At 61.0% G+C, this 55,783-nt stretch carries 54 protein-coding genes and 2 pseudogenes (1 of these 56 cut by a window edge); 27 read left to right on the forward strand and 29 right to left on the reverse strand.

Annotated elements, in window-relative coordinates:
• Nucleotides 1-284: 284 nt before the first annotated feature.
• Genes HMPREF2565_RS06135 through HMPREF2565_RS06145 form a run of 3 tightly spaced genes read right to left on the reverse strand, consistent with a single transcriptional unit; the run spans nt 285 to nt 2,442 of the window.
• Entirely contained in the window at nt 285-1,271 is a 987-nt protein-coding gene (locus tag HMPREF2565_RS06135; RefSeq protein ID WP_046648802.1) for a hypothetical protein, read from the reverse strand.
• Entirely contained in the window at nt 1,271-2,071 is an 801-nt protein-coding gene (locus HMPREF2565_RS06140) for an ATP-binding cassette domain-containing protein (protein WP_071407027.1), read from the reverse strand. Before HMPREF2565_RS06140 ends, HMPREF2565_RS06135 begins: the two co-directional genes overlap by 1 nt.
• Nucleotides 2,068-2,442, reverse strand: coding sequence for a GntR family transcriptional regulator (locus tag HMPREF2565_RS06145; RefSeq protein WP_046648800.1), 375 nt, complete (start codon nt 2,440-2,442; stop codon nt 2,068-2,070). Before HMPREF2565_RS06145 ends, HMPREF2565_RS06140 begins: the two co-directional genes overlap by 4 nt.
• Nucleotides 2,443-2,667: 225 nt before the next feature.
• Here HMPREF2565_RS06145 and HMPREF2565_RS06150 point away from each other — a divergent pair, with 225 nt between their 5' ends.
• Nucleotides 2,668-3,906: an NYN domain-containing protein gene (locus HMPREF2565_RS06150; RefSeq protein ID WP_046648799.1), complete on the forward strand. Its 1,239-nt coding sequence runs from the start codon at nt 2,668-2,670 to the stop codon at nt 3,904-3,906.
• Nucleotides 3,907-4,021: 115 nt separating this feature from the next.
• On the opposite strand, the gene HMPREF2565_RS06155 is transcribed toward HMPREF2565_RS06150, so the two are convergent.
• Together HMPREF2565_RS06155 and trxA are read right to left on the reverse strand one after the other, a co-directional pair.
• Entirely contained in the window at nt 4,022-4,846 is an 825-nt protein-coding gene (locus tag HMPREF2565_RS06155) for a PspA/IM30 family protein (RefSeq protein ID WP_070681798.1), read from the reverse strand.
• Nucleotides 4,847-5,001: 155 nt separating this feature from the next.
• Nucleotides 5,002-5,367, reverse strand: coding sequence for a thioredoxin (trxA, locus tag HMPREF2565_RS06160; protein WP_046648797.1), 366 nt, complete (start codon nt 5,365-5,367; stop codon nt 5,002-5,004).
• Between the two features lie 149 nt (nt 5,368-5,516).
• Here trxA and HMPREF2565_RS06165 point away from each other — a divergent pair, with 149 nt between their 5' ends.
• From HMPREF2565_RS06165 to HMPREF2565_RS06180, 4 genes are read left to right on the forward strand one after another with little or no spacing between them, the layout of a single operon-like run.
• Entirely contained in the window at nt 5,517-5,717 is a 201-nt protein-coding gene (locus HMPREF2565_RS06165) for a heavy-metal-associated domain-containing protein (RefSeq protein WP_070681795.1), read from the forward strand.
• Nucleotides 5,718-5,722: 5 nt separating this feature from the next.
• Nucleotides 5,723-7,894, forward strand: coding sequence for a heavy metal translocating P-type ATPase (locus tag HMPREF2565_RS06170; RefSeq protein WP_071407028.1), 2,172 nt, complete (start codon nt 5,723-5,725; stop codon nt 7,892-7,894).
• 11 nt (nt 7,895-7,905) lie between these two features.
• Nucleotides 7,906-9,240: an MFS transporter gene (locus HMPREF2565_RS06175; protein ID WP_071407029.1), complete on the forward strand. Its 1,335-nt coding sequence runs from the start codon at nt 7,906-7,908 to the stop codon at nt 9,238-9,240.
• Nucleotides 9,230-9,733, forward strand: a complete 504-nt coding sequence (locus tag HMPREF2565_RS06180) for a VanZ family protein (RefSeq protein ID WP_369816118.1) — start codon at nt 9,230-9,232, stop codon at nt 9,731-9,733. Before HMPREF2565_RS06175 ends, HMPREF2565_RS06180 begins: the two co-directional genes overlap by 11 nt.
• Before the next feature lies 1 nt (nt 9,734).
• On the opposite strand, the gene dnaB is transcribed toward HMPREF2565_RS06180, so the two are convergent.
• The 8 genes from dnaB to HMPREF2565_RS06220 all read right to left on the reverse strand — a co-directional run bounded on the left by dnaB (nt 9,735) and on the right by HMPREF2565_RS06220 (nt 17,669).
• Nucleotides 9,735-11,159, reverse strand: a complete 1,425-nt coding sequence (dnaB, locus tag HMPREF2565_RS06185) for a replicative DNA helicase (protein WP_046648794.1) — start codon at nt 11,157-11,159, stop codon at nt 9,735-9,737.
• Between the two features lie 668 nt (nt 11,160-11,827).
• Nucleotides 11,828-12,280 carry a 50S ribosomal protein L9 gene (gene rplI, locus HMPREF2565_RS06190; protein WP_010187895.1) on the reverse strand — a complete coding sequence of 151 codons (453 nt, stop codon included), beginning with the start codon at nt 12,278-12,280 and terminating at the stop codon, nt 11,828-11,830.
• A 46-nt stretch (nt 12,281-12,326) separates the two neighbouring features.
• Nucleotides 12,327-12,920: a single-stranded DNA-binding protein gene (locus HMPREF2565_RS06195; protein WP_046648793.1), complete on the reverse strand. Its 594-nt coding sequence runs from the start codon at nt 12,918-12,920 to the stop codon at nt 12,327-12,329.
• A 51-nt stretch (nt 12,921-12,971) separates the two neighbouring features.
• On the reverse strand, nt 12,972-13,262 hold the full coding sequence (rpsF, locus tag HMPREF2565_RS06200; protein ID WP_175973876.1) for a 30S ribosomal protein S6: 291 nt from the start codon (nt 13,260-13,262) through the stop codon (nt 12,972-12,974).
• A gap of 147 nt (nt 13,263-13,409) precedes the next feature.
• Nucleotides 13,410-13,592 carry a hypothetical protein gene (locus HMPREF2565_RS06205; RefSeq protein WP_046648791.1) on the reverse strand — a complete coding sequence of 61 codons (183 nt, stop codon included), beginning with the start codon at nt 13,590-13,592 and terminating at the stop codon, nt 13,410-13,412.
• Nucleotides 13,589-14,944 (reverse strand): glycosyltransferase family 87 protein, encoded by a 1,356-nt coding sequence (locus HMPREF2565_RS06210; RefSeq protein ID WP_070547069.1) that lies wholly within the window; start codon nt 14,942-14,944, stop codon nt 13,589-13,591. The genes HMPREF2565_RS06205 and HMPREF2565_RS06210 overlap by 4 nt, the downstream gene beginning before the upstream one ends.
• A gap of 63 nt (nt 14,945-15,007) precedes the next feature.
• Nucleotides 15,008-17,233 carry a transglycosylase domain-containing protein gene (locus HMPREF2565_RS06215; protein WP_070547014.1) on the reverse strand — a complete coding sequence of 742 codons (2,226 nt, stop codon included), beginning with the start codon at nt 17,231-17,233 and terminating at the stop codon, nt 15,008-15,010.
• A 76-nt stretch (nt 17,234-17,309) separates the two neighbouring features.
• Nucleotides 17,310-17,669, reverse strand: a complete 360-nt coding sequence (locus HMPREF2565_RS06220) for a DUF5318 family protein (protein WP_070510184.1) — start codon at nt 17,667-17,669, stop codon at nt 17,310-17,312.
• Nucleotides 17,670-17,839: 170 nt separating this feature from the next.
• On the opposite strand from HMPREF2565_RS06220, the gene HMPREF2565_RS06225 reads away from it, so the two are divergent.
• The 3 genes from HMPREF2565_RS06225 to HMPREF2565_RS06235 all read left to right on the forward strand — a co-directional run bounded on the left by HMPREF2565_RS06225 (nt 17,840) and on the right by HMPREF2565_RS06235 (nt 19,880).
• Nucleotides 17,840-18,319 (forward strand): MarR family winged helix-turn-helix transcriptional regulator, encoded by a 480-nt coding sequence (locus tag HMPREF2565_RS06225; protein WP_046648788.1) that lies wholly within the window; start codon nt 17,840-17,842, stop codon nt 18,317-18,319.
• A gap of 83 nt (nt 18,320-18,402) precedes the next feature.
• Nucleotides 18,403-19,386, forward strand: a complete 984-nt coding sequence (locus HMPREF2565_RS06230; RefSeq protein ID WP_070547018.1) for a universal stress protein — start codon at nt 18,403-18,405, stop codon at nt 19,384-19,386.
• 11 nt (nt 19,387-19,397) lie between these two features.
• Nucleotides 19,398-19,880, forward strand: a complete 483-nt coding sequence (locus tag HMPREF2565_RS06235; protein ID WP_049154484.1) for a hypothetical protein — start codon at nt 19,398-19,400, stop codon at nt 19,878-19,880.
• Between the two features lie 6 nt (nt 19,881-19,886).
• Here the strand turns inward: HMPREF2565_RS06235 and HMPREF2565_RS06240 are convergent, their stop codons facing one another.
• On the reverse strand, nt 19,887-20,816 hold the full coding sequence (locus HMPREF2565_RS06240) for an oxygen-dependent tRNA uridine(34) hydroxylase TrhO (protein ID WP_049154485.1): 930 nt from the start codon (nt 20,814-20,816) through the stop codon (nt 19,887-19,889).
• 406 nt (nt 20,817-21,222) lie between these two features.
• On the opposite strand from HMPREF2565_RS06240, the pseudogene HMPREF2565_RS14205 reads away from it, so the two are divergent.
• Together HMPREF2565_RS14205 and HMPREF2565_RS14210 are read left to right on the forward strand one after the other, a co-directional pair.
• Nucleotides 21,223-21,432, forward strand: a pseudogene (locus HMPREF2565_RS14205) (helix-turn-helix domain-containing protein); the annotation flags it as partial.
• Nucleotides 21,433-21,451: 19 nt separating this feature from the next.
• Nucleotides 21,452-21,807: pseudogene (locus HMPREF2565_RS14210) on the forward strand (helix-turn-helix domain-containing protein); the annotation flags it as partial.
• A gap of 109 nt (nt 21,808-21,916) precedes the next feature.
• Here the strand turns inward: HMPREF2565_RS14210 and HMPREF2565_RS06250 are convergent.
• The 3 genes from HMPREF2565_RS06250 to HMPREF2565_RS06260 form a co-directional block, all read right to left on the reverse strand.
• Nucleotides 21,917-22,798 (reverse strand): NAD(P)-dependent oxidoreductase, encoded by an 882-nt coding sequence (locus HMPREF2565_RS06250; protein ID WP_083317774.1) that lies wholly within the window; start codon nt 22,796-22,798, stop codon nt 21,917-21,919.
• 151 nt (nt 22,799-22,949) lie between these two features.
• The gene (locus HMPREF2565_RS06255) at nt 22,950-24,332 is read right to left on the reverse strand and encodes a four-carbon acid sugar kinase family protein (RefSeq protein WP_070510168.1); all 1,383 of its coding nucleotides are present in this window, start codon (nt 24,330-24,332) and stop codon (nt 22,950-22,952) included.
• Nucleotides 24,332-25,711: a GntP family permease gene (locus HMPREF2565_RS06260; protein ID WP_070547020.1), complete on the reverse strand. Its 1,380-nt coding sequence runs from the start codon at nt 25,709-25,711 to the stop codon at nt 24,332-24,334. Before HMPREF2565_RS06260 ends, HMPREF2565_RS06255 begins: the two co-directional genes overlap by 1 nt.
• Before the next feature lie 426 nt (nt 25,712-26,137).
• Here HMPREF2565_RS06260 and denD point away from each other — a divergent pair, with 426 nt between their 5' ends.
• Nucleotides 26,138-27,106, forward strand: coding sequence for a D-erythronate dehydrogenase (gene denD, locus HMPREF2565_RS06265; RefSeq protein ID WP_070510162.1), 969 nt, complete (start codon nt 26,138-26,140; stop codon nt 27,104-27,106).
• 338 nt (nt 27,107-27,444) lie between these two features.
• Here the strand turns inward: denD and HMPREF2565_RS06270 are convergent, their stop codons facing one another.
• Nucleotides 27,445-28,941, reverse strand: a complete 1,497-nt coding sequence (locus tag HMPREF2565_RS06270) for a DUF1846 domain-containing protein (protein WP_071407030.1) — start codon at nt 28,939-28,941, stop codon at nt 27,445-27,447.
• A gap of 77 nt (nt 28,942-29,018) precedes the next feature.
• Here HMPREF2565_RS06270 and HMPREF2565_RS06275 point away from each other — a divergent pair, with 77 nt between their 5' ends.
• Both HMPREF2565_RS06275 and HMPREF2565_RS06280 read left to right on the forward strand, forming a co-directional pair.
• Nucleotides 29,019-29,834 (forward strand): Fpg/Nei family DNA glycosylase, encoded by an 816-nt coding sequence (locus tag HMPREF2565_RS06275; protein ID WP_071407031.1) that lies wholly within the window; start codon nt 29,019-29,021, stop codon nt 29,832-29,834.
• A gap of 10 nt (nt 29,835-29,844) precedes the next feature.
• On the forward strand, nt 29,845-31,434 hold the full coding sequence (locus tag HMPREF2565_RS06280) for an NAD(P)H-hydrate epimerase (protein ID WP_071407032.1): 1,590 nt from the start codon (nt 29,845-29,847) through the stop codon (nt 31,432-31,434).
• A 161-nt stretch (nt 31,435-31,595) separates the two neighbouring features.
• On the opposite strand, the gene HMPREF2565_RS06285 is transcribed toward HMPREF2565_RS06280, so the two are convergent.
• Genes HMPREF2565_RS06285 through HMPREF2565_RS06295 form a run of 3 tightly spaced genes read right to left on the reverse strand, consistent with a single transcriptional unit; the run spans nt 31,596 to nt 34,119 of the window.
• Complete coding sequence (locus HMPREF2565_RS06285) at nt 31,596-32,420, reverse strand: YwaF family protein (protein WP_071407033.1); 825 nt, start codon at nt 32,418-32,420, stop codon at nt 31,596-31,598.
• 53 nt (nt 32,421-32,473) lie between these two features.
• The gene (locus tag HMPREF2565_RS06290; protein WP_046648781.1) at nt 32,474-33,124 is read right to left on the reverse strand and encodes an ABC transporter ATP-binding protein; all 651 of its coding nucleotides are present in this window, start codon (nt 33,122-33,124) and stop codon (nt 32,474-32,476) included.
• On the reverse strand, nt 33,124-34,119 hold the full coding sequence (locus HMPREF2565_RS06295) for an ABC transporter permease (protein WP_046648780.1): 996 nt from the start codon (nt 34,117-34,119) through the stop codon (nt 33,124-33,126). The genes HMPREF2565_RS06290 and HMPREF2565_RS06295 overlap by 1 nt, the downstream gene beginning before the upstream one ends.
• Before the next feature lie 115 nt (nt 34,120-34,234).
• On the opposite strand from HMPREF2565_RS06295, the gene HMPREF2565_RS06300 reads away from it, so the two are divergent.
• The 3 genes from HMPREF2565_RS06300 to HMPREF2565_RS06310 are packed head-to-tail and all read left to right on the forward strand — an operon-like array spanning nt 34,235 to nt 37,016.
• Nucleotides 34,235-35,440 carry a histidine kinase gene (locus HMPREF2565_RS06300; RefSeq protein ID WP_071407034.1) on the forward strand — a complete coding sequence of 402 codons (1,206 nt, stop codon included), beginning with the start codon at nt 34,235-34,237 and terminating at the stop codon, nt 35,438-35,440.
• Nucleotides 35,376-35,996, forward strand: coding sequence for a response regulator (locus tag HMPREF2565_RS06305; protein WP_071407035.1), 621 nt, complete (start codon nt 35,376-35,378; stop codon nt 35,994-35,996). Before HMPREF2565_RS06300 ends, HMPREF2565_RS06305 begins: the two co-directional genes overlap by 65 nt.
• On the forward strand, nt 35,997-37,016 hold the full coding sequence (locus tag HMPREF2565_RS06310; RefSeq protein ID WP_070510146.1) for an NAD(P)-binding domain-containing protein: 1,020 nt from the start codon (nt 35,997-35,999) through the stop codon (nt 37,014-37,016).
• A gap of 3 nt (nt 37,017-37,019) precedes the next feature.
• Here HMPREF2565_RS06310 and HMPREF2565_RS06315 read toward each other — a convergent pair whose 3' ends face one another.
• The gene (locus HMPREF2565_RS06315) at nt 37,020-37,592 is read right to left on the reverse strand and encodes a VanZ family protein (RefSeq protein WP_070510144.1); all 573 of its coding nucleotides are present in this window, start codon (nt 37,590-37,592) and stop codon (nt 37,020-37,022) included.
• A gap of 86 nt (nt 37,593-37,678) precedes the next feature.
• On the opposite strand from HMPREF2565_RS06315, the gene HMPREF2565_RS06320 reads away from it, so the two are divergent.
• A complete protein-coding gene (locus HMPREF2565_RS06320; protein ID WP_071407036.1) occupies nt 37,679-38,644 on the forward strand; it encodes an MDR family oxidoreductase in 966 nt (321 codons plus the stop codon).
• A gap of 44 nt (nt 38,645-38,688) precedes the next feature.
• Here HMPREF2565_RS06320 and metS read toward each other — a convergent pair whose 3' ends face one another.
• From metS to HMPREF2565_RS06345, 5 genes are all read right to left on the reverse strand, one after another.
• Nucleotides 38,689-38,856, reverse strand: coding sequence for a methionine/alanine import NSS transporter subunit MetS (gene metS, locus HMPREF2565_RS06325; RefSeq protein ID WP_046648774.1), 168 nt, complete (start codon nt 38,854-38,856; stop codon nt 38,689-38,691).
• A 25-nt stretch (nt 38,857-38,881) separates the two neighbouring features.
• Nucleotides 38,882-40,501 carry a sodium-dependent transporter gene (locus tag HMPREF2565_RS06330; RefSeq protein ID WP_070547038.1) on the reverse strand — a complete coding sequence of 540 codons (1,620 nt, stop codon included), beginning with the start codon at nt 40,499-40,501 and terminating at the stop codon, nt 38,882-38,884.
• Between the two features lie 247 nt (nt 40,502-40,748).
• Complete coding sequence (locus HMPREF2565_RS06335; RefSeq protein ID WP_071407037.1) at nt 40,749-42,074, reverse strand: MFS transporter; 1,326 nt, start codon at nt 42,072-42,074, stop codon at nt 40,749-40,751.
• 116 nt (nt 42,075-42,190) lie between these two features.
• A complete protein-coding gene (locus tag HMPREF2565_RS06340; protein ID WP_369799718.1) occupies nt 42,191-43,456 on the reverse strand; it encodes an AMP-binding protein in 1,266 nt (421 codons plus the stop codon).
• Nucleotides 43,457-43,823: 367 nt separating this feature from the next.
• Nucleotides 43,824-44,444, reverse strand: coding sequence for a TetR/AcrR family transcriptional regulator (locus HMPREF2565_RS06345; RefSeq protein WP_232745371.1), 621 nt, complete (start codon nt 44,442-44,444; stop codon nt 43,824-43,826).
• A 112-nt stretch (nt 44,445-44,556) separates the two neighbouring features.
• Here HMPREF2565_RS06345 and HMPREF2565_RS06350 point away from each other — a divergent pair, with 112 nt between their 5' ends.
• The 10 genes from HMPREF2565_RS06350 to HMPREF2565_RS06395 all read left to right on the forward strand — a co-directional run bounded on the left by HMPREF2565_RS06350 (nt 44,557) and on the right by HMPREF2565_RS06395 (nt 52,701).
• Nucleotides 44,557-45,015, forward strand: a complete 459-nt coding sequence (locus HMPREF2565_RS06350; RefSeq protein WP_070517297.1) for a hotdog fold thioesterase — start codon at nt 44,557-44,559, stop codon at nt 45,013-45,015.
• A gap of 111 nt (nt 45,016-45,126) precedes the next feature.
• A complete protein-coding gene (gene paaA / locus HMPREF2565_RS06355; protein ID WP_070510126.1) occupies nt 45,127-46,113 on the forward strand; it encodes a 1,2-phenylacetyl-CoA epoxidase subunit PaaA in 987 nt (328 codons plus the stop codon).
• Between the two features lie 48 nt (nt 46,114-46,161).
• Complete coding sequence (gene paaB, locus HMPREF2565_RS06360) at nt 46,162-46,449, forward strand: 1,2-phenylacetyl-CoA epoxidase subunit PaaB (RefSeq protein ID WP_046648767.1); 288 nt, start codon at nt 46,162-46,164, stop codon at nt 46,447-46,449.
• On the forward strand, nt 46,446-47,282 hold the full coding sequence (gene paaC, locus HMPREF2565_RS06365) for a 1,2-phenylacetyl-CoA epoxidase subunit PaaC (protein ID WP_070517300.1): 837 nt from the start codon (nt 46,446-46,448) through the stop codon (nt 47,280-47,282). The genes paaB and paaC overlap by 4 nt, the downstream gene beginning before the upstream one ends.
• Before the next feature lie 27 nt (nt 47,283-47,309).
• Complete coding sequence (paaD, locus tag HMPREF2565_RS06370) at nt 47,310-47,849, forward strand: 1,2-phenylacetyl-CoA epoxidase subunit PaaD (RefSeq protein ID WP_070510120.1); 540 nt, start codon at nt 47,310-47,312, stop codon at nt 47,847-47,849.
• Entirely contained in the window at nt 47,849-49,009 is a 1,161-nt protein-coding gene (gene paaE, locus HMPREF2565_RS06375; RefSeq protein ID WP_071407038.1) for a 1,2-phenylacetyl-CoA epoxidase subunit PaaE, read from the forward strand. Before paaD ends, paaE begins: the two co-directional genes overlap by 1 nt.
• Nucleotides 49,010-49,020: 11 nt before the next feature.
• Nucleotides 49,021-49,797 (forward strand): enoyl-CoA hydratase/isomerase family protein, encoded by a 777-nt coding sequence (locus HMPREF2565_RS06380; RefSeq protein ID WP_070821870.1) that lies wholly within the window; start codon nt 49,021-49,023, stop codon nt 49,795-49,797.
• A 59-nt stretch (nt 49,798-49,856) separates the two neighbouring features.
• Nucleotides 49,857-51,053: a thiolase family protein gene (locus tag HMPREF2565_RS06385; protein WP_071407039.1), complete on the forward strand. Its 1,197-nt coding sequence runs from the start codon at nt 49,857-49,859 to the stop codon at nt 51,051-51,053.
• Entirely contained in the window at nt 51,054-51,821 is a 768-nt protein-coding gene (locus HMPREF2565_RS06390; protein WP_070701850.1) for an enoyl-CoA hydratase/isomerase family protein, read from the forward strand. It abuts the gene before it with no gap.
• A gap of 28 nt (nt 51,822-51,849) precedes the next feature.
• Entirely contained in the window at nt 51,850-52,701 is an 852-nt protein-coding gene (locus HMPREF2565_RS06395; protein WP_071407040.1) for a 3-hydroxyacyl-CoA dehydrogenase family protein, read from the forward strand.
• Here HMPREF2565_RS06395 and HMPREF2565_RS06400 read toward each other — a convergent pair.
• The gene (locus HMPREF2565_RS06400; protein ID WP_070561854.1) at nt 52,689-53,426 is read right to left on the reverse strand and encodes a response regulator; all 738 of its coding nucleotides are present in this window, start codon (nt 53,424-53,426) and stop codon (nt 52,689-52,691) included. The genes HMPREF2565_RS06395 and HMPREF2565_RS06400 overlap by 13 nt on opposite strands.
• On the reverse strand, nt 53,423-55,783 hold the 3' portion of the coding sequence (locus HMPREF2565_RS06405; protein ID WP_071407041.1) for an ATP-binding protein. 237 nt of this gene lie beyond the right edge of the window; 2,361 of the gene's 2,598 nt are visible here — the last part of the coding sequence; the start codon falls outside the window, past its right edge; it ends in the stop codon at nt 53,423-53,425. Before HMPREF2565_RS06405 ends, HMPREF2565_RS06400 begins: the two co-directional genes overlap by 4 nt.

Consider the following 55,783-nt stretch of genomic DNA (forward strand, 5'->3'; position numbering starts at 1 on the left):
CATTGGCACACTATTGAGTTCTCAAACATCGTCACCACACAGCCATACGGACCGCTTTAAGCGAAACGCAGTACTGCGAGTAAAGAAAATATTTGTTGTCAGGGCCTGTTTTCCTACCGCCTCGCTTCAAGAACCTGAGTTCCTGTGGGGCGCTGTCGGTCGCGCTGACTCATATAAAGTTACACACGGCCTTGATAAAACACAAATATGCACTTCAATGAAGTTTTTTACCCCTTCTTGAAGTGCACTAAAACAACCTTTTTAACGCAGACATTGGATGGCGCTCAGTGTGCCCCAAACCAGCCCATGAGGCCCGGGCTAAACACGTTGGTCTTTTTAGCCATCCGGGGATATGCGGCAACCCACACGACGTAGATGATTGCCATCCCTGTGAGCGTCCACCACACAGAGATCTCAGAGTTAAGTAGCCACGCAAGCAACACGGCAGCAATGGCTCCGACCGTGACAGCCGTATAGGGCCATGTCTCTTTGTCGGTGATCGCAAAGCTCACGAGAACGGCAGCCATTGCAAGGGGAACGATGGTGAATCCGGCGAGGCTTCCGGTCCACATCAACGTCACCACATCAGTGACAGCTCCCAAGCCCACTGGAATCGCGGTACACAATAACGTCGCTGTGGACCAGGCCGCGCGTGGAACGCCAAAGGTCACCGCATCCTTCATCGAGCTGCGAACCGCGTCAGCCACTAGCGGCAGGACAATCAACGTGACTATGGCGCCTACGATGCCCACACCCTTATCCCACAGCTTGCTCACCACGATGTTTATCGCAGTTGCGATGGCTATACCGAATGCAGCCCACATCCACGCGCGAGCTTGAGGGCGCAACACAATCTGGGAGACCGGGGACGCTGAGAACCAGCCCGTCGAAGAATCACCATCGCTGCCTACGATGAGGGAGCCAGTGGTCAGTCGTGATGGCTCAAAGCGTTTCGTCATGCACACCACCCACATGAGCGCCGGCGCAATGAGGACCCACCACGGGAAAGCCCAGGGTGCGCTGACAAGAAGGAGCAAAAGCGCCAGGGAGGCATTGATTCGCCGGTGCCCGTTCCAGACGCGCGTACTGAGACCAAAGGTGAGGTAGCGCGAGAAGTCAGGCTGGACCAGGTAGAGCTGGAGCGCCATAAGGAGTGAATACCCGATGGCCCAGCCTTGCCCACGGTCCATTCCCAGCACCGGAAGGATGACAATCCACAAGGCGTAGAAGAAGCTGATCCAGCTCAGCGCCATATGCCTATAAAGCTTCATCACGCCTCCCCCAATGCCAGAACTGCCTGTTCGAGGGATACCTCGGTGGCGCGAAGCCCCATTTCCTGGGCCATGGCAAAGACGTTGGCGGTGTGGTTGGGGCGGGCGTCGACAAGCACACGGTCAGCGACGGCTGAGGTTTCGCGCTCAAGCACCGGGAGCTGCAGGCGCCCCAGCGCGCGATCGAGGGCTTCGGCAGAGCCAGTGAGCTGGACGACACCCTCGATGAACTCATCGATGGGGCCGGACAAGGGGTTGTCCCCCATCAGGGCTACGGTATCGAGCAAACCGGAAAGCTCGTTGAGGTGGTGGGTGGAGACGATAATGGTGCGGCCGTGCTCTTCACGCAAGACCTCGTAGAACACCTCCCGCTTGGCGGCGTCAAGGCCGAGGTAGGGTTCGTCGAGAAGCATGTACGGCACCCCCGAGGCCACGGCAACGATGAAGCTCGCTGCGGACTTTTGCCCGCGGGAGAGGCCCGAGTAATTCTTCATCGGAAGCTCGAAGCGCTCGACCAATTCCTCGGCGCGCTCCTTGTTCCAGGTGGTCCAGCGCAGGCTGGATACAGTGAAGACCTTCTTCAGGTTCCAGCCTTCGGGCAGGGGGTTATCGATACCCATGAGCACGATCTTGTTGAGGACTTTTTCATTGTCGTAGGGCTTGTCACCATCGACGGTGATGCCGGAAGCATTCAGCTGACCGGCGATTTTACGCAGCAAGGTGGTTTTGCCAATGCCGTTGGGGCCGACGAGGCCGTGCGTGAGGCCGTCGTCGAAGGTGAAGTGCGGAGTAGAAATCATGAGTAGAGTCCTCGACTTTCTGCGACAAGGTCGATGAGGTCATGGAGTTGCTGGCGGGTATAGCCCAGGCGCACGGCTTCGTCGATAAGCGGCGCGGCGTACTCGGCCGCGAATTCCTGGCGACGCCGCGCCCGGATCAGTTCGGCGGCGCCAGAGGTGACGAACATGCCGATGCCTCGGCGTTTTTCGAGGATTCCGAGATCCACGAGGAGGGTCAGCCCCTTGCGGGCGGTCGCGGGGTTGATGCTGTGGAAGGCGGCGAGCTCATTCGTGGACGGTGCCTGGGCACCCTCAGCGAGAGTGCCCTCGATGATGGCGTCCTCGATGAGCACCGCTATCTGACGAAAGAGCGGCTGCGCGGAATTGTCCATGCAGACCCCTTAGCTGGTTGGTTACTCATGTAACTAACCATATAACCAACCTTCGGCCAGGGCAAGGTCTTCCCATTCCATATCTTTGACCTGGGAATTTCCTCAAGGTTATCGACGTTTTGTGACTAATGGGGCACACTGGACTACACCGGCCGTAGGCTGGAAGACCTCACAGAAGTGACCTAAGAAAATTAGTTAGAAGAAATAGAACGGAATTTAGGAGCCATGCTTGAACGAACACTTGTCTTCGTTGACACGTCATATCTACTCGCCAGTTTCTATAACTCCTGGGAGACGGGCGCCCGTGCCCAGCTAGAGATTGATTTACCCGAAGTGGTCAGCTCCCTCGGTTCGATGATTGAAACCCAGGTGGGCAACCGCGTTCACCGCCAATACTGGTATGACGGAATCCCGGATACCGGCCCCCACCGCTACCAACGCGCACTGCGCGTCTGCGACGGCGTCCAGCTTCGCACCGGCCAGCTCATCGAGTGGGGCGAGCGCCGCACACAGAAAGCCGTGGACACCCGCCTTGTCGCCGACATGATCGTCTCCGCCATGAAGGGCCAAGTCACGGACTTTGTTTTGGTCTCCGGCGATGCCGACATGATTCCCGGCGTCCAAGAAGCCGTGAACAACGGCGTGCGCGTGCACCTCTATGGCTTTGGCTGGGATTCGATGTCCTCGGCGTTGCGCCATGCGTGCGACTCCACCACCATCCTGGATCCGCGGGAAGACTTCGCCGACGCAATGGAGCTCGAGGTCCTCGAAGGGCCGCTGCCGCCGACCATCCGCGAGCCCCAGCACTCCGAGGACGGCAGCGAGGGCGAAGCCGTTGCCACCGATGAGCACGCAGAGGAGTGCGACGAGCCCACCGAGGCGCAAGCCGCCTTCCCCTCCGCCCCCAAGCCCGGCCCGGCCACACCTTCTGCCGCCGCGACGGACGTTGCCGCGACTGCCTCTCATCCCGAATCGGCTGCGCCCGATACCTCCCGCAAGGAAGAGGAGCCTCTCCCCTCCGGCGAGCAGCCTTCCGCGCCCGGCATCGACTCGCAGGAGCCTGCGGGCGAGGAAGCGGACGCAGCCCCCGAAAGCTCGAAGCCAACGCCCAAGCCAGCTGCGCCCAAACCTTCGATGATGGCGCCGCGCCGCAAGCTGCGGTCGAAGTATGTTCCGCTCCCCGAAGAAGTGTGGAGCTCCGCCGGGTTCCAGTCCCCCTTTGACGTGGGGCAGCAATATGCCTCGTGGTGGTTCGACAACGCCGCGAGCGCCGATCAGCGCGACCAGGCCCACCTGCTCTCGGGCGGCGGCCTGCCCCCGGAGATCGATCGCCCGCTGCTGCAGTTCGCCTGCGAAACGCTGCACGAGTACACGCTGACAGAAACCCAGCGCGTCAACCTGCGCGATGGCTTTCACTCGGGCATCCGCGGCGTGCTCATCAATATCCGCCGCCAAGATAGCTAAACCGAAAATCGTCAAAAGGGACCTTGGAGAGCGTGGGGTTCTGAAACACCCCGGCCGCGCTGCGCGGCCCGCTCTAGAAGGTCACTTTTCTGTGTAGTGGCTTGCTTCGCAGTGGCTACTGCTTGCCCTCGGCGGAGTCCGATTCGGCGTTGGCATCACTAGCATCAGAATCGGCGCCGGCCTCAAGCGCTTGGTCGCTGGCGAAGGGCGAGTTTTCCAGCTCCTTGCTCTTGGCCATCTCGGCGCGAATCTCGTCCAAGCGGGACGTAGCGGCCATGTCGTGGCCTGCAGCCGTGATCTCCTGAATGCGGCTACCCCCCGCCGCCTGATGGAGCTCCTGGGCGCCGAGCGCATCCGCGTAGCGCTTCTCAATCTTGGCGCGCACCGAGTCCAAGGTCGGCGTGGAATCATCCGGCTTGAGCTCGTTCATTGAGTTCAACGCCTCGGCGTTCTTTTCCTGCATCGCTGCCTGATCTGCCTGGGACAGCAACTGGTCCACCTGCGCCAGTTGCTCCTTCAGGCGGGCCTCCGACTGCTGCTGCTGTGCCTTCGCCTGCTCGGCAGCCTGGCTAGCCGCCTCGTGCTGCGTTTTCAGGTTAGCCAGCTCGTTTTCCACGGCGACCAGCTGGCTCGCCACGACCTCTGCCGCCTGGTTGTACTCGGCGGCCTTCTGCGGATCCTCAGAGGCATCCGCCAACTCCAGCGCCCGGCGGGTCTGGTCCTGATAATCCTGCTGCGTCTTCACCAGGCGGTTGAGCTGCATTTCCAACTGGGTCTTGCGTCCAATAATCTCCGCTGCGTGTTCGGAAATCTCGCGATGCTGCTTCTTCGCGCCTTCCACGGCCTGCTGGATCTGGACCTTGGGGTCAGCATTCTCATCGATCTTCTGATCGAAAGAAGCCATCACATACTTCCAGCCTTTGCTAAATGGATTTGCCATCGCACTCACTCCTTTGTGGTTCCTGCAGCAGTAGTTAATGCAGCTCTTATTGGTGCCCTATATAAAAAGACGCTTTCCTGCGAGTGTAGCGATACTCACAGGAAAGCGCGCGCGGCAGGCCGCCGGGCCCCGCCGCAGACAAGGACTAACCAGTTCTATTCCGCCTGCTGGCTCTCCACCTGGGCGCGGACCTCGTCCATGTCGAGGGCCTTAACCTGGCCAATGAGATCCTCCAGTGCCGCCGGCGGCAGAGCGCCAGCCTCGCGGAAGACCAGGATGCCGTCGCGGAACACCATCAAGGTGGGGATGGACTGAATCTGCAGCTTCGCGGATAGCTCCTGGTTGGCCTCGGTATCCAGCTTGGCGAACGTGGCATCGGGGTGCTCTTCAGATGCCTTCTCAAAGACTGGGCCGAAGCGCTTGCACGGGCCGCACCATTCCGCCCAAGCATCGACGAGCGTAATGCCGTCGCCGGAAACGGTCTCCTGGAACGTGTCCTCAGTGATGTCAATCGTTGCCATGTCTTTTCCTATCAGTCTCGGGGATATTTCTCGGTTCTATCAACCCCCAACGGTACACAAGACTCGATTATTCCTTGCCCACATACCCCAGGGGGGTATATCCTCGACAGTGACATTAACCCCCAAGGTAAGGAGAAGGATCCACCACCATGAGCACCACAACCTACACCGTTAACGGCATGACCTGTGGCCACTGCGAGCTTTCCGTCAAGGAAGAGATCTCAGAGATCAGTGGCGTCACCGACGTTACTGCCGACCACACCACCGGCGCCGTCACCGTGACCGGGGAGGGCTTTAGCGACGACCAAGTCGCCGCCGCCGTCGCCGAAGCTGGCTACGAGTTGGCCTAAGCACCATGACTACCAGTCTCACCCTCGGCATCACCGGGATGACCTGCACGTCGTGTTCCTCCCGCGTCGAGCGCAAGCTCAACAAGCTCGACGATGTCCACGCCACGGTCAACTTCGCCACGGAGTCAGCCTCCGTGAGTTATGACCCTGCAACGACGACGCCCGCCGATCTCATCGACGTCGTCGAAGGCGCAGGCTACGGAGCATTCACCATGAACGGTGAGGGGGAGGAGCCGGCCAGCACGGCGGAGGATGCTCGCGAAAGCGAGGCCTCCGACATCCTGCAGCGCACTCTGATCTCCGCGGCGCTCTCGCTACCAGTGATGCTGCTTTCCATGGTCCCGGCCCTGCAGTTTCAGCATTGGCAGTGGGCCTGCTTGATGCTCACCACACTCGTCTACGTCATCGGCGGAGCACCCTTCCACCGGGCCACCTGGGCCAACCTCAAGCATGGCGCCGCCACGATGGATACTCTCATCACTCTGGGCACCACCGCGGCTTTCGGTTGGTCACTCTACGCGCTCTTCTTCGGTGATGCCGGGATGCCCGGCATGACCATGCACATGACGCTACGCTCCAATGACGCGCAGATGGACCATATTTATCTCGAGTCCGTCGGCATGGTTATCACGTTCCTGCTGCTTGGACGATGGTTTGAGCTCAAAGCTAAGGGGCGCTCCTCCGAAGCGCTCACCACGCTGCTGACCATGGGAGCTAAGGAAGCCACCGTGCTTCGCGACGGTACCGAAACCCGCATTCCCGCCAGCGAGCTCCACGTGGACGATGTTTTTGTTGTCCGCCCCGGCGAGAAGATCGCCACCGATGGCGTGGTCCTCAACGGCCATTCCGCCGTGGACGAATCCCTTCTCACCGGCGAGTCAATGCCGGTTGAGGTTTCTCCCGGCAGCACGGTAACGGGCGCGACCATCAACGCCTCGGGTCGGCTCGAGGTACGCGCCACCCGCGTCGGGTCCGACACCGTCTTGGCCCAGATGGGCGCGCTCGTCACTGCAGCCCAGACGTCGAAAGCCCCGGTCCAGCGCCTCGCGGACCGTATCGCCGCCGTCTTTGTCCCCATCGTCATCGGCATCGCGCTCCTCGCGCTCCTGGCACACCTGTGGGTCGGCGGCGTCGCCCCGGCCTTCGTGGCCGCCGTCTCCGTCCTCATCATCGCGTGCCCGTGTGCCATGGGCTTAGCGACGCCCACCGCAATCCTCGTGGGCACCGGGCGCGGCGCCGAACTGGGAATCCTCATCAAGGGCCCAGAGATTTTGGAATCGACCCGCCAGATCGACACCATCGTTCTGGACAAGACCGGCACCATCACCGAAGGCCAGATGTCGGTGGGAGCAGTCCAACCTACGGCAGGACGCACGCAGCAGGAAGTTCTCCGCCTCGCGGCCGCCGCGGAACAGGGTTCCGAGCACCCCATCGCACGAGCCATCCGCACAGCCTACGACGATGAGCTCCCCGCGGCCGAGGGCTTCCACGAGCTTCCCGGCCGGGGAATCGAGGCAACGATTGAGGGCTCCCGGGTGCGGGTGGGCCGGCCGCCTGCGGGCTATGACGGCACCGGGACGCAGGTGGGCGTCTACGTGGACGATGACCTGGTGGGAACCATCGAGCTACAGGATCGCATCAAGGAATCCTCCGCCGCCGCCATCGCCGCAATGCACAAGCTAGGGCTTACACCCCACCTACTCACCGGGGACAACGCCGGCGCGGCGCATACAGTGGCGCGGGCCGTTGGCATTGATGATGCCAACGTGACAGCGGAGGTCATGCCCGCAGACAAGGTAGAGACTATCGCTCGACTGCAGGAGCAGGGGCGGACCGTGGCCATGGTGGGCGATGGCGTCAACGACGCCGCGGCGCTCGCGCAGGCGGACCTCGGAATCGCGATGGGTGCGGGAGCCGACGTGGCCATCGAGGCCTCCGACATCACGGTGATGAACAACGACCTGCGCTCCGTTGCAGAGGCGGTGCGGCTCGCGCGCAGTACCCTGCGCATCATCAAGGGCAACCTTTTTTGGGCCTTCGCCTATAATATTATTCTTCTTCCCGTGGCAGCGTTCGGGCTGCTCAACCCCCTATTGGCGGGGTTGGCAATGGCTCTGAGCTCAGTCTTTGTGGTGACCAATTCTTTGCGACTTAAAAGCTTTACCCCCGCGGAGTAAGCTTAGCCTGCATGAATCGTCTTGATCATCGCTCTGTCTCACGCACGGAGAGGCTCGACCGCCTTCCCGTCACTGGAAAACACAAACGTCTCCTCTTCGGCTCCGGCATCGGCTGGGCGCTCGATGCCATGGACGTCGGTCTCATCTCCTTCATCATGGCCGCTCTGGCCGTGCACTGGGGGATCACGCCGACCCAGTCCTCGTGGCTGGCGTCCGTGGGTTTCATCGGCATGGCCTTGGGTGCCACCTTCGGCGGCCTCTTGGCCGATAAGTTCGGCCGCCGCCACATCTTTGCGCTAACCCTGCTGGTCTACGGCCTCGCGACGGGCGCCTCCGCCCTCGCAACGGGCCTCACACTCCTCATCATCCTGCGCTTCTTCATCGGACTTGGCCTCGGCGCCGAGCTGCCGGTGGCCTCCACGCTGATCTCCGAGTTCGCACCCCTCAAGGTCCGCGGGCGCATGGTGGTCTTGCTGGAGGCCTTCTGGGCCGTGGGCTGGATCCTCGCTGCGGTAATTGGAACGTTCGTCGTGGGGGCGTCGGAAAGCGGCTGGCGCTGGGCCCTAGCACTCGGCATGGTGCCCGCCCTCTATGCCCTCTATGTGCGCCTTCACTTGCCTGAATCAGTACGCTTCCTGGAGTCGAAGGGCCGCCACGAGGAAGCAGAAGAAATCGTCGCCTCCTTTGAAGCCGAGGTGGATGAGGCGGACATCGACCGCACGACCCCGGCACCGACCTACTCCGAGGAAGATGTCACCGCCACCAGCATCTGGTCGAAATCCCTGCGCGGGCGCACGCTGGCGCTGTGGACCATCTGGTTCTGCGTCAACCTGTCTTACTACGGCGCCTTCATTTGGATTCCGTCGCTGCTTGTCGCAGACGGTTTCTCCCTGGTGAAGTCCTTCAGCTTCACGCTGATTATCACCCTGGCCCAGCTGCCCGGCTACGCCGCAGCGGCCTGGCTCATCGAGGTCTGGGGACGCCGCTCGACCCTGGCGACCTTCCTCGTGGGCTCTGCCCTGTCCGCCGGATTCTTTGGCTTCGCCAACACTGAGGCCATGATCATCCTGGCCGGTTGCCTGCTCTCCTTCTTCAACCTGGGCGCGTGGGGCGCGCTGTACGCCATCGGCCCGGAGCTCTCCCCCACCGCCCTGCGCGGGCGCGGTACTGGTGCGGCCGCGGGCTTCGGCCGACTCGCCTCCATCCTGGCGCCGCTTATCGTTCCGCCGCTCATCGCGGTGGCGGGCACGGGCTGGCTCTTCGTGCTGTTCGCAGCGGCCTTCGGACTCGCCGCTGCGGCGGCACTGACCCTGCCAGAATTCAAGGGTAGGACCCTTGCTCAATAGGATCGCCCTTGGCGCGTGGGTCGCGGTCATGGCCGCGCTCACCACGCTTAAGCCCTTCTACCAGATCGGCTACCTTTGGAAGCCGGAGAACCAGCGGGTCCGTGACCTGCGTTTGGTGCCACTTGATGAGTTCTCCGGAGGCACCTGGTTTGGCCCGCTTTTTGAGTATGCGGGCAATACCGCCTTTTTCATTCCTTTCGGCATGCTCGTCTTCAGCATGTGCCGATCAATCAAGGCAACGGCCGCGTGGGGATTCGCGCTGAGTTTGGCGCTGGAAACAGTCCAGTATGCCTTCGCGCTCGGACGCACTGATATTGATGACCTCATCTTCAATACGATCGGCGCGCTCATCGGCGCGGCATTCGCCCGGCTGTGCGGCGAGCGCTTCTTCCCCGTGTGGCGGTGGCTGGCGCTCGCCGCGGCTGCGGTCTTCCTGGTCTTGGTCATCCTCGGCCCACGGTTGGGTGACCCCAACGCCGTCGTGGACCTGTAATTTAACCGTGCGCCATGTTGACGAACTTGGAGTAGTGCAGCTGGTGCGCCACCTTCACCGTGTCGATCGGGCCGCCACGGTGCTTGGCCAGGATGATATCCGCCTCACCGGCGCGGGGATCATCGCGGTCTTGCGAGTCCGGGCGGTAGAGCAGCATAACCATATCGGCGTCCTGCTCCAGCGAGCCGGACTCACGCAGATCCGCCAGCTGCGGCTTCTTATCGGTACGGGATTCCGGGCCACGGTTCAGCTGCGAAATAGCGATGAGCGGAACTTCCAGTTCCTTGGCCAGCAACTTGAGCTGGCGCGAGAACTCCGAGACCTCTTGCTGGCGGGACTCCACCTTCTTGCCCGAAGACATCAGCTGCATATAGTCCAACACAATGAGGTCGAGCCCGTGCTGCTGCTTCAGACGGCGGGCCTTCGAGCGGATCTCCATCATGGTGAGGTTCGGGGAATCATCGATGAACAGGGGAGCATCCTGGATGCGATTGAGGGTGTCATCGATCTTGGCCCAATCCTCCGTGGACACGCGGCCACCGCGCATATCCGACAGCTTCACTTCCGCCTCCGCTGACAACAGGCGCATGACGATCTCGGAGGCAGACATCTCCAGGGAGAAAACCACAGAAGTCTTGTTGTGCTGCAGAGAGGCCGAGCGCATGAAATCCATGGCCAGCGTGGACTTGCCCACACCAGGGCGGGCGGCGACGATAATCATCTGGCCGGCACGCAGGCCATTGGTCAGGTTGTCGAGGTCGATAAACCCTGTGGGCACGCCCGACTCCACTCCGTTTTGTTGCAGGGCGGCGAGCTCATCGATCGTGGGGTCGATGAGATCACTCAGCGCACGGTAATCCTCGGTGGTCTTCTTCTGCGCCACGGCGAATACTTCCTGCTGGGCGCGGTCCAGCACGGACTCTATCTCCATGTCTTCGGAGCCCTGGAAGCCGAGTTGGACGACTCTAGTACCGGCGTCCACCAGCTTGCGCAGCACCGCCTTCTCCGCGACAATCTCCGCGTAGTAGCGGGCGTTAGCCGCAGTGGGCACCGTGGCCAGCAGGGTATGCAGGTAGGGCGCACCGCCAACGCGTTCAAGGTTGTTATAGCGATCGAGACGGGCCGCAACAATCACCGCGTCAATATCCGTGCCTGCCGCGTAAAGATCGATCATGGCCTGGTAGATGAGCGTGTGCGCAGGATAGTAGAAGTCCTCCGGCTCCAGCTCCTCAATGACCTCCATGACCGTATTCGGGCTCAGGAGCATGGCGCCGAGGACGCCCTGTTCGGCCTCGCGGTCCGCGGGCGGCTGGCGAAATTCGCCGTAGCGCTTTGGCTCTTCCTGCCGGTAAGAGCGGCGAGGTTCCTCCTCTACCGGCTCCGGCGGCGGTGGAACGTGGTCGTCGTCAAAACTGGCATTAGTCATTGCTCATCAATCCCACCGTTCATTAGTCCCACCCTGGCCGTGCCTGAAGTTCTCACTCTTCTCCGCGCCGGACGGCCAGGCTTCGATGCAGTGCCAAGCGGCAACCGCGCGTAGTACACAACAGTGTAGCCGAGGGTCAAGACACTACCCCTTGGGCATAACTCTCACAGTTATCCACAGAGAGCTGTGGAATTCCCAGGTCAGCAAAGACATGGTGTACAAAGCCAGAGGTCAGAGCTGTGGATAACTTTGCAACGCTGTGACCAGCGAAGATTATTCCTGCAGGTCAAGGCGCGTTTTTTGAGGTGTGAAAATACGCACAAATTCCGTGGAGAAGTAGGGCCATTACCCCGATATCGCCGCTACCAGCGGGTTAACACATGGCGGCATGAGTGAATTCACCGTTAACTGAACGCAGGTTTATCCACAGGCTGGGAGAGTTATCCACAGGCCGCGCTTGGCGACATTTCCCTGCCTCCCGCGGTGCTAGATCTCCAAAAAGGCGACCCCGCGTAAAACGGCGCAAGGCCGTGCTTCCTCTCACCACCTCACATAGTGAAAGGAGCACGGCCTTAAAGCCTTGCTGTTGTCTTAAGGTCACATCCTGCGTACCGGCGCCGCGCCTCACACGCGGGCGAACGGAGGGTGACCGTCGTGCGCCTTAATTCTTAGGCAGCGACGACCGAGAAGTTCACCTTGCCGATAACGTCAGCGTGCAGCTTCAGCTCGACTTGGTAGTTGCCGGTCTTCTTGACCAGGCCCTTGGGCAGCACAACGATGCGCTTGTCCAGCTTCGGGCCGCCAGCGGCGGCAACGGCGTTCACGATGTCCTCAGCGGACACGGAGCCGAAGAGCTTGCCGGACTCGGAGGTCTTCACGGGGACGTTAACGTCCTTGAGCTCCTCCAGCTGGGTACGGATCTCGCGTGCGTGGTCCAGGTCGCGGATTGCGCGAGCTTCCTGGGCGCGCTTGATGCCCTCGATCTGCTTCTCAGCACCGCGGGTAGCAACGATTGCCAGGCCGCGCGGAAGCAGGTAGTTACGTCCGTAGCCGTCCTTAACCTCTACAATTTCGCCGGGGGCGCCGAGGTTCTCAACGGCAGCGGTGAGGATCAGCTTCATGATCCCTGCCTTTCAATTGAGTTAAATGAATACTTGCGTGACAGTCTTAGAACGGGGGTTCTGCATCCGCACCACCAAAGCTTCCCGCTTGGGGTGCAGAATTCCACGGATCGTTACTCGGAGCCGACTGCTGCTGAGACTGCTGCGGGGCAGAGGACTGGGACTGGTTTCCAGAGAAACCGCCCTGGTTTCCGGAGAAACCACCTTGGTTGCCGCCGCCGTAGTTAGCACCACCCTGCTGCTGGCCGCCACCATAGTTGCCGCCGCCGTTGCCGGACTTGCGGTTAACCTGTGCGGATGCATAACGCAGGGACGGGCCGACCTCATCAACCTCGATTTCAAAAACAGTGCGGTTTTCGCCCTCACGGGTCTGGTAAGACCGCTGGCGCAAACGGCCAGTAACGATAACGCGCATGCCCTTGGTCAAGGTCTCCGCAACGTTTTCTGCGGCTTGGCGCCACACATTGCAGGTGAGGAACATGGCCTCGCCGTCCTCCCACTGGGAAGTCTGCTGATTATAGCGACGCGGGGTGGAGGCAACACGGAAATTTGCCACTGCGGCACCCGCTGGGGTGAAGCGCAGTTCCGGGTCGGCCACAATGTTGCCGACAACCGTAATGTTGGTATCTCCCTGAGCCATGTCTTTACTCCTTAATATCGGTTACGTGGATTGCTCGAAACCCAGTATCCGCTATTTGCTGTCGGTGCGCAGAACCTTGGTACGCATAATGGAGTCGTTCAGGTTCAGACGGCGATCAAGCTCGAGAACCGAGTGGGATTCACACTCCAGCTCCACGACTGCGTAGATGCCCTCTTCCTTCTTGTTGATCGGGTATGCAAGACGGCGCTTGCCCCACACATCAACCTTTTCGACTTTGCCGCCATCCTTGCGGATCGTTTCGAGGAACTTGTCTAGGGACGGGGTTACGGTGCGCTCATCCTGGTTAGGATCCAGAATGATCATGACTTCGTAGTGACGCACGGACCTCATCACCTCCTATGGTCTAGTAATTGGTATCGGCCATATCACCTTTGCGGATATGGCAGGAGGGTCTGTTGCGTCAAGCAACCCTCACACAGTACCGCACTGACCGGCGGAAAAGGAAATCCCCCATCTCCTCGGCTGCCGCTAGTGGGTCGCCGCGACGAAGATCGCCGATCCCGCCGGGATCACCGTGAGAAACAGCAAAGCCAGCAAGCCCAGCACAACCGGCCAGGTGCGGTCTTGAGAGCGCTGAAACAGGTAGTAGGCGCTCAACACACAAAGGAAGCCCAGCGTGATGGAGACGATGCCCACGATGGTGATAGTCATCGTGCAAAATCCCCCGCCAACGGGTCCCTGCCGCCATGAGCGGCGCGGACCTTGTCCTCAGACTTGCCCCACATCTGGCGGATAATGAGCACGCCGATGGCAATGATGAAGCCATCGCGCGTCAGCACCGCGATATCGAGCATCTCGTGCGGCAGGCCCTTATTTTCCGAGCCGAGCATGTGCCAGGTGAGGATGGGCCAGAGGAGGGCGTCGGCAAGCGCCCAGCTAAAGATGAGCCGCCACCGCGGAAGCGCCAGGAGTGCCGGGACGACCAGCCACAGGGAGTACTGCGGGGACCACACCTTGTTGAAAATGAGGAAGGCCATGATGATGAGGTAGATCATTTCGGCTACTCGCGGCGCGCGCGGCGCCTTGAGACCCAGGATGGCAATCGCCCCGCAGCTCACCAGGAATGCCACGAGCGAGAAGGTGTTGAGGAATTCGGGCTCAAAGCTCACGCCCGTCACGCGGCTCAAGAGCGCATAGATCGTGGTCCATTCCGCACCGCGTTCTTGATTGAGCCGGAAGAATTCGCGCCAGGCCTCGGGGTAGGCGAGCGCCACGGGTAGGTTCACCACGAGCCACGTCACAGCGGTTGCCACGAACATCTTGAAGAAAGGCGCCCACCGCTTGTGGCGGATGGCCAACACCAGAAACGCGCCCAAGATAAACAGGGGCCACAGCTTGAATGCCGTGCCGAGCCCGATGAGAATGCCGGCGAGCCAGTTCTTGCGTTTTTTCACGGCGAGAAGGGCACCCACCATGAACGCTACCGACGGGATGTCCCAATTGGTGAAGGCGTGGATGACCACGAGCGGGCTGGCCGCCATGAGAATGGTATCCCATGCCCGGTTGCCCGTGAGCTGGAATACCATGACCACGGTGCCGACCCACACGAGGGACAAGATGAGCGTGGTCAGCCCAAAGTACCAACTGACCTCGGCCATACCAATCCACTCGACAGCCGGATACGTGGTGCGCGCCAGCCAGCCGACGACCCCCTGGAACAGGCCCGCCAGAACGGGGTATTCCATGTAGCGCGTGAGGTCTCCCTCCACCCAGGAGTAGGCATAGGGAAAGCCAGGTTGGTCCAAGCCGCGCCCACCATAGAGCGGCACGATGTCGTTATAACAAAAGGACGTGTACTGGCGGTTGCCATCCCAGTTCAGGCTGATGAGGCCGTCCTCGCCCCGGCGGCTGCCCGCACAGGTTGCCTTACTCAAGAATCCAAACGCCAGGAACGTCCACGCCAGCGTGATGATGACGCGCAGCGGCGTCCACCAACCAGAGTGGGACGAGCGGGCGAAACGCCCCGTCGGCCCGCCGAGGGCATTGACGGCGCCACGGGTCATCGATTCGGATGAGAGTGGGACAAGCTGCGAAGAAGTGTGATGGCTCACCGGGGGATCAATCTCCTATTGGCCAAGCAGTTGGTCGAGGCCATCTCCATTAAGGATGTCATCGAGCGAAGGTACTTCAGGGTTAGCGGGTTGCTCAGGTTGCTCAGGCTGGGCCGGCTGCTCTGGGCTACCGCCCTGACCCTCGTCGTGGTGCTCGCCGCCCTCGGCAGGTGCTTCCTCTTCACCCTCGGTGCTGTCGCTCTCCGGGCTCGCCGGCGTCTGGTTCCACGTGGTGGTCTGGCTCGGATCATAGACATATCCCGAGCCCCAGCTGCCGACGCCGTAATGAACCGGATAAGCCTGCGGGAAGGGCTGCTGCTCCACGTTGGCCAAAGAGGTGTCCAAGATGGACTTCCAGATCTTCGTCGGTGCATCCGAGCCGTACATAATTCCGCCCCACTGATTAAAGATCGCGGAGGTGTTATCGGCCGTGCCTACCCACACTGCTGTAGCCAGCTGTGGCGTGGAACCAACCATCCAGGCATCTTTGTTGGTGCCCGTATCACCCAGCTGTGTGGTACCAGTCTTGGAGGCCGACGGACGTCCACCGGCCAGTGCACCGTTCGACCATGCGGCAATCGGCTGCATCGCGGAGATCACGTTGTTGGCCACGTTGGCGGAGACGCGGCGCTCACCGCCATCGGTCGGGTTCTCGTAGAGGACTTCGCCAGCCGTGTTTTCCACCTTCTGCACGAAGTGCGGCTGGTGCCACACCCCCTGGTTGGTCAGGGTCGCCATTGCCGTCGCCATGTCGAGCGGGCGGGACTGGTACTGGCCCAGCACGACTCCCTCGTACGGCGTGCCACCGTTCTCCGTCAATGTCTTCTCGATCCCCGGCAGGCTGCGAGCAACGCCCAATGCGTGCGCCATGTCCGCAGTGTCCTGCATCTTGTTTTCCAGGTCATCCTGGAGGCGCAGGAAGGACGTGTTATAAGAATTCTTCAGCGCCTCAGCGATGGAACAGCTTCCGCAGCCGCCGCCCACGTTGTTCACGGTCTGCGAACCGGGCAGCTGGTACGGCGCGGAGGAGTAATACGTATTGAGGTCGATGCCCTGCTGAAGAGCTGCGGCCAGTGCCATGATCTTAAAGGTCGAGCCGGTCTGCAGCGGCGAATTGGCATAGTCCCAACCATTAGAGTCATCGCCGCCGAAGTAACCGCGTACAGCGCCCGTGGCTGGGTCGATCGTCACGGCGGCGGCGCGGGCGTCCTCTTGCAGCACAGCAAGCTGTGCGTGAGCGGCGTCCGTCGACGCGTTCTGCACGGTCATGTCAATGGTGGTGGTCACCTTGAGGCCGCCAGTGGCAAGCTGGTCCTCGGTAATACCCACGCGGGACAGCTCATCAATGACCTGGTTCTTGATGTGGCCATAGGCACCCGGCGCTTCGGTGTAGGCAGAATACTCAGACGGATCGCGGGTCTCCGGGAAGACGAGCTGATCGCGTTCAGACTGATCCAAGTCACCCATCTCAACGAGGCCATCCATGACGTAATTCCAGCGAGCTTGGGACCGTTCCTCATCTACCCACGGATCAAGGACGGACGGGGACTGGATAACACCCGCCAGCAGCGCGCCTTCTTCCTTAGTGAGGTCCTTGGCGTCCTTATTAAAGTACGCATTGGATGCAGCCTCGATGCCATACGCATTGCGGCCGAAGTAGACCGTGTTGAGGTAGGCGTTGAGGATGTCCTCCTTGGACCATTCGTTGGTCATCTTCACCGAGTAGATGAGCTCACGAATCTTGCGGACGTAGGAGTACTCGTCACCAACGAGAGTATTCTTCACATACTGCTGAGTAATCGTCGAGCCACCACCGGCGGAAGCATCACCGGTGAGCTTGCCCAAGACGGCACGGCCCAGACCTGTAAAGGAAAAGCCCGAGTTGGTCCAGAACTCGCGGTCCTCGGCCGCGAGGACAGAATCCTCAACGTAATCCGGGATCTCATCCAGGGTCACCTGGCGGCGGTTGCCCTCCGGTGGAACTAGTTTGGCCAGCTGGGTTTCGCCGTCGCCGGCGACAATCGTGGAAATCTGGCTCGGCTGCAGCTCCTTGGGCTCGGGGACGTCGTATTGCGTATACGCGTACCCAAAGAGCAAGGCGGGGATGCCGACAATTACGAATAAGACAGCGAGCACGATCCACGGCCAGCGGCGTGTGCGGCCGGACGAACGCCTACTCCTGTGCGAGGCGCTCTTCTTGCGATTACCTGACTTTCGCCCGGAGGTTTCCTTCTCGGTCACTAATCCGTGTCCTCATCAATCCTGTACAGAAACTGTAAATACATGCAGCTTACCGGCGTGAACTGGGAAGCCAAAACTACCTTCGAGCATAGACCGTGGCCGCTCGAAGCAGATGATTCCAGCGGCATGCCGGGCACACTTCCACGAAATGCACTGTAAACTCCAGCCCCTCGGCCGCCATTTCTGCAATTTCCGCCGCGCTACGCGCGCTTCCCGCACGGCGCTTTAAAGAGTCGCCATAAACCCAGCGGGTCAGTCGCAGCTCTTCGCCGCACACCGGGCACGGCTTCTGCATGTCAACGCCGTGGTGCTCCGCCGCCGCGCGAAGGAGAAAATCAGCATCACACAATTCTTCGCGCGTCACTTTTCCCGCGCGAAGCTCGCGCAGATGCTGTGCGCGCTCCCATTCATAGGAGACTTCGTTGCGGTAGGCCACTTCTGGCCTTGTCTTTGCAGACTCTGCCTTGGACGGAGAATTCACGCCGGACAGTGTAGTGCGGGCAGCGTCAACAATCTAGGCTCTCTTTGGGCGCTTCGTGACGCAAAACCTAATTTTTTACTCGGCTAACTACCGCCGCGAGTGGATCGTAGCTACACTTATTTTCCATGAGTGAAGAAACTATCGAATCCCCGATCCCCTACGAGGACGCCCTGGATGTTGCCCGCCAGATCCAGCCCGCGCTCAATAAGCTCATGCTCATCTTCCAACGCACAACGGAGGGCACGTCCCTAACCACCTCGCAGGTCTCGATCATGAATCAACTGCGCCTGCGTGGGCCCTCTCGCGTCAGCACCATCGCCCAAGCAGAGTTGATCCGGATGCCCACCGCGTCCAATGCACTGTACCAATTGGAGCGCCAAGGCTTCGTGGAACGGCACCGCGATGAAAAGGACCGCCGCGGCGTTCTCGTCGCCCTCACCCAGCTCGGCGAATCCGAGCTGACCATCGTCTCCCGCCAGCGTGCGGCAGCTTTGGCCGAGATCCTGCGCTGGCTTGAACCGGAGGACATCAAGGACGCCAATTCTTTGGTCAACCTGATTTCCAAACTCGCGGATGTGTACCGCCCCACCATGGACGGAAAATAGACCAAAAAGCGCCGGTAGAACAGATTTTATTTTAAAGCGTGAAGGGTCGATAATGAAGGAAACGACCCCGATCCTTTTGATGAATGGCTAAGAAATCTTCACACCCCGCGGAAGGACAGTCCTCCTCGGAAGACCGTATCCCCCCGCTTCGCGTACTCGTCTCGTGGAGTCCTAGCTCCACGGGCACCGAGGCCATCGAGTTTGCCGCATGGCTTGCGCGTTCCACGCCCGTTCAGATCCGGGTAGTATCCACGATTTCGCAACCCCTCACCGTGACGTCGCTCAGCAAGCTCAGTGGCTCCTATAAGCAGTGGTTCAAGAAGGAGCGCGCAACCTGCGAACGCGCCGTTAAGCAGGCCTTGGACGCAGCCGGGGTGGACAAGGACCAGCTCGATAAGAACGTCTCCGTTCTCATCGCGGGACCGTCCCGCCCGCAGCTGCTGGAGCAAGCGGCTACGGATTTCAACGCGCACGTCATCCTCCTGGGGGCCAACCAGTCCGCGCCGAAGGGCCGTTTCTTCTCCGGTTCTACCGCCGATGCGCTGCTGCACTACTCGCCGCTTCCCGTGGGTCTCACCCCGCGCGGTATCAAGCTGTCCAAGCACGGAGTGACGCGCATCAATTTCGCCTTCACCGAACTTGGCCGCGCTGACGATCCCGCCCTCCGGCACGCAGCTTGCATTGCGCAGCGCGGCGGCATCCCCTTGCGTATCCTGGCGTTTTCCGCCAAGGGGCTGGTCGACGTCCCCCTCGAATACTCCCCCACTTTTCCCTCCGACGCCCCCAATTGGCGCGAGCACTCGCTCTCGCTGTTGGACCGCGCCCACGATTTCATCGCAGAGGCCTTCCCGGAGATTTCCGTCACGACGGACATCGGCAGCGGTCACGGCTGGTCCGGCGCGGTGGATTCGCTCAAGTGGAAGAAGGGCGACCTGCTCTGCTTGGGCTCCTCCCCCATGGGACCGATCGAGCGCGTCTTCATCGGCAGCACCGCCACCGAACTACTCCCCCACGTGGGCGTGCCAGTCCTGGTCTGCCCGAGCACCTATGACCCCGAAGCACGTTAGACTTGCACAGCATGGCAGCAGAGCACCCCGAAAATGATCTCACGTCCGACGCGGACTATACCAACCTGCCTCGCCCAGAGCCCCGCAGCTTTGATGAGCTTGCCGACGAGCCCGATCCCCTCGCCGTCGCCGAGGCCAACCGCCGCTCCTCGCGCCAGGCGCTGTGGTTTATGGTGGCTATCCTTGTGAGCTCGGCGCTGTACGCGCTCCTCCTCGCTGGATTCTTCAGGTTTTTCGGAACCACGACCGACTGCCTCCGCGTGGAGTTCGCCGCTTGGCTGTGCACAAGGACCCAGCGCACGGTGTTCGCCACGACGACGCTGATCATCCCCTTCATCGGCATGATCGGCTGCGCCGTCATCATGGTGCGCAAACTCAAGGCCTACGTGCGCTGGCGCGGTTGGATGGCGATTTTCTGGGTCATGGCCGGCAACTTCATGATCTGGTGCATCAACGACATCCAGATCCTGCTCACCCCGGTGCTTGAAAACTAGCGAAAGCTAGGCCTGCGCCTGGGCCGCAGCCACCTCGGCGCAATCTGGACGCCCACAGTGCTGGGTTTCCACGTGCTGGATACAGTCATCGCAAATGAGCACCTGCTTGCGGCACGTGTCCTCATTAATGCAATTGTGGAAGGTATTCGTCCCCTTCCCACAGTGCACGCAGTGGCCAAGCTGAATAAAGCCTGGATCCTCTAGGCCCTGACCAAACTCGTGGTGCATGCGCTTGTCAAAGACGTACATCGAGCCTTCCCACAGGCCATCGTTGCCGTACTTTTCTCCGTAGCGGACGATGCCGCCGTCAATCTGATAGACCTCGTTAAAGCCGCGGTTCTTCATCAGCGCGGAGAGGATTTCGCAGCGAATACCACCCGTGCAATAGGAGACCACGGGCTTGTCCTTCATCCAGTCATACTTGCCAGATTCGAGTTCAGCGATGAAGTCGTGGGTCGTACGCACATCCGGCACCACGGCATTCTTGAATTTGCCGATTTCCGCCTCCATGGCGTTGCGGCCGTCGAAGAAGACGACCTCCTCGCCACGCTCCTCCACCAACTTGTTGACCTCTTCGGGCTTGAGGTGGACACCACCGCCGATGACGCCGTTCTCATCCACTTTGAGCTCGCCCGGCGCGCCGAAGGCCACAATTTCATCGCGCACCTTGACCGACAGGCGCGGGAAGTCTTCCGCTCCGCCTTCGGACCACTTGAACTCCATCTTCTTGAAGCCCGGGTACTCGCGCGTCTCGCGCACATAGCGCTTACACGCGTCCATGTCCCCGCCCACGGTGCCGTTGATTCCGTGCTCCGAAATGAGGATACGGCCCTTGAGCCCGAGCTTTTCGCACAGGGAGCGCTGCCACAGCATGATCGCGGTGGGGTCCTCGATGGGAGTAAAGCAGTAGTAGAGGAGAATCTTGCCAATAGTCACGCCCGCAAGTCTAGGCCCGCTGCGAGGTAAAACCCCAATCTTTTGGGCACAGCGCTGCAACCGCTCTTAACCCAAAGCCCCAGACCTCGATCCCGAAACCTCCTGGTGGGTGGTGGGGCGTCGCCAAGCGCTTGCCGACGCCCACCTGCGTGCTGTCAAGGGGTGAATGCGCCACTTCGACCGGGAGGTAGTTGTGACGCGTTGGACTCCGAAGGATGTTAAGGAAGCCGCTATTGAGCGCGTGGTGGCAGGTGAGGCAGTTAGTCTCGTCGCGCGTGATGTGGGTGTGGGTCCCGATACGGTTTACGGTTGGTTGAGGGTAAGAGGTGTCGAGCCTCCTGGCAGGCGTGCGAGTCGTCTGCGTGATCCGTTTGTCCGTGAGGCTGTTGGGTTGGTGCGTGCAGGTATGTCGATCAATCAAGCAGCACAGACTGTTGGAATATCGACTGGCTTGCTTCACAGCAGGTTAAAGAAAGCTGGTGTAATCGAAGTGCGGCCTAGACGCGCCCACTTGTCACCTGATGAACGTGCCCAGGCCGTGGAGCGAGTGCTTGCTGGTGAGAACTGTCAGACAGTGGCTGATGCTATCGGTGTGCATCCTTCTACCGTGTATGAGTGGATAAGGAAGCAGCGGTATGCGAAGTCACGCCGGCAGCGACATCGCCGAACGCCTGATGAGGCGGTGGTGTCTATACCAGATACAGGCAAGAAGCTGGGTAAAGATTCTGGTATGCCAGCACCGATGAAAACTCAAGCCGTCGATGGATTTCCTAGCGGCGTATTCGACAAACACGCCTTAGTAGGGCGTGGTCGCAGGCTTACTGTTGAAGACCGTGTTGCTATTGAAGCGGGATGTCGTGTCGGTGATTCGGCACGAGCCATCGCGCAGAAAATCAATAGGCACCACAGTGTCGTCGCCCGTGAAATCACCCGTAATGGTTGGAAGATCGTCGATGAGGACGGCGCAGAGCAGCTGCGGTATAACGCCCACGGCGGAATCAAGCGCTATGCGCCGCTCACCTGCAGGTTGCGGGTTTTAGGTCTGGGGAAATGCGGTGTGCGCTGGAGGCGTCGAAGTCGGTCGCCTAAGTCAATACTCATCAATGCTCGCCGCGTAGCAGTTTGAAGACGATTGAATCGTCCTTACGCCCCACTCCCTCGCGATGTCCTCTGATATAAAGTTGCTCCGCCGTAACTGCAAGTGGTACTTCTTGGTGTACTTCTCGTGCAGCTTCCCCGACTAGTCCCATATCCTTCACAAAGATATCGAGTGCACTACGCACCTCATCAAAGGCCTCATCAACCATCCTCTGCCCGCGATCACCAAACATAAAGCTAGCTGCAGCTCCTGTTCCAAGCACCTTGTGCACCCGGGAGACTTCCAGCCCCATCGAATCCGCTAGAGCTAGTGCTTCGCCAGCAGCTGCGATATGGACGCCGCACAACAGCTGATTTACGATCTTGAAACGCTGGCCGTCGCCAGGACGTTCGCCGACTACGGGGGCGTTTGACGCCATTGCATCCAGAAGTGGCTGAACGACGGCCACAGCGGAACTGTCGCCAGACACCATCATGAGTAGATCCCCTGTTTTTGCTCGTGCGACGCCGCCAGACACTGGTGCGTCAACGACATGTACGCCTGTACCCGCAAGGCCATCAACAGCTTGTTCAATGGCCTTCGGGCCGACGGTCGCCATAATGAGAATTACTGAACCTTGAGAAAGGTGAGGGGAAATTCCTTCTTCTCCGAATAGGACGGATTGCAACTGGTCTCCAGTTGCCACCATAATCGCGGTGACGTCGGCACCAGAAACAGCCTCACGAGCGTTAGAGGCAGCGCTCACTTGAGGTGCTACTGATTCGAGTGAAGAGGGCTGGACGTCAAATGCCGTGACGCTCATTCCAGCTGATGCGGTTGCGAGGGCCATTGGCCCTCCCATGGCGCCGAGCCCGATCCAGGCAACTTTTGGAGTGGTGCGCACTTAAAACTCCCTTGAGTGTAAAAATAAATTGGTAGGTACTGTGAAATTTTCCAGCTAATCTACTCTCGGTGTATGTAGTCATCGGGTAGATTCGCAGTTTTTGATATGCGGATTAAGGTTGGCCCTATTCTTTAGTGAGAAAAGGATAAGCCTAAGCATCTGTCGTGGCAGCTCGTAGCCTTTCAACGACCTCTGCCAAAGCCTCCTTACCGCCTACATTTCCCGGGAAAACTACGTACGGTACTCCGATCACGTCTTCAGGAGCTTCGGTAGCAGTAAACAAGCTAATCTGCCCCTCATAAAACTGACCTTGGACCTTGGCACGCTGAATCCCGAGGCCCGAAGCCGCTACCTCGTGGGATGTAATACCTCCCTTGGCGACGACCCAGGCTGGACGTGCTTCCCTTGCTGCTTGCACCACTGCAACGACTGCATCAGAGACTTGTCGTGCGATCGCGAGAGATTCAGCCTTTGACTCTGTCCTAATCAGTTCTCGACTCGTGTACAGGACGCAATCGGAACTCGCTAGCGCTTCTCTCACACGCATTGAAACCTCATCGATATGCTGCTCACGGGATCCTGAATCGAGCAGCTTAGGAACCTGCAGCTCAAACTCATGGAGATTGCTTCGCTGCTGAAGTACTGCAAGCTGTTGGCTCGTGAGCCCTACGTGTGAGCCAACGACGACGAGCCCATGAGCTGTGCGTGATGGATCAATTTCTAAGGAATCAGAAGTAATCAGTTGAGCGTTTCGCTGCCCAGCTAGGGAGCGAACGAAGGAAGGGCCGCAACGAGTCACAAACACTTTGCCCTGTTCTTCGAGTTCTGCCACTGCTTCTGACACGATATCCATGTCGGAATATTCGGTGGCATTAACTATTATCCAGCGTCGATTCTTCGCCTCGACGAGCTTTGCCTTGACCGTTTCTACGCCACCGTCGCGGATATCGGTGAGACTTATTGAGACACACTCCTCCGCGCGGACTATCCCACCAGACCTCTCTTCAAGAAAGTCCGCAAGGTTCGAGTGGGAATACCCAAATGTTGCGTCGTTCGCAAAGTCAGTGTCCTCCACCTGTTGCGCTTTTCCGTCCACTATGGCGAAGTGAACATCATTTTTAGTGAATCGGCCTGCTTCAATCATCGCCGGGCAGAACAAAAAGCCATCTACTTCGATGTTGTGCTCCGCAAGCGCATCAGCAATTGCATTTGGCTCTGCGATTACGTGGCCGCGAAGCGTTGAATCCGAGCGAGAAACAACATGTAGGCCGCGGCAGTCTTCCAAGCGTTCGACTACGGACCCAACCATTTTGCGGTTGATTTCTACGGCAGCGTCTTCATCGAGGGCGCGCGAATTCGTGAGGACAAAACACGCTGAACCTCGGTTCTGTAGCACCTCGGCCGGAATAGATGGATCAGTATCGAGGGCCACTTCGACGTTCGAAACGCACTGTGAGCCAGTAGGGTCGTCGTCAAGCACCAGAAGACGCCTCGATGGTGCCTCAAAAAGATTCATTTTTTCATGCCTTTCCATTACGCCATTGCTCCTAGTACTAGCCACAAGATTCCAACTACAACGAATCCAACTATTGACATGATCGTTGTCGTCACTGTGTAAGACTTCAACGCTGATGCGGTATCTACTTGGAAGTAGCGGCTCCACACCCAGAACAAAGAATCATTTACATGGCTAAATGCCATCGAGCCGATGCCGACAGTCACAGTCACCAGTGCTACTTGCAATCCATTAAGCTCCAGGGAGGCAATCATTGGTGCCACTAATGGGGCAGTTGTAAGTGCCGCAACGGTTGCGGACCCTTGGGCTGCGCGAATAAAAGCTGCAAGCAACCATGCCAGCACGAGCACTGGTAGCCCCGTGGACACCAGCAAATCAGCTACAGCATCGGCAACACCGGTTTCAGTCAAGACTTTGCCGAAGGTCCCCCCTGCGCCAGTGATCAAGATGACTGCGGCCGTAGCAGGAAGTGCCGAGGCTACAACGTCCTCTACCTGTTCCTTGCCCCAGCCACGTGCAAAACCTAAGACCCCAGTCGCGAATATGACGCCAATGAAAAGAGCGATGGGAGAGTCACCAACGAAGCCCAGGAAATCCCGTACTGCGGTACCTTCATCAAGCATGAGTGTAGATACGGTGCCACCCATAATGAGCACAAGAGGGAGGAGAATCGTGGCAAGAACGAGCCCCACTGACGGTGCCCCTCCATCATCAACTTCGACGTCTTGGTTTGCGGTAGTTCCGGCGGCTTGACTACCAACAGCTGGCACCGGAGAAAAAACCTTCTTGACTATGAAACCTGAGAACACTTGGCCTACCAGCCACATAACGACGGCAGGAATCAGACCAAGTAAAAGAACCATGCCTACATCAGCTTGCATCAGCTCTGAGGCGCCAACGATTCCAGGGTGCGGTGGGAGAACTACATGCACTGTTAGCAAAGCAGCAACTACAGGCAAGGCGTAGGCAAGCATATTTGTTTTTCCACCCATTCGACGGGCCACGGCAAGTGTGATTGGAACGAGCACGATTGTCGCTACATCAACAAAGACCGGAATACCAAAAATAAATGAGGCAGCGCCTAGTGCCCATGGTGCGCGCTTCTCGCCGAAGTTTTTCTCAAGAGAACGAGCTAGTACTTCAGCGCCACCTGAGACTTCCACTATTCGACCGAGCATTGCACCAAGCGTGACAATGAGAGCGACACCTCCGAGTGTTCCTCCCATACCATCTTTGAGTAGAGGTACAACTTCCGAAAGCGGTACGCGCGCTGCAAGTGCCAAAGCGATCGACACAAGTAGCATCGCGATAAATGGATGGGTCTTTGCTCTAATGATCAAAAAGAGAATGAGAGCTACCGCAGCAATGCCGAGCAGCACGAGCGTTGTTGGGGACATTAGAAATCCTCCTCGGTTCCAGAAACTTGGTGAAAGGCAATAAGCCCGCAAGGGTGCCGCCCATTCAGTCCTTGACAAGAATAAAAGACTCAATGTGAGGTGTCTTACGGTAGGATGTTAAAAGTATCTCACATCACTTGCATTGAGGGGAGTCTACCTATGATTGATGCGCGTGCGCTAAATATAAATTCTGCTTTGTTTTTCGAACGCTTATTGCTATAGAAAAGCCTCATCACTTCCGCAGTGCATTGGTTCACGAAAGTGGTTTATGACTTTCTTATTCCTCCCTATCGGAAGGAATTCACCCCATTTTCTATGCCATGGTCTTCAGAACCTTTTCTTGGCTGTTAGTGACTGGCGAAGCCCATCCTCAATACGAGAGGGGCGGGGCGCTGGCGGCCACTACATTCTTCATAAGGAGCAAGTATGAACATCGTTATCACTGGAGGTGCGGGTTTTCTCGGGACCCTGCTTATTCAGCATTTTCTTTCCGAGGCAGACCACGGCAAGCTTGATTTGAACGAGATTGTTTCATTTGACCTTGCTGCTGCCCGGGTGTCAGATCCGCGCGTGCGCTCCGTGGTTGGAGAGATCACCGATCGAGAGACTGTCCTACAAGCAATCACTGGAGAAACTGATGCAGTTATCCATTTAGCAGCCGTGCTTTCGGGTGGTTCGGAGGCGGATTTTGATTCGGCATTGAGTGTCAACATAGATGGCACTCGTTGTCTTCTCGAGGCCGTGCGTCATACTCGTAGCGCTAAGGGGGCTCATCCTGCACGGTTCGTCTTCACGAGCTCTCTTGCCGTGTTTGGGGGCAGTCTTCCGCAAGTAATGCCTGAATACTGGGCCACTCAGCCTGACTCTACCTATGGGGCAACCAAGTCCATTGGAGAGCTGCTTGTCAATGAGTATGGACGAAAAGGCTTCGTAGATGCTCGCATTTGCCGACTCCCTACGATCTCGGTGCGACCTGGTAAACCGAATTCTGCCGCGAGCTCATTTGCTAGCGGGATCATTCGTGAGCCTCTTAACGGTGTGCCGTCGGAGGTCCCCGTGCCGCACGATACGAGAATGTGGCTTGCATCGCCGCAAGTAGCAGTTCGTAATCTTGGAAGGGCACTCTTAGTTGAAGGCTCAAAACTCGGCTCGTGGAGAGTTATGAATCTTCCAGGAATTTGTGTCACGGTTGGCGAAATGCTGGATTCGCTTGAGCGTGTGGCTGGCTCTGAAACGAGAAAGCTTGTTAGTGACAAGCCTGATGAGAGTATTGCTGCGATAGTTACAAGCTGGCCGGGAAATTTCGATGTGTCAAGAGTGGAAGCCTTAGGTTTTGAACGTGATCGTGATTTCGATTCAATGGTGCAGCAATACCAGGATGACTTCTTGAGCTAGTTAGCCCGGGGTATTGGTGGCTTCGTTCTTCGATTGCGAACGACTGATTGAGTTTCGTCTTTTTCTGCGTGCCTCTTTCCCGGGACTTCAGTGGTTGACTAGGCGACCTGGTAGAAACCCTGGCTGGAATACGGGATGGGAGCATGATCCCTCCCCTGCACTTTGTCCACTCGCGTGGGTTGGCCCAGGCCAAAGCCCCAGACCTCGATCCCGAAACCTCCTGGTGGGTGGTGGGGCGTCGCCAAGCGCTTGCCGACGCCCACCTGCACCTTTCGGGTTCCAGGTCTGGGGGAATGCCTGCGGGAAGGCGCTTCCAGCCAAGGTCCAGCAGGTGAGGTCTAGCGCTTCTGGTACAGCGCGCTCTTACGAGCGAAGACCGGATCGGAGGTCACGAGCACCCCGAGGTTGCGGAAGATGCCTTCATCCACAGAGCCCAGGATGGTGGTGGTGTGGACGTCGCAGCCCTGCAGTTCCTTCAATGCATCGAGGGCGCGGCGCGCATTCTCATCCTTCGCCGCGGATACCGACAGCGCGATGAGCACCTCGTCGGTGTGCAGGCGCGGGTTCTGGGAGCCCAGGTGCTTCGTCTTCAGCGTTTGGATGGGCTCGATGGATTCCGGGGACAACAAATGCAGCTCATCATCGATACCGGCCAGGTGCTTGAGCGCATTGAGCAGCGCGGCTGCGGAGCAGCCCAGCAACGGGGAGGTGCGGCCGGTGATGATGGTGCCGTCGTGAAGCTGCAGCGCGGCTGCCGGACCGCCGGTCTCCTCCGCTTTCTCACGCGCCGGTAACACAACCGGGCGGTCGGTGGACTTGATGCCGGCCTTCGCCATGACTACAGCGGCGCGCTCGGATTGCGTGGTGTCGAGGCCATTGCGGGCCTCCTCCACCAGCGTCTTGAAGTAACGGCGGATGATCTCCTGCTGGGATGCCTCGCGGCAGACCTCATCGTCGGTGATGCAAAAGCCCACCATGTTCACGCCCATGTCCGTCGGGGACTGGTAGGGCACAGTGCCGGTCAGGCGCTCCAACAGCGACTTGAGCAGCGGGAAGGCCTCGACGTCGCGGTTGTAGTTGACCGTCGATTCGCCGTGCGCGGAGAGGTGGAAGTGGTCGATGACGTTGGCGTCGTTGAGATCCACCGTGGCCGCCTCATAGGCCAGGTTCACCGGGTGATTAAGCGGCAGGTTCCAGATGGGGAAGGTTTCAAACTTGGCGTAGCCTGCCTGCACGCCGCGCAGATTCTCGTGGTAGACCTGCGAGAGCGCGGTCGCCAGCTTGCCGGAGCCCGGCCCCGGCGCGGTGACCACGACGAGGTCACGGGTGGTCTCCACGTAGTCGTTCTTGCCCAGGCCGTCCTCGGAGACAATGAGGTCGATGTTGGCGGGGTAGCCCGGGATGACGCGGTGGCGCGCCACCGTCAGCCCCAGGCGCTCGAGGCGCTCGATGAAGGCCTCCGCCTGGCTGTTGCCATCCTCGAGCTGGGTCATGACGATGTTATTGACCAGGAAGCCGCGGTCCCGGAAGACGTCGACAAGCCGCAGCACGTCATCTTCGTAAAGGATTCCCAGGTCACCGCGCATCTTCTGACGCTCGATGTCCTTGGCATTGATGCAAACGAGGATTTCTACGTCATCCTTGATGCGCTCGAGCATCGCAATCTTGTTATCCGGCGTGAAACCGGGCAGCACGCGGGAGGCGTGCATATCGTCGAAAAGCTTGCCGCCCATCTCGAGGTAAAGCTTCCCGCCGATTTCTTTGCGCCGAGCGTTGATGTGCTCCGACTGCAGTTCAATGTATTTTTCACGGTCAAAACCGAGTGCGCGCCCCATAGTATTTAGGCCCTTCCGTTCAACGGGTAGTACCCGGAAAGTCTACAGCAGCACAGCCCCCGCGTAGACTTCCTGACATGCCTGAGGGACACGTTATTCACCGCCTTGCTCGGACACTCAATGCGGATTTCCGTAACAAGCCGCTGGCCGTGAGCAGCCCCCAAGGTCGGTTCGCTACGGAGGCCGCGCTTGTCGACGACTCCCGCCTCTTACTCGCCGAAGCCTTTGGCAAGCACCTCTTTCTCCACTTCGATGCGGATAACCCGCGCCACGTTATCTACATCCATCTGGGCCTCATCGGTTCCCTACGCTTTGAGCCGTCTGCCGATGTCTGGGGCCAAATCCGGCTGCGCATCGATAACGGCACCACAGCCGCGAATCTGCGCGGCCCGCAGTTCTGCACGCTCATTACGGAGGAGGAATACCAGGCCAAGGTGGCGAAAGTGGGCCAGGATCCGCTGCGCAAGGATGCCGACCCGGATGCCCTATGGGCCCGCGTGCATGCCTCGCGGCGCAGCATCGGCGCGATGCTCATGGACCAAGGCCTCTTTGCTGGCGTGGGCAATATCTACCGCGCAGAAGCCCTATTCCGCCAAGAACTCTCCCCCTTCATCCCCGGCAACCAGCTCGACCGAGCAGAGTTCGATGCCATCTGGTCTGATCTGGTCGATCTCATGGACTACGGCGTCGAACGCGGCCGCATCGACACGGTCCGCCCCGCCCATACGCCGGAGGCCATGGGCCGCGAGCCCCGCAATGATGATCACGGCGGCGAGGTCTACGTCTACCGTCGCGCCGGGCAACCCTGCTACGTGTGCGGCACCGAGATCCGGGAGCAGCTCATGCAGGGCCGCAACCTCTTCTGGTGCCCTACCTGCCAGCCCGCGCGCTAGGGTGTGGGTTATGCGCCCTGCTTATACCGTCGCCACTGTCCGTGCCGCTGAGAAGCGCCTGCTGGAACAACAGTCTCATGAGGATCAGCTCATGAAGCTGGCCGCCGCGGCGGTGGCAGAGGCCGCCTCGGTGATGCTGGAGGCACGCCCCGGCGCGGTGCTCATTCTTGCCGGTTCCGGCGGCAACGGCGGGGATGGGCTCTACGCCGGTGCGGCGCTGGCCTCACGCGGGGCTACGGTCCATGCCCTGGTCCCGGAACGCTGCCACGAGGAGGCCCTCGCTGCGTTCCGCAGTGCTGGTGGCACGGTCCTTCCTTCCGCCGGCACGCTGCCTAGCGGCAGCGCGCTGCTCATTGACGCCATCGCCGGCCTCGGCTCCGCCCGGGGCCTCTCCGGTGCAGCTCTGTCCCTCTACCGCGATACCACCGCTGCCGGGGCTGCAGTCTTAGCAGTCGACATGCCCACCGGCGTCGATGCCGATACGGGAGTGTGCGCCGCGGATGCCGTTAACGCCGATGTCACCGTCACCTTTGGCTCGCCACGCCTCGGCCACGCGCTGGCCGCCGAATGCGGGCAGGTTGTGGTCTCCGATCTCTTCTTGCCCGGCGCGCCTTCTTTCGCTGAGACCCTCGCCGAACTCGATGAACCAGCGGCATTCATCGCTCACGAGCCCTCCGTTCCGACGCCCTTTGCGTGGCAATCGGGCGAACTCGATCTGCCGGGCGGGCGCGCTTCCCGCCCCTGGCCGGTTGGCTGCACGGGCCCCATCACCGATCCCACACCAGGCGCGCGCTCCGACAAGTACTCCGGCGGCGTCGTTGCCCTTGCCGCCGGCAGCAACACGTACCCGGGTGCGGGAATCCTCTGCGCCACCGCGGCGGTGCGCGCCACGCCCTCGATGGTGCGTTTCATCGGGGATAACTCGATTACTTCTCTGCTGCCCGAGCTGGTCTGCCATCCAGATGTGTCCTCCGCCGGGCAAGCCCAAGCCTGGGTCGTGGGCCCTGGCCGCGGTACCGATGCCGCGGCGGCCACCGAACTGCGCAAGGTGCTAGCGCAGGACCTGCCCACCGTTCTCGACGCCGACGCCCTGACGCTTCTAGCGCGCAATACCTCCCTGCGCCAGCAAGTTACCAAGCACCCGATGACCATCCTCACCCCGCATGAAGGCGAGTTCCGCCGCCTCTATGAGGCCACTTTCGGATCTGCTCCCGATGCGTCTGATGGCTGGAGCTGCGCCCTCCACGAGCTAGCCGACGAGCTAAACAGCATCATCCTGCTCAAGGGCCGCTTGACCCGCGTCACCGCTCCGGGCCAGCCGCTCTATTCCTTCAACGCCGGTCACTCTTTTGCCGCGACCCCCGGCTCCGGGGACGTGCTCTCCGGTATCCTCGGCGCGGTCATCGCCCAGCTCTTCGCCAGCGCTCCCGCCGCGTCACCTGCCGGGGTCATCGCCGAGGTCCTCCACGCCGGTGCTATCCACGCGCACGCGGCGGCCATCGCGGCCGAGACCCCCGAGGGCTTCGCGCCATGTTCGGCCTCCCAGATTGCGGCGGCCATCCCGCGGGCCATCGCGCGGCTCCTCAACGCCGAGCGCTAGCTCCTTGGCCCGGCGCTAGCTCCGCCGCTAAGTACGTTTCGATCAAATAGCGCCCCAGAAATTCGAAGATCTGGGACCTTGTTTGATCGATCCGTACCTGGCCGCCACCACCTTGGTACGTTTTCGCAACGAAGCCCTAGAATTTCGCGGTTCGCGGGCCACTATTTACGAAAACGTGCCGTGGCCCGGCGCAGGATCCCGGACGCGGTACCGACGGACTTGCGCATGAGCCCGCGCGGGCCCACCGCCACCGTGCCGCGGTGTAGTGAGGTGTTCTCCCACGGCCACGTCATCCCGGCCCATGCTGCTGCGACGGCAAGGATTTCCACTGCGATGTAGCCAGGCCATGGGCCGAATAGGTTGATGATGGAGGAGCTGCCCGGCGCGTGGTTCAGGAAGCCATAGTTGCCGTCGGTCTTCGCGTTGACTGCCATCGCGATAGCCATCCACACCGGCGTGACCTTCACGGCGAAGCGGTAGCCCTTCCACGTCGGGCGGTAGCCCAAGCCGAAAGTCAGCGCCAGCGGCACGGCGAGTGCAACAATGTGGAAGAACCAATAGGTACCAAACCGCAGCCACCGCGGGGAGAAGTAGTAGATGACATCCGGCGTGATGATGGCCTGCGGGTTGAGGATGATGCCCCAGAAGTAAGACAGGGTCAGGGCATGCTCATTGCCGGTGATAAGACCCAGCGCCAAGATCGGGCGCAGCACATCACACAGGTGCAAAGGCAAAGACTCTCGGATATCGAATTGCTTCGGGTCTAAGGAGATGACCGTCCACGCAGTACCCGCCACCAGCAAGGCCCAGCCCACCATCCGGCGGATGAAGGTCTCACGGGAGGTTCCCTTGATTCTGCGGGCAGCGACGATAAAGACCCCGCAGGCCACCACGGTGATGCTCAACATGAGCGCGTGCAGCGCGGTCCACTGCTGCATGCGCGGGTAGTCAGTCGGGCTTACTCGGGGCTTGCGGGGTCGTATCATAACGGGGTGATAATTTACCCCTTTGTTTGAACACGTGAGAGATGAGAGGCTTCCTACGCGGCTAGCTCAGAGTATTCGGAAAGCTTTCCGTCCTTGACCTCAACCACGTTGTCGGCATAATCAAGCAGGCTGCGGTCGTGCGTGATGAACAGGGTTGCGGTATCGAAGTCATCGGTGACACCGCGCAGGAGCTTGGCAATCTCGCGGGAGAGCTTGGAGTCGAGGGCAGAGGTGGGTTCGTCGGCAAGCAGCACGGAAGGCTGGCCCATGAGCGCGCGCGCAATGTTGACGCGCTGGCGCTGGCCGCCAGAAAGCTGGTTCATCCGGCGGTTGCCAAAGCCCTCCAAGCCCACGAAGCTGAGCAGCTCATCGGCACGATCCTGGCGCGGCTTGCGGCCCTCCATGTGGTCAATGATGAGCAGCTGTTCGCGCGCCGTCAGGGCGGCCAGCAGGTTGGCCTGCTGGAAGATGAGGCCGCGGGAGCCGGTTCGCTCCACGCTGCCGGAGTCCGGCTCGATGAGGCCGGCGGCTACGGACAGCAGGGTGGACTTGCCGGACCCGGATTCGCCGATGACGGCGGTGAGCTCGCCGGGTTTGACGTCCAAGCTGACGCCGTCGAGTGCAGTGGTGCGGGACTGGCCGTCTGGGTAGGTCACCACGATGTCGCGAAGGGACAGTGCAGGGGAAGAAGCGGTGGTAGTCATTAGGCGTTGCCTCCTAGGGCGTCGAGCGGGTTGATCTTGGAAACGCGGCGGGTGGCCAGGAAAGCACCAGCGATGCCGAGCAGCCAGATACCGAGCGCGGGGACGATGACGGTCATGGCGGAGACCTCGAAGGGCACGGCACCTTGGGCGGCAAGGCCCAGCAACCAGCCGACGAGCGCGCCGACCCCTACGCCAATCGCGAGGATGATGGCAGCCTGCGCGATGGCGTCCTTGAGCAGGTACTTCACGCTGGCGCCAAGGGCACGCAGGATGGACAGGTCACGGGTGCGCTGGATGGTCCAGATGCTCAGGAAAGCGATGGTGACCAGCGCGGAGATTCCGTAGAGGAAGGCCTGCATGGTCAGCAGGGAGCCGCGCTCCGAGCTATAAGCCGGCAGGCCGGACAGGGCCTTGCCCATGGACACGGAGGTGTCGGTCGGCTCGTGGGACAGCACGGCCACACCCACCATGTCTTCGGGGGAATGGGAGACCTTCTGCCAAGTTGCGGTGGAGACCCACACCACCGGGGAGTGGGAATAGTACTCATCCTCAACCACCGCGTTCACGTCCAGGTCCACGCCGCCGAGGGTGCCCCGGGATGGCGCGTTCAGGGCGTCGTCGATGGATTGGCTCAAGACCATGCCCTCCTCCGGAATCACGGTGCTGGAGCCAGGGATCTGGGTACCTTCGGGCAGGCCGAAGACCGCCACGCCGCCGTGGCCCTCAAGCTTGGTCTGCGAAGTACCCAGCGGAATGCCAGAAGCGGGGACATCCTCGGCGAAGATCTCCGACTCGGTGAAGGACGGGTCTTCCGTCGAGAAGGTCACATAAGGAGTCTGCTCCCCGAGCGCCTCGAGGGCGGAAGTATTTTGCTTGGAGAGGCCTTGGGTCAGGCCGGACAACATAACGAGCAACAACGTAATTAGAGCCACGACGCCGCCGATCAGGAAGAACCGACCGCGGGCGGTGACTATCTCTCTCAATGCCAGGAACATACTCTTAATCCTGCTGTGGCCAGCGCAGAAAGTAATCGAGTAGCCAGTTGAACCTCCACTCAACCAGTTGGTTGATTCCCCTTCCTCCAGCCAGAGGATAAGCTGGAGCGCCGTGATGATGAGCAACAAACTGTGGACCGTGGGACTGCACGCCATGTTTGGCTTTCTCCTCGTCTTCGGCGTGCTCCGCGCGTGGGCCGATGACCGCCTTGACGCCCGCGCTCTCGGCCTCTCCATCGCACTCGCAGTGGTCTACACGGGGTTTGCCATCTTCGGCTCCCGCACCATCACCCGCCCCGTCCCCACCACGCTGTGGCTCGCCGCCCTGTGCCTGCTGTGGATCGGGCTTATGGTGCACGCCCAAGACTTCATGTGGCTCGAGTTCCCGCTGGTCTTCGTCTTTATCCATGCGCTTCCCTTCTGGCCGGGAATCGTCGCCAGCGTGGTGCTGTGGGCCGTCGCCGCCTTCGTCCCCGCATGGATCCACCCGCAATTCTGGACCGCGGCCGCAGCCATCGGGCCGTTCATCGGCACCTGCTTTGCCGTGGGCGTCTACCACGCCGCCCGCCGGGTTCAGGCGGAGGCGGCGCACCACGCGGCCGTCGCCAAGCAACTGCGTGAGACCCAGGAGGAGCTAGCGGCCAGCGAGCACCAAGCCGGGCGCCTCGAGGAGAGGGAGCGGCTCTCCCGCGAGATTCATGACACCGTGGCGCAGGGGCTGTCCTCCATCGTCCTGCTCAGCCGCGCCGCCAAGAAGACATCCACGCAGCAGGACGTCACCGAGCAGCTCGCGCTCATTGAGAAGGTGGCCCAGGACAACCTGGCCGAGGCCCGGCGCTTCGTCAAGGAGCTCGCGGCCCCTGTCTCCTCCATCGATAAGGAACTGCGCGCACTCGTGGACGAGCTCCAAGCCCAAGCCAAAGGCCTCGGGCTGCGTACCGGTTTCAGGCTCAAGCTCACCGGAAGCGCCGAGGTTCCCACCGAGTTTTCCCACGTCATCCTGCGCGCCGCGCGCGAAGGACTCACCAACGTCATGAAACACGCCGACGCCGACCGCGCCGTGGTCACTCTGGGCTCTTTCGAGGATGGAATCATCCTCGATGTCGTCGATGATGGCCGCGGCATCGAGGGACCACGGGGCTTCGGGCTGACCGGCCTGGAGCAGCGTGTTCGCAGCGTTGGCGGCAGCGTCCAGGTAGAATCTTCACCCGCCGGCACCGCACTCGCGGTGCGAATCCCAACAGGAAGCAGCAGCAATGGTCAACGTGATGCTCATCGACGATCACCCCGTGGTCCGCGCCGGGCTGCGCGCGATTCTTAACGCCTTCCCCGACATCGAGGTGGTGTTGGAAGGCTCCGATGGCTCGGCCGTCGAGCAGCTGACGGATGCTGATGTTCCCCATATCGATGTGGTCGTCTGCGATATCCAGATGCCGGACGTCGACGGCATCGCCGCCACCCGGCGCGTGCGCGAGCTCGACGGTCCACCGGTGCTCATACTGACCACCTATGACACGCAGGCGGATATCCTGGCCGCCGTGGAGGCGGGCGCGCTGGGTTACCTGCTCAAGGACGCCCCCGAGGACACCCTGCACGCCGCGGTGCTCGACACGGCCGCGGGCAAGCGGACCTTGGCGCCTGAAGTCACCAACCTGCTGGCGGAGCGCTTGGCGCAGCCGGAAACCGCGCTTTCACCGCGCGAGCTGGAGATCCTGCAGGCGCTGTCCACGGGGGATTCCAACAAGCAGATTGCCCAGCGGCTCTTCATCTCCGAGGCCACGGTCAAGACCCACCTCATCCACGTCTATCAAAAGCTCGGCGTGGAAACCCGCACGGCGGCCGTCTCCGCGGCCCGTGAGCGAAAGCTCATCCAATAGATGCATACCTACGATTGCATCGTGGTGGGTGGCGGCCAATCCGGCCTGGCCACCAGCTATTACTTGCGCCGTCAGAAGCTCGATTTCCTCATCCTCGACGCCAACTCCTCCCCCGGCGGGGCCTGGCAGCACGTGTGGGATTCACTCACGCTCTTTAGCGATGCCCACTCCTCCACGCTGCCCGGCTGGCCCATGCCTTCTTACCCGGGTTTCCCGCCGGCTTCCCATGTGGTGGACTACCTCACCCGCTATGAGCAGCGCTATGACCTGCCGGTCCGGCACGGGGTGGCGGTGGAGCGCGTGCTTGACGACGATCCCCGCTTCCGCCTTCTCACCACTCACGGTGAGTTCCGATCCCGGACCGTCGTGGCGGCGACGGGCACCTGGTCCGCGCCGTTCATCCCCTTCTACCCCGGTGAGTTTCAGGGGCGCCAGTGGCACACGGCAAGCTACCCGGGGCCGAATCCTTTCTTAACCAGCACCAGCAGCGGCCATACCAGCCGTGTGGCCGTTGTCGGCGCGGGCAACTCCGGTGCCCAGATCGCCGCCGAGCTAGCCCTCGCCGGTGTGGACACCACGTGGTTCACCTCGCACCCGCCGCGCTGGATGCCGGATGATGTGGATGGGCGCGTGCTCTTTAGCCGCAACCGTCAGCGCATGCTGGCGAAGCTTCGCGGCGAACCGGACCCAGGCCCCGAAACAGAACTGGGGGATATCGTCATGGTCCCGCCGGTGCTCAAGGCCCGCGATAGTGGGCTGCTGCGCGCCACCGACATGTTTTCCTCGCTCGATGAATTGGACCGCGAAGGCTTCAGCGACCTCATCTGGGCCACCGGCTTCCGCCCAGCGTTGCGCCCGTTCCCCGGGCTGTTGGCAGAAGGAAAGCCCACGGTGGAAGGCTTCTTCCCCGTGGGCTATGGCTCGTGGACTGGTCCGGGCTCGGCCACGATTACCGGTGTGTCACCCTATGCACGGCAGGTGGCGGCGGACGTCGCCAAGCTCGTTCGCTCTTCCCGCTAGGCGCTAGAGCGCAACCATGGCGAGGAGCACCACCGCTGCCAGCGCAAGCAGGAATCCCAGGCGACGCAGAATCTTCATCTGCTCCTCGCGCCCCACGCGCGCCATGAGTGCGGCGCCGAGGACAGAGCCCACGGTGTTGTACAGAAGATCATCAATGTCGCTAAAGCCCAGGGCAAAGATGTACTGGGCGCTTTCTATGCACAGGCTAACCACGAGGCCGATGAGCATCGCCCCGCCCAAGCCCCAGCGGATCCTGGCACGGTTGCGCCCGGCCACGTAAATCGCCGCTCCCAGCGGCATGAAGAGAGCAATATTCCCCAGGAGATCGGTCCACCCGCCGTACCACACGGAGGCGTTCTCAAAACCGCCAAAGAGCTGCAGGTTGACCCTTCGCACCGCGTGCGCGGAACCATCCACCACGCCGGGGATGTCCATGAAGGGCTTGCCCACCGTCGCCAACACCACGACCACTAGGGACAGGGCCGCGACAAGGAGGGAATCACGAAGCAGGTGGCGATACGGATCCGGCGCGGGCCGCAGCCGATTGCGCGAGCGTTGAGCTTCTATCCCAGTCATGCGCCTCACCCTAGTGGTTTTCGCTGACAATCGGCTGAAGCAGTAGCCAGAAAACACTGCTTCACATCCTCTGTACGATAGTGTCCATGAACACACTGATTGTCACTCGCACCGATTCCGGAGTAACGCACTCATTCCAAGAGCAGCCCCTGCTCGGGGAAGGTGACACGGTCGTGGATGTGCAGTTTTCCTCCCTCAATTACAAAGACGCCATGGCCTTGGAGGGCGATAAAGGTGTCATGCGCATCGATCCGCTCGTCCCCGGCATCGATGTGGTGGGCACCGTGGCGGAGACTTCTGATTCTCGCCTGGACCCCGGCCAGCTTGTCGTCTCCTGCGGCGATGGCCTGGGCGAGTTCCGCCATGGCGGCTATACCACCCGCCAGCGCGTCAACGGTGAAGCCACCATCCCTGTACCCCAGCGTTTCAGCGCGCACGATGCCGCCGCAATTGGTACGGCCGGATACACCGCCGCTATCTGCGTGAACCAGCTGCGCACGCACGGCACGACGAAGGGCCATATCCTCGTCACCGGGGCCACCGGCGGCGTGGGATCCATCGCGGTCCAGCTGCTCAAGTCTTCCGGCTACGAGGTTACCGCCGTCACCGGCCGCGTGGAATCCCAGTCGGAGTACCTCACCTCACTCGGCGCGGATCACGTGCTTGACCGTGCAGCGCTGTCTGAGACCGGCCGCCCGCTGCAGAAGGCGCTGTACGACGGCGCCATTGACACCGCCGGTTCCACCGTCTTGGCCAACGTGCTGGCGCAGGTGCGCTGGGGCGGCGTGGTGGCGGCCACCGGTATGGCGGCTGGTCCGGACCTTCCTGCCTCGGTGCTGCCATTCATCCTGCGCGGCATCGTGCTGGCCGGCGGTAACTCCGTCGATGCGCCCCGCGAGGTGCGCGAGGCGGCCTGGCAGCTTCTCGACGAACACCTCGACCTCACCATGCTGAACTCTATTACTGAAACGGTGCCGCTGGCCGATGTCGCCACTGCCGCTCAAGAGCTGCGCGCCGGCTCCCGCCATGGGCGCACGGTAGTCGAGATATAGGAAGGGGCAGGTGTGAGCGGGCAGCCGTTTACTGCCCGGCCCCTTTAGTGGTGCACGCGGTGCGATAGGGACTCGTCGTCGGTGCCGGGGGCATTACCCAGCTCACCGGTGAATTCATCGTCGCTGCGCGCCAACCAGATGGAGGACACAACCAGTCCGCCCCAGATGACGACGACGAAGAGGATGAAGAGCAGGATTGCGCTTGTAGTCATTGTTATTCTCCTTTCCTACTAGCCGCTACTTGTCGTCCGTGTTCGGTGCGGCGGCGTTGCCTGTGGCAAGCGGGTTCGGTGTGCCGGCCGGGCGGCCGCCCACTGGGACGCCGTAATCAGACGTCTCTATGCCGTCTAGGTACTTGTTTCCGCGGAAGTCCACTAGCGGCATGACGAAGCTAACGAGCAGAATGACGCCCAGAACCGCCCAGCCAAAGAGCCCAATCTGTGTGGAGGAGTAGCCCTCATAACCTTCGCGGACAATCGTGATGATCTCGTTGACCAGGAAGTAGACGAGCAGCAGCGGGGTCGCGACGAAAGTCAGGAACTGCCAGAAGCCACCCACCTTGAACTGCGACACGGCGTTGATGTGCTGCTGGATCTCGCGGCGGCGGCCGGTCACCCAGCCGACGACTACGAGGGCGCAGATGGCGCCGAAGACGATGCCCAAGTTGTTGGTGAACTTATCCATGATGTCCAGAGTGACCAGGCCCGAGGAGGTGGCGAACAGGAAGCAGGACAGTACTCCCATCGCGCTGCCAACGCTGATGGCAGAAACGCGGCGAGAGATGTTGAACTTATCTGCCACGGCGGAGACAACGACCTCCATGATGGAGATCAGCGAGGTCACACCGGCCAGGAACAGGGAGCCAAAGAAGAGGACACCGAACAGCCAGCCGAGCGGCATGAGGTTAATGATCGTCGGGAAAGCGATGAAGGCCAGACCGATACCAGACTCAGCCACCTCATCGACAGACACGCCCTGCTGGGCGGCCATGTAGCCCAGAGTGGCGAAGACACCGATGCCGGCGAGAACCTCGAAGGAGGAGTTCGCAAAGGCGGTAACCAGGCCCGTGTTGGTGAGGTTGGTGCGCGGCTTGAGGTAGGACGCGTAGGTGATCATGATGCCGAAACCGATGGACAGGGAGAAGAAGATCTGTCCGTAGGCGGCGATCCACACCGACGGGTTGCTCAGCACGGACCAGTCCGGAGTGAAGAAGGCGTTGAGGCCCTCGGCGGCGCCGTCAAGGAAGAAGGCGCGGATCACCAGAATGATGAACATGACGGCCAGGACCGGCAGGAAGATGGAGGTCAGCTTGCCGATGCCCTTGTTGATGCTCGTGGCCAGCGTAGCGATGCAGACAACCCATACGAGGATCATGACGCCCAGAATGGATGGGACAACGTGCCCGGAATAGGTTGCCTCCGCGTCTGCTTGGAGGAAGTCAACCATGAAGTACGTCGAAGGATCCTCGCCCCACGTCTGCTGCAAGGACTTAATGGTGTAGAGCGCTGCCCACGCAATGATGGCGGCGTAGTAGATGGCGATGAAGAAGTTCACGCCGACCTTGAACCAGCCGATTCCTTCCCAGCGGCTGCTGATGCGGCGGAATGCCAGCGGCGCAGAACCGCGGAAGCGGTGACCAATGGCGAGGTCGAACCACAGGATGGGGATACCGGCGGTCAGCAGGGCCACCATGTATGGGATGAGGAAGGCGCCGCCGCCGTTCTCATAGGCAACGTAAGGGAAGCGCCAGATGTTACCCAGGCCGACGGCGGAACCGATGGCGGCCATGAGGAAGACGAAACGCGTATTAAAAGTATCGCGTGTAGAGCGAGTCTTATGCGGGGTTGATGTGGTCATGAGAGAACTTTCTTCTTGAGCAAATATCGCGCACCACAAGACCGTAGGAATTGTTTATACGGGCCGCGTACGACGAGTATTAGCGAGAAGCTTAGCCTACCTGCCAACCTATAGGTACCGTTTTGAATAATTATTTACCCCCACAACGCCACACCCCCTTTAGGGCCTGACCCTCCAACCGGAACAAAAGCCAGCGGAGAAAGGGTTAAGCGCTAAAGGGGGTGGCGGGTGAACAAACTCGGGGCGATTAAACGTGCAGATCGCGGTCCTGAATACCCTTCGGGACGGTGAGCACACCGATGAGGGAAACGACCGAAATCGCGATGCCGTAGGCGGCGATGGCCATCGAGGTCTCGTACCGCGTGTACAGCATCTCTGCAATCATCGGGGCAAAGGCACCACCGATGATGGAGCCGAAGGCGTAGCCGATGGACACGCCCGACAGGCGCACCCGCACCGGGAACATCTCCGCGTACATCGCTGACTGCGGGCCATAGGTCGCACCCAGGATGACACCTAGGAGGAACACGGCCACGCCGAAGAACATGACGTTGCCCGAGTCAACCGCCCAGAACACCGGGGTGATATACAGCGCCAAGACGATGTAGCCGCCAATGAACGTCGTGCGCCGCCCCACCCGGTCAGACAGGTGGCCGAAGTACAGCGTGCCGATAAACCAACCAATCGACGCGATCAGGGCTACCCCAAGGGCCTGGGGGCGGGTATAGCCCACAACCTTCGTGCCATAGGCGGTGAAGTAGGCGATGACGAAGTAGCCAATCGCGTTGTTGGCGGCGAAGATAACTGCGCACTTGATGACGGTTCCGAGGTGGCCCTTGAACAGGACCGCGAGCGGTGCGGTGGACTTTTCCTTCAGCTCTTCCATCTCCGCGAAGGCCGGGGACTCTTCTACCGCCCGGCGGATCAGGTAGCCCAAGAGAATGAGCACGACTGAGGACAGGAACGGGATACGCCAGCCCCAGGCGAGGAACTGCTCCGGAGTCAGGACGGCGGAGAGCACCAGCATAAAGATGGTGGCCAGGAACATGCCGAGGGGTACTCCTACCTGCGGGAACGCACCAAAAAGTCCGCGCTTGCCGTGCGGGGCGTGCTCAACGGCCAGCATCGCCGCACCGCCCCATTCACCGCCGGCGGAGAGGCCCTGAAGGATACGTAAGAGCACCAGCAGGATAGGTGCTGCCATGCCGATGGAGGCGTAGGTAGGCAGCACACCCATCAGCATGGTGGCCAAGCCCATGCCAACCAGCGTGACGACAAGAACCGGCTTGCGTCCGAGCCGGTCACCCAAGTGGCCGGCCAGAATGGCCCCGAGGGGACGGAAAAGGAAGGAGATACCCAGCGACGCCCAGGCAATGATCTGAGCGAGCGAGGCGCTTTCGTTGGAGACCGGATCGAAATACTGGGTAGCGAAGATCAGGCCGGCGGCCTGAGCGTAGATGAAGAAGTCGAACCACTCAATAGTGGTGCCGACCATCGAACCGGCGAGCACGCGCTTGTGCTCTGTGGTGATTCCCGGCCCTTGGGCAGGCTGTTGGGTGACTGGTGCAGACATAGTGGGAGTCTTTTCTCTATGGGTGCAGAAGCACGGTGGATACAGTTAAAGCCAGTGAACGAAAGGGACAATGGTGAGGCGGGGCGTGCCAAAGAAGCCGAGAACGCGGCAGCGTTTTACTGATCGCGGTTGTCGACGATCCTCTTGGCCTTGCCCTCACCGCAATCGACGTGGTCAGTGATCTCGACGCCAACAGTGACGCCGATGCGCTCCTTGATCTGTTTCTTCAGCCACGCGGCGGAGGCATCGATCTGATCAGGAGTAGCCTCCGAGGAGTGCTCAACCACCAGGGTGAGGTGGTCCATGCGGCCACGCTTGCTCAGCACGCACTGGTAGCGCGGGCGAAGCACGCGGTCCTCAGTGATGATCTCCTCGAACTGCGACGGGAAGCAGTTCACGCCACGCAGGATGATCATGTCATCGTTACGAGCGGAGATACGGTCGATGCGACGCATCGAACGCGCAGTGCCCGGGAGCAGGCGGGTGATGTCGTGGGTGCGGTAACGAATGATCGGGAAGGCCTCCTTGGTGAGGGAGGAGATGACCAACTCGCCGTACTCGCCGTCTGGAACCGGCTGCATGGTCTCCGGATCGATGATCTCTGGGTAGAAGTGGTCCTCCCAGACGGTCAGGCCATCCTTGGTCTCGACACATTCTTGGGCCACGCCAGGGCCCATTACCTCGGAGAGGCCGTAGATATCGGTGGCCGTAATGCCGAAGCCTTCTTCGAGTTCGCGGCGCATTCCCTCGCTCCACGGCTCGGCGCCAAAGACGCCGGCGCGCAGGGAGGATTCGCGCGGATCCAGGCCTTCCTTGCGCATGCGGTCAAGGAGGTTGAGCACGTAAGACGGCGTACCCAGAATTGCGTCCGGCTGGAAGTCCTGCATGATCTGGATCTGGCGCTCCGTCTGACCACCGGAGGTCGGAATCGCCGTGGCTCCTAGGGCCTCAACGCCATAGTGAGCGCCCAGGCCGCCGGTAAAGAGGCCATAGCCGAACGTAATCTGAACCTTATCGCTCTTGCGCAGGCCGCCTGCCCGCAGCGAACGGGCTACGAGCTCGGCCCAAATACGCACGTCATTCTCGGTGTATCCCACGACGGTCGGGCGACCCGTGGTGCCGGAAGAAGCGTGGATGCGGGAGATTTGGTTCTGGCCAACAGCAAACATCCCGAAGGGGTACTCCGCGCGAAGGGTTTCCTTGTCGGTGAACGGGAACAGCGCAAAGTCCGCGAGTTCCTTGAAGTCATCCGGGTGAACGCCCTTCTCATCGAACGCACGGCGGTAGTGCGGGACGTTGTAGTACGCGTGGCGAAGCTCGTTCTTCGCGCGCGCGGTCTGCAGCGCAATGATTTCATCGCGGGAGGCGTACTCAATGCCCATCTGGGGGCCGTGGTGGTCAGAGAAGATATCAAACGTTGCGGTCACGTCATTTGCCTTTCATTTCGAGGAGAGGGGAAATACCACACCCTTTAAGCTCCCTCGAAAGTGCTGCAAGAAGTTGGTTAGCTGGGACAACGCACAAAAGTACGTTAATTACTTACCGTTCGGTTGGGTAAGTCTTGTGACGTACACTACAGGCCGTTGTCGTGATAGACAACACAATTAGTCCAAGTTTTTGAAGCGCAACACATCATCGCAGGCCACGACGGTTTCACCGACAAAAGAAGCCCCCACCCCCATATGGAGCCCCAACGGCGGAGCGAAACGCTCGCCCCCGACTAGCTGATCAACTACTTGCCCATCGCGACTAGCCCGTCGCTTGCGGAGCTAGGCCGCCAAACACAACACTCTCAAAAGCACTGGCCAGCTCCTCGGCACCAAGTCGACCCTCCGGCTCGTACCAATCAGACGTCGAGTTAATCATTCCGAAAATCATGCGGGTCAACAGCGGAGCCTCAATATCGGAGCGAATAGCACCCTCCTCCTGAGCAGCCTCCACCAGCGGAACCACGGAACGCGTCAGCGTACGGCGGCGCTCCAACGCGCTCCGCTCCACCTCGGAGTTTCCACGCAAACGGAGCAAGAGCGCGACAGACTTCGGGTCGGAGCACAGCACCTCAATCGAGCCACGCAACAGCCCGCGCACCCTCTCCCCCGCCGACACATCGGCCGCGGCCATCTCTTCCGCAACCGCTTCCAAACGGCTCAGTGCCTGCACTACCGTGAGCTCCAAAATCTCTTCTTTGGAAGAGATGTGGTGATAGAGCGCGGACTTAGAAATCCCCAATTCGCTCGCCACATTATCCATCGACGTGGCGTCGTAGCCGCGGGCTGTAAAAGCACGGACAGCTGCACGAATGACATCTTCACGGGAGTAGCCGGGGCGGCCACGTGCCGCGCCCTGGACAGTGGATTTCTCATTCTTCACGCAGTCCATTCAAGCAGAGAGCCCCGAGCACCGTTAGACTAGTGAGCCACCACACCCCTTTTCGCTCCCTCGGCAGCACTGCGGAAACCCCTTACCTCAAGGAGGAATTCCCATGAGCACCGAGCACCCCATCCTCGCCCCCGGCGTCGCCGAAAGCCCCGAGTTCACCCACGTGCGCACCATGTTCGACGATGACCGTGCCACCGCGGAGATTGGCGCGAAGATTACCGCGCTAGACGTCGGCAAGTGCGAAGGCCACTTCACCGTCCGCCCGGAGATGTGCAATGGACATGGCACGGCACAGGGTGGCTATTTATACATGTTTGCCGATTCCATCTTCGCCGGCGTTTGCAACTCCGGTGGCGACTTGGCCGTGGCCGCGCACAACTCGATTCACTACATCGCCCCCGCCTTCGAAGGGGATGTCGTTGACGGGGTTGGGGTGACCCGCCAAGCCTGGGGCCGCAACGGCGTTGTCGACGTCACCCTCAGCATCAAGGGTAAGCCCATCGCCGAATTCCGCGGCACATACCGCGTGCTGCCCGCCAAGCCCCAGAACCGCAACAAGTAGGGCGCAGCTCACAAACTTGGTTGACATAGCTCACACATGCCCCATATACTGACCAACCAGTCAGTAAGTATCACCGAGCCGACACTGAGCAGAGAGGGAACGATTCCTCCCATGACCCCATCAGAGAAAACACTCGCCGCCGTCCCGGCCGCGGATGAAGCACAAGCACAGCAGCGCTTCGACGAGCTCATCGCCGAAGACTCCCGCATCGAGCCCACCGACTGGATGCCGGCTGCCTACCGCAAGACCTTGACGCGTCAGATTTCCCAGCACGCGCACTCCGAAATCATCGGCATGCAGCCGGAGGCCAACTGGATCAGCCGCGCGCCTTCGCTCAAGCGCAAGGCCATCCTCATGGCCAAGGTGCAGGATGAGGCCGGCCACGGCCTCTACCTCTACTCCGCTGCGGAGACCTTGGGCACCTCGCGCGACGAACTGGTGCATCAGCTTCTCGACGGCACCGCCAAATACTCCTCCATCTTCAACTACCCGGCGCGCACGTGGGCCGACATCGGAGCCATCGGCTGGTTGGTGGATGGCGCCGCCATCTGCAACCAGGTCCCGCTCTGCCGTGCTTCCTACGCACCCTATGGCCGCGCCATGGTGCGCATCTGTAAGGAAGAGTCCTTCCACCAGCGCCAAGGTTGGGAGATCCTCTACGAGCTGTCCCACGGAACGCCCGAGCAGAAGCAGATGGCGCAGGAAGCCATCAACCGTTTCTACGGACCCGCACTCCAGATGTTCGGCCCGCCGGATGATGACTCCCCCAACTCCAAGCAGTCCATGGCGTGGAACATCAAGCGCTTCTCCAACGACGAACTGCGCCAGCGCTTCGTGGACATGATTGTCCCGCAGGCCGAAGCCCTTGGCCTGCACTTCGAGGACCCGGACCTGAAATGGAACGAAGAGCGCGGCCACTACGACTTCGGCGAGCTCGACTGGTCCGAGTTCAAGGCCGTCATCAAGGGCGAAGGCCCCTGCAACGTGCAGAGGATGCAGCGACGTCGCCAAGCGCATGCCGACGGCGCGTGGGTCCGTGAGGCTGCCGCAGCTTACGCCGAGAAGCACCACTCGGCTGATACCTCGCTCATCGCTTAACCCCTAAGCACACTGCTCAACCAGCTTCGAGACTTTAAGGAAGATTCCATGTCCAGCTCCACCTGGCCCATGTGGGAGGTCTTCGTACGCTCCTCCCGCGGCCTTTCCCACGTTCACGCCGGCTCGCTCCATGCACCGGATGCCACCATGGCCCTGCGCAATGCCCGCGATCTCTACACCCGCCGCAACGAGGGAACCTCCGTCTGGGTCGTGCCCAGCGAGGCCATTGCCTCCTCCGACCCGGACTCCAAGGGCGGATTCTTCGAATCCCCCCAGGGCAAGAGCTACCGCCACGCCACGTACTACGACAAGTCGGAAGGAGTGCCGCACCTGTGACCGGATTTGCAGCCGCCGATTCTGCGACCAAGCAATCGCAGGGCAACGGCATCACCGCAGAAGACATCGCCGCCTCCGGCGCAGTGGCCCCCGAGGACACGGCTCGCTATGCGCTCATGCTGGGCGATGACGCCCTCATCCTGGCCCAGCGCCTGGGCTGGTGGATTTCCCGCGCGCCGGAGATGGAAGAGGACATCGCACTGGGCAACATCGCCCTCGATCTCATCGGGCACGCCCGCTTCCTACTGACCTACGCCGGTACCGCATGGGGCAAGACCGAGGATGACTTGGCTTACTTCCGTAACGAGGAGGAGTTCCGCTCCGCGCGCTTGGTCGAGCAGGAGAACGGCGACTTCGGCTACACCATCGCCCGCCAGCTGCTCTTCTCCTACTACCAGTACGGGCTCTACACGGCCTTGCTGGAGTCGCAGGATGAAACCATTGCGGCGATCGCGGCGAAGGCCATCAAGGAAGTCGAGTACCACGTCGACCACGCCAACCAGTGGATTCTTCGTCTGGGCCAAGGCACCGAGGAGTCCCACCGCCGAATCACGGAGGGCCTGATGTACATGTGGCCCTACCTTGACGAGCTCTTCGAGGATCTCCCGCTTCACGAGAAGCTGGCGGCAGAAGGCATCGCAGTTCTGCCCTCGAGCCTGCGCGCGCAGTTCGATGAGCGCATCGCCTACGTCCTAGACAAGGCAGGTCTGGCCATCCCGGACGTCAAGCAAGCCCGCTCCGGGCAGCGCACCGGGCGTTTCTCCGAGCACCGCGGTTTCATCCTCGCGGAGATGCAGTCCTTGGCGCGCCAACACCCCGGCGCGACCTGGTAAAGACAAGGAAAGGACCAAGGTTTCATCGTGTCCATCACAGATAAATCCCACCCGCTGCGCCCCACGCAGCCTGACGACGCCCACGTGTGGGACGTCGCCGCCGAGGTGCCCGATCCGGAGATCCCCGTGATCTCTATCGCCGACCTTGGAATTCTTCGGGACGCTCGCCTGGATGGCGATACCGCGGTGGCCACGATTACCCCCACCTACTCCGGCTGCCCCGCCATGGAACACATCACGGCGGACATCACCACAGCGCTGACCGATGCCGGCTACGCGAAGGTGCGCGTCGATCTCGTGCTCCACCCGGCGTGGACCACCGACTGGATGACGGAGACCGGCCGGCAAAACCTCAAGGACTACGGCATTGCCCCGCCCAGCGGTAAAACCCGGGCCACGCCGGAAGGTCCTATCCCGCTCACACTCGAACCGCCGCCGGCCATCGAATGCCCCCACTGTGGCTCCCGCCGCACACGTAAGCTTGCCCAATTCGGTTCCACCTCCTGCAAAGCTCTCTACAACTGCCAGGATTGCTTGGAGCCCTTCGACTACTTCAAGGTGCACTAATGACCACGACCCCGTCTGCCCCCACAAAGAAGAAGGCCACGTTCAACACCCTGACCGTGTCCGAGGTGCGCGCCCTGACTTCAGACTCCGTGGAGGTTTCCTTCGCTATCCCTCCGGAGCTCCAGGACGACTATGACTACATCCCCGGCCAGTACGTTGCACTGCGGGCAACCATCGACGGCCAGGAAGTCCGCCGCTCCTATTCCATCTGCGATGTGCCTCGCGACGGCGTGCTGCGCGTCGCCATCAAGCGCGACCGCGGTGGCGTGTTCTCCACGTGGGCCAATGACACCCTGCAGCCCGGCGACACCATGGACGTGATGAACCCGCAGGGCGCGTTCACCTCAAAGACTCACCTGACCGGCCTTAACAACCCCGAGGCCGTGCGCGAAGAACTGGAGAAGCTGGAGAACCCACACCTCGTGGCCATTGCAGCGGGCTCCGGCATCACGCCAATCATGGCCATCGCCCAGACCGTGCTCCACACCTCCCCCGACACCACCTTCGAGCTCATCTTTGCCAACAAGGGCGGCGGCGACGTCATGTTCGCCGAGGAGATTGGTGACCTCAAGGACAAGTTCCCTACGCGCTTTGCCGTGCACCACGTCCTGTCCCGCGAGCAGCGCGTTAACCCGCTGTTCTCCGGGCGCATCGATGCCGAAAAACTCCAGACCCTGCTGGATAACGTCGTGCGCACGGACACTGTCGACGAATGGTTCCTTTGCGGCCCCTTCGAGCTAGTGCAGTTGGTGCGCGATGAGCTGGCTGGCCGCGATGTGGGTGAGAAGGACGTGCGCTACGAGCTGTTTACCACCGGCAAGCCCTCTGGGGATCAGAACCAATCTGGACGCCACGTCGAGGTGGATCCGGAAGGCGATAACGTCACCATCAACTTCCAGCTCGATGGCCTCTCCGGTTCTGTTGAGTCCCCGGTCTCTGCCAACGAGTCTCTGCTCAATGCCGCCCTGCGCGTGCGCTCCGACGTCCCCTTCGCCTGCGCCGGCGGCGTGTGCGGCACCTGCCGCGCCAAGCTGGTCGAGGGCGAGGTCGACATGGCGGAGAACTACGCACTTGAGGCCGACGAGGTCAAGGCTGGCTACATCCTGACCTGCCAGTCGCGCCCCACCACGCCGAACATCGTCCTCGACTTTGACGCCTAGGAGTTACACACATGATCGACCTGCACCACGACGCCGAAGCCGGGGTCGTTGAGCTCGTACTCAACAACCCAAAGGCCATCAATTCCCTCGCGGAAGAAGACCTCGCCGAGCTCTCCCGCTGCCTCGATGAGGCCGCGCAGCTTAGCCCCCGCGCACTCATCTTGCGCGGTGAAGGCAAGGGCTTTTGCGCCGGCCGCAACATCAAGGGGCTCAACCCGCGCGAAGACGACGCCACTGCCTACCTCGCGGACGTTGTCACCCCCGTGCTCACAAAGATCGATAACTTCCCCGCCCCCACCTTCGCCGCCGTGCACGGCCCCTGCCTGGGTGTCGGCCTCGGTCTCGCTTTGGCCTGTGACGTCGTCTACGTCGCCGAAGATGCCAAGTTCGGTTCCCCATTCGCCAACCTAGGCGCCACCCTGGATTCGGGCGGGCACTCCCTCTTCGTCGAACGCCTCGGCACACACCGCGCGATGGACCTCATCATCACCGGCGAACTCATCTCCGGTGCGGAAGCGGTGCGCGCTGGCCTCTTCTCCCGCGCGCTATCAGCAGAGGAGCTGCTGGAGTTTACCCGGGGCGTCGCCAAGCGCGCAGCCCACGGCGCGACCCAGGCTTTCCTCACCAGCCGCACCCTGGTCCAGGACATCCGCGATAACGGCACTGGGCTGTGGGCCAGCGTCGATGCCGAGAACATTGCCCAAGGCAAACTCTGCGATACCGAGGACTACTACGAAGGCTTCGCTGCTTTCAACGAGAAGCGCCCACCGGTCTTCCACGGACGTTAGACCACCAGTGCAGCACGCAGTTCACACAGCGCAATAGACACAGATAGTTAAGGAAAAACATGACCGCTTACCTCGTTTCCGGATTCCGCACTCCCGTGGGCCGCTACGGCGGCGCACTGTCCTCGGTTCGCCCAGATGACCTCATGGCCACCGCCATCAAGAAGACGGTGGAGGAGGCCGGGCTTGACCCTTCCGCGGTAGATGAAGTCATCATCGGCAACGCCAACGGCGCCGGCGAGGAGAACCGCAACGTTGCCCGCATGTCCTGGCTGCTCGCCGGGTTCCCGGACACCGTTCCGGGCATTACGGTCAACCGCCTGTGCGCATCAGGCATGTCCTCGATTGCCCTGGCCACCGCCCTCGTGGAATCCGGCCAGGCGGATATCGTCGTCGCCGGCGGCGTCGAATCCATGTCCCGCGCTCCCTGGGTCATGGAGAAGCCGAACAAGCCTTTTGCCAAGCCAGGCCAGGTTTTCGATACCTCCATTGGCTGGCGCTTTGCCAACCCGAAGTTCGCGGAGCAGGAGAAAATGACTTACTCCATGCCGGAGACAGCCGAAGAAGTGGCCAACGTCTTTGGCATTAGCCGCGAGGAGGCCGATGCCTTCGCCGTGCGTTCCCAGGAGCGCGCGCTCGCCGCGATTGAGGCCGGCAAGTTCACCAGGGAGATCGTGCCCGTCGAGGTCACTGACCGCAAGGGCAACGTCACCGTCGTCGACACCGACGAAGGCCCCCGCGCGGGCACCACGATGGAGGTCTTGGCCAAGCTGCGCCCGGTGACCTCCCTGGGTGACGTCACCACGGCGGGGAACGCCTCCTCGCTGAACGACGGTGCCTCCTGCGTCATTGTCGCCTCCGACGAGGCACTTGAAAAGCACAACCTGACCGCCCGCGCCCGCGTGGTGGCCAACTCCGCGCGCGGTGTGCGCCCGGAGATCATGGGCACCGGCCCCATCCCGGCAACCCGCGACGTGCTCGAGCGCGCCGGCTGGGAGCTGGATAGCGTGGACGCCGTCGAGCTCAACGAAGCTTTTGCCTCACAGTCCATCGCCTGCATCCGCGAGCTGGGCTTGGATGAGGACAAGGTCAACGCGTGGGGCGGCGCCATCGCGCTGGGCCACCCGCTGGGTTCCTCCGGTTCCCGCATCACGTTGACCCTGCTCAACCGCCTGGAAACGGACGGACTGCACCGCGGCATCGCCACGATGTGCGTGGGCGTGGGCCAGGGCACCGCGATTGCGATTGAGAGGGTGTAGATGACTACTGCCATTGAGATTTCAACGCGCGGCGAGAAGGACGAGATAGTCGTCGCCAAGCTCAACCGCCCCGAGGTGCGCAACGCCATCGATGAGCAGATGGTGACGGAGTTCCACGAACTCTGCGCGCAGCTCGAGTCCGATCCCCGCATCCTCATCATCACCGGCTGCACGGTGGACACCCCGAAGGGCCCACGCGGGATCTTCGCTTCCGGGGCAGACATCGCGCAGCTTCGTGAGCGCCGCCGCGAGGATGCCCTCCGTGGCATCAACTCCGGCATCTTCCACCGCATCGCCTCACTGCCGGCCCCCGTCATCGCGGCGGTGGATGGCTACGCCCTCGGCGGCGGTCTGGAGCTAGCGCTGGCCGCTGACTTCCGCGTGTCCACCCCCTTTGCCAAGTTTGGACAGCCCGAAGCCGGCCTGGGTATTGCCGCCGCTGCGGGTGCTACTTGGCGCCTCAAGGAGTGCGTCGGCACGCCCCTGGCAAAAGAAATCCTGCTGGCCGGGCGCATCCTCAACGGCGAGGAGGCACTAGCCAACCACCTGGTCAGCGAGCTGCATGAGCCGGATGCGCTTGTCGACGGCGCCCTGGAACTAGCCGGGCGCATTGCCCAGCAGGACCCGCTCGCCGTGCGCTTGACCAAGCAGCTCATCGCCATGCCAGATGCGGCGCACCCGGCGGTGGATAACATCGCCCAGGCCGTGCTCTTTGAGTCCCCCGCCAAGTTTGAGCGGATGCAGGCCTTCCTGGACCGCAAGAAATAAACCTTCCACTCACAAGGAGATCCAACTCATGTCCTCAGTACTGCAGGTTCCTGCCAAGGTCGGCGTGCTCGGCGGCGGCCGTATGGGCGCAGGCATCGCTCACGCCTTCCTGGCCGCCGGCGCGTCCGTGACCGTGGTGGATATCAACGATGACGCCGTGGCCGCCGCCCGCGAGCGCGTGCACAAGGCCATCCGCGGCTCCCTCGACCGCGGCGCGGAAGGCACCTTCGAATCCTGGGATGAGCGTCTCAACTTGTCCACCGCCGCCTCCGCCTTTGCAGGTTTTGACCTCGTGGTTGAGGCGGTTCCGGAATCGATGGATCTCAAGGTGACCGCCTTTAAGGATATCGCCGAAGCAGCCCCGCAAGCCGTCGTCGCCACCAATACCTCCTCGCTGTCGGTATCGCAGCTGGCAGAGAGCATCCCCAACGACGTCATCGGCCTGCACTTCTTCAATCCGGTCCCGGCCTCGAAACTGGTGGAGGTTGTAGTCGCCGAATCCACCCCGGACTCACTCGTGGACACCGCCAAGGGCTGGGTCGAGGGCCTAGGCAAGACCGCGGTGGTGGTCAAGGATGCCCCCGGCTTCGCCTCCTCCCGCTTGGGCGTGGCCATCGCCCTTGAGGCTATCCGCATGGTCGAGGAAGGCGTGGCCTCACCGCGCGATATCGACAACGCCATGGTGCTGGGCTACAAGTTCCCCATCGGCCCGCTGGAGCTGACCGATATCGTAGGCCTGGATGTGCGCCTCGGCATCGCCGAATACCTTGAATCCCAGCTGGGTGAGCGCTTTAGCCCGCCGCAGCTCATGCGCGACATGGTCGCGCGCGGCGAGCTGGGCCGCAAGTCCGGCAAGGGCTTCTACAACTACTCCGAGTAGCCACTCCCTCCCGCGCCCGGCTCTGGCACCACGAAGCGGTACCCCAAGCCGGGCTCCGTGAGGAGGAAGGCGGGATTAGCTGGGTCATCCTCTAGCTTGCGGCGCAACTGGGAGGTGTAAATACGCAGGTAGTGCCCCTGCCCCTCAAAGCCTGGACCCCAGATTTCAGAAAGCAGATCCTCTTTGCGTACCAAGCCGCCGTGGGCGCGAAGCAACGTGGTGAGCACGCCCCACTCGGTGGGGGTCAGGTGCAGCGGCTCACCGTCTTTAGTGATGGAATGGCGCGGAACGTCGATCAGAACGTCCCCGGCGCGTACCACAGCGGTCTCAGTGCGCCTCACTGGACTCTGTGGGCTACCATGTCTTAGCGCCACGCGCACGCGGGCCAGAAGCTCCTCCATAGAGAAGGGCTTGGTGACGTAGTCGTCCGCGCCGCGGTCGAGAGCTGCAGCGCTGAACAGCGGATCAGAGCGTGCCGTCAAGATGATCACCGGTACTGCAGACCATCCGCGGATTCCTTCCAACACGACGGTTCCGTCCATATCCGGTAACCCCATGTCCAAGATGACTACGTCTGGCTGCTGCTGTGACACCACCTGCAGTCCCTCAGCACCTGTACGTGCTGGGTGAACCTCGTAGCCCCGAGCCTTGAAATTAATGCTCAGTGTGTTGAGCAGACGCGGGTCATCGTCCACGATGGCGATGCTAGTTTTCTTCGTCGTCATTTTTGTTCTCCTCCCGCGACGGGAAACCGCAAAATAAAGGTTGCGCCCGGGGTGGCAGCTACCTCGATGCTACCGCCCATGGCCTCCACAAAGCCTTGAACAACAGAAAGGCCAAGGCCCACTCCGTTGTCGTTGCTGGTATCACCCAAACGCTGAAACGCCTGGAACAGTTCCTTCTGTTTCTCCGGCGGGATACCCGGTCCTTCATCGCCGACAATCAGTTCCACCTGTTCGGCGATAGTCTGAGCACTCATCGTCACCTGGCCAGTCGGCGCATAACGCAGGGCGTTATCAAAGAGATTGGCCAAGACACGCTCCATGAGGGCTGCATCCGCGCAGCACGTAACTCCACGCACACTAGGGTCCAGATGGATGCGCCCAATTTGCTCCGGGGAATGCCCAAAGGCGCAGGAAGCGATGGCACGATGAGCCACCTCTGCCACCTCGACGACGTCGTGGCGAGCGGTGATTGCTCCAGCGGTAAGCCGGGAGTAATCCAACAAATTGGTGACCAACCCGGTGAGTTCCTCGATGCTCGCCGCAGTTTCTGCCAAAAGCATATCTTGGTCCTCGGGAGTGAATTCAATGTCGGCATTACGCAATGACGACACCGCCAACTTGGCCGTTGCCAACGGAGTACGCAAATCGTGGCTCACACTCGACAGCAGTGCTCGTCGCAGCTCGTCTGCAGCGGCTATCGCATCAGCGCGCGCGGCCTCAGCAGAAAGCTTTTCGCGGCGAACAATACCCGCGAGGTAGCCCGCGACCACGGTGACAAGGCCACGATCCCGGGCAGACAGAGTCGGGCCCGCAAGACGAAGCTGAACCGTCCCATCTTCGCTCGCCACAACGGTGTCCACTGTCTGTTCATGGCGCACTTTCTCGGGAATATGAAGGTGCTTCGAAGTGCGCTCGGGGCTAACTGCGCGCCAGGTGGCAAGGACGTCACCGTTGTCATCCAACAGCTCCGCTCGACGACAATTGAATGCCTCCCCCACCTTGCGCATCACGGCATCTTTCGGGGAAGAATCTGCACGGCGATTCAACGCGGCACGGGAAAACACCGTAAGCAGCTCAGCATCACGCGCAGCCACAGCTGCATTCGCCCGCTCAATCTTGGCGCGGCGCACAAGAATGCCAACTGCCAGAGCGATAGCCACCATGACCACGGCGATGACAGCGTTAGCGGGATCGGCGATGTCGAAGGTATGGATTGGCTCGGTGAAAAACCAATTGACCGCCAAACCGGAAGCCACCGCCACCACCACGGCCGGCCACAGGCCACCCACCAAACTGACAAGCAGAATGAGTGCAAAGTAGAACGCAGAACAGGTACCTGTTCCCAAGTCCTGGCCGTCAGCCTGCACTAACAACGCAGTGAGTCCGACGAAGGCCAACGCTGAACTAAGCCACGCGATTGCACGCTGCGGGAAGGGCCGGAAAGGATGCAGCATACGTGTGAGCGGAAGCGGCTTTTCCGGGGGAAGATTGACAAGGTGGCAGTCAATCGAGCCGGATTCGCGCAGTACTGTCTCTGCTACCGTGCTGTGCCAGTGCACGCCGAAACGCCGCCGCGGCGACACCCCAACAACAAGCTGGGTAGCGTTGACGCTTCGCGCAAAGTTGAGCAGAGCTTCCGGCACGGAGTCCCCAGTAACCTGGTGCAGCCGCGCACCCACATCGTGGGCCAGGGTCTGCAGCCGGGCAAGTTGTTGCGCCGATCCCGCCACCGAAGAGGAACGCGACGTGAAGGAATCACCAAAAACGACGTGGACCACATGCAGTTCCGCCGAAGATTTCGTCGCGATGCGCCGCCCGCGCCGGATCAGGGTCTCAGCATGGGCAACGTTTTGGATGGCCACAACTACCCGCTCACGTGCTTCCCACGTATCGGTGATTTTTTGATCCGAGCGATACGTAATGAGTGCTTCATCAACCTGATCTGCCAGCCAGAGCAGTGCCAACTCGCGCAACGCGGTGAGGTTTCCCACGCGGAAGTAGTTGTTGAGTGCAGGTTCGATGCGTGCTTCGCGGTACACGTGTCCGTCGCTAAGCCGGGTGCGCAGAAGCTGCGGGGAGACGTCGACCAACTCGATTTCATTCGCAGCACGCACTACCTCATCCGGCACGGTTTCCTGCGGTGCGATGCCAGTAATCTGCTTAACAACATCGTTGAGGCTCTCCAGATGCTGGATATTGAGAGTCGAGATAACGTCGATTCCGGCATCCAGAATCTCTTCGATGTCTTCCCAGCGCTTCTCGTGCTCTTCGTCGCGAGGATTGGAGTGGGCAAACTCATCGACAAGGACAATGTCAGGTTTCCGCGTGATGACCGCAAAGGTATCCAACTCCCCGGC

The sequence above is a fragment of the Corynebacterium sp. HMSC072A04 genome (assembly GCF_001809235.1).
Classification (GTDB): Bacteria; Actinomycetota; Actinomycetes; order Mycobacteriales; family Mycobacteriaceae; genus Corynebacterium; species Corynebacterium hiratae.

What these genes read in the sequence shown, in the direction of transcription:
- HMPREF2565_RS06340 (WP_369799718.1), bottom strand. Translation starts at nt 43,456, where the DNA reads ATGGGCATTGAGTACGCCTCCCGCGATGAAATCATTGCGCTGCAGACC.
- paaA (WP_070510126.1), top strand. Translation starts at nt 45,127, where the DNA reads ATGACCCCATCAGAGAAAACACTCGCCGCCGTCCCGGCCGCGGATGAA.
- HMPREF2565_RS06255 (WP_070510168.1), bottom strand. Translation starts at nt 24,332, where the DNA reads ATGGAAAGGCATGAAAAAATGAATCTTTTTGAGGCACCATCGAGGCGT.
- HMPREF2565_RS06350 (WP_070517297.1), top strand. Translation starts at nt 44,557, where the DNA reads ATGAGCACCGAGCACCCCATCCTCGCCCCCGGCGTCGCCGAAAGCCCC.
- HMPREF2565_RS06380 (WP_070821870.1), top strand. Translation starts at nt 49,021, where the DNA reads ATGATCGACCTGCACCACGACGCCGAAGCCGGGGTCGTTGAGCTCGTA.
- HMPREF2565_RS06205 (WP_046648791.1), bottom strand. Translation starts at nt 13,592, where the DNA reads ATGACTATCACCATCGTGGGCATCGTCTCCATCACGCTGGGCTTCCTT.
- HMPREF2565_RS06135 (WP_046648802.1), bottom strand. Translation starts at nt 1,271, where the DNA reads ATGAAGCTTTATAGGCATATGGCGCTGAGCTGGATCAGCTTCTTCTAC.
- HMPREF2565_RS06295 (WP_046648780.1), bottom strand. Translation starts at nt 34,119, where the DNA reads ATGTTCCTGGCATTGAGAGAGATAGTCACCGCCCGCGGTCGGTTCTTC.
- HMPREF2565_RS06195 (WP_046648793.1), bottom strand. Translation starts at nt 12,920, where the DNA reads ATGGCTCAGGGAGATACCAACATTACGGTTGTCGGCAACATTGTGGCC.
- HMPREF2565_RS06235 (WP_049154484.1), top strand. Translation starts at nt 19,398, where the DNA reads ATGGCAGCAGAGCACCCCGAAAATGATCTCACGTCCGACGCGGACTAT.
- HMPREF2565_RS06400 (WP_070561854.1), bottom strand. Translation starts at nt 53,426, where the DNA reads ATGACGACGAAGAAAACTAGCATCGCCATCGTGGACGATGACCCGCGT.
- HMPREF2565_RS06300 (WP_071407034.1), top strand. Translation starts at nt 34,235, where the DNA reads ATGATGAGCAACAAACTGTGGACCGTGGGACTGCACGCCATGTTTGGC.
- dnaB (WP_046648794.1), bottom strand. Translation starts at nt 11,159, where the DNA reads ATGACTAATGCCAGTTTTGACGACGACCACGTTCCACCGCCGCCGGAG.
- HMPREF2565_RS06305 (WP_071407035.1), top strand. Translation starts at nt 35,376, where the DNA reads ATGGTCAACGTGATGCTCATCGACGATCACCCCGTGGTCCGCGCCGGG.
- paaE (WP_071407038.1), top strand. Translation starts at nt 47,849, where the DNA reads ATGACCACGACCCCGTCTGCCCCCACAAAGAAGAAGGCCACGTTCAAC.
- HMPREF2565_RS06310 (WP_070510146.1), top strand. Translation starts at nt 35,997, where the DNA reads ATGCATACCTACGATTGCATCGTGGTGGGTGGCGGCCAATCCGGCCTG.
- HMPREF2565_RS06330 (WP_070547038.1), bottom strand. Translation starts at nt 40,501, where the DNA reads ATGACCACATCAACCCCGCATAAGACTCGCTCTACACGCGATACTTTT.
- HMPREF2565_RS06320 (WP_071407036.1), top strand. Translation starts at nt 37,679, where the DNA reads ATGAACACACTGATTGTCACTCGCACCGATTCCGGAGTAACGCACTCA.
- HMPREF2565_RS06275 (WP_071407031.1), top strand. Translation starts at nt 29,019, where the DNA reads ATGCCTGAGGGACACGTTATTCACCGCCTTGCTCGGACACTCAATGCG.
- HMPREF2565_RS06390 (WP_070701850.1), top strand. Translation starts at nt 51,054, where the DNA reads ATGACTACTGCCATTGAGATTTCAACGCGCGGCGAGAAGGACGAGATA.
- HMPREF2565_RS06175 (WP_071407029.1), top strand. Translation starts at nt 7,906, where the DNA reads ATGAATCGTCTTGATCATCGCTCTGTCTCACGCACGGAGAGGCTCGAC.
- metS (WP_046648774.1), bottom strand. Translation starts at nt 38,856, where the DNA reads ATGACTACAAGCGCAATCCTGCTCTTCATCCTCTTCGTCGTCGTCATC.
- HMPREF2565_RS06155 (WP_070681798.1), bottom strand. Translation starts at nt 4,846, where the DNA reads ATGGCAAATCCATTTAGCAAAGGCTGGAAGTATGTGATGGCTTCTTTC.
- HMPREF2565_RS06260 (WP_070547020.1), bottom strand. Translation starts at nt 25,711, where the DNA reads ATGTCCCCAACAACGCTCGTGCTGCTCGGCATTGCTGCGGTAGCTCTC.
- HMPREF2565_RS06145 (WP_046648800.1), bottom strand. Translation starts at nt 2,442, where the DNA reads ATGGACAATTCCGCGCAGCCGCTCTTTCGTCAGATAGCGGTGCTCATC.
- trxA (WP_046648797.1), bottom strand. Translation starts at nt 5,367, where the DNA reads ATGGCAACGATTGACATCACTGAGGACACGTTCCAGGAGACCGTTTCC.
- denD (WP_070510162.1), top strand. Translation starts at nt 26,138, where the DNA reads ATGAACATCGTTATCACTGGAGGTGCGGGTTTTCTCGGGACCCTGCTT.
- HMPREF2565_RS06285 (WP_071407033.1), bottom strand. Translation starts at nt 32,420, where the DNA reads ATGATACGACCCCGCAAGCCCCGAGTAAGCCCGACTGACTACCCGCGC.
- HMPREF2565_RS06280 (WP_071407032.1), top strand. Translation starts at nt 29,845, where the DNA reads ATGCGCCCTGCTTATACCGTCGCCACTGTCCGTGCCGCTGAGAAGCGC.
- HMPREF2565_RS06230 (WP_070547018.1), top strand. Translation starts at nt 18,403, where the DNA reads ATGGCTAAGAAATCTTCACACCCCGCGGAAGGACAGTCCTCCTCGGAA.
- HMPREF2565_RS06315 (WP_070510144.1), bottom strand. Translation starts at nt 37,592, where the DNA reads ATGACTGGGATAGAAGCTCAACGCTCGCGCAATCGGCTGCGGCCCGCG.
- HMPREF2565_RS06150 (WP_046648799.1), top strand. Translation starts at nt 2,668, where the DNA reads ATGCTTGAACGAACACTTGTCTTCGTTGACACGTCATATCTACTCGCC.
- HMPREF2565_RS06170 (WP_071407028.1), top strand. Translation starts at nt 5,723, where the DNA reads ATGACTACCAGTCTCACCCTCGGCATCACCGGGATGACCTGCACGTCG.
- HMPREF2565_RS06395 (WP_071407040.1), top strand. Translation starts at nt 51,850, where the DNA reads ATGTCCTCAGTACTGCAGGTTCCTGCCAAGGTCGGCGTGCTCGGCGGC.
- HMPREF2565_RS06290 (WP_046648781.1), bottom strand. Translation starts at nt 33,124, where the DNA reads ATGACTACCACCGCTTCTTCCCCTGCACTGTCCCTTCGCGACATCGTG.
- paaB (WP_046648767.1), top strand. Translation starts at nt 46,162, where the DNA reads ATGTCCAGCTCCACCTGGCCCATGTGGGAGGTCTTCGTACGCTCCTCC.
- HMPREF2565_RS06140 (WP_071407027.1), bottom strand. Translation starts at nt 2,071, where the DNA reads ATGATTTCTACTCCGCACTTCACCTTCGACGACGGCCTCACGCACGGC.
- HMPREF2565_RS06225 (WP_046648788.1), top strand. Translation starts at nt 17,840, where the DNA reads ATGAGTGAAGAAACTATCGAATCCCCGATCCCCTACGAGGACGCCCTG.
- HMPREF2565_RS06385 (WP_071407039.1), top strand. Translation starts at nt 49,857, where the DNA reads ATGACCGCTTACCTCGTTTCCGGATTCCGCACTCCCGTGGGCCGCTAC.
- rplI (WP_010187895.1), bottom strand. Translation starts at nt 12,280, where the DNA reads ATGAAGCTGATCCTCACCGCTGCCGTTGAGAACCTCGGCGCCCCCGGC.
- HMPREF2565_RS06335 (WP_071407037.1), bottom strand. Translation starts at nt 42,074, where the DNA reads ATGTCTGCACCAGTCACCCAACAGCCTGCCCAAGGGCCGGGAATCACC.
- HMPREF2565_RS06270 (WP_071407030.1), bottom strand. Translation starts at nt 28,941, where the DNA reads ATGGGGCGCGCACTCGGTTTTGACCGTGAAAAATACATTGAACTGCAG.
- HMPREF2565_RS06210 (WP_070547069.1), bottom strand. Translation starts at nt 14,944, where the DNA reads ATGACCCGTGGCGCCGTCAATGCCCTCGGCGGGCCGACGGGGCGTTTC.
- HMPREF2565_RS06165 (WP_070681795.1), top strand. Translation starts at nt 5,517, where the DNA reads ATGAGCACCACAACCTACACCGTTAACGGCATGACCTGTGGCCACTGC.